This window comes from Priestia sp. FSL W8-0524 (assembly GCF_038005965.1).
GTDB classification, from domain to species: Bacteria; Bacillota; Bacilli; order Bacillales; family Bacillaceae_H; genus Priestia; species Priestia zanthoxyli.
Genome location: NZ_JBBOUG010000001.1, coordinates 1,672,470 through 1,730,140 on the forward strand (window position 1 = coordinate 1,672,470; position 57,671 = coordinate 1,730,140).

Sequence of the window (57,671 nt, forward strand, 5' to 3'; positions counted from 1 at the left end):
TGCTTCAGGTCAAAATAGCCAGCCAGATTGGAATTCCCAAGGTAAATTTAACTTAGGAAACGGTTTTGCTATAAATTCAGCTATATTGGGCAGCACGAATATCATTAATGATCAGGATGTTTGTGATACGCCAATTACTCAGCCTGAAAACATTAATCCTCAGCCAGTTTCTCAGTTCTAGGAAAAAGAAGATGAAAGAAGTTGAGAAAAGTTGATTATAAAATTTACTAATCTTAATGTTACGTATATTTCTAATAACTCTGGTATTTTCACAGGAGAAAATACTCAATCAGATTGGGAAGTGAATTGGAAAAGTAATACGGGGTTTGGTGAAATAATTGGCTATAATAACTTTGCCTCTCAAATGGTAAATGTTATTAACGATAATGACGTCGTTGATTCCAATTTTTCTGAACACATAGATTTCAACAATGCTCCTGTTACACAAAGTTAAAGAAGTAAAAGTAATTAGGCATTCTATCAATCGGTTATTTTGGCAGAGTGGGGAGGATATATGAGTAACAGGCTTAAACCATCTTTTATACAGATGGTTTTTTTGCTAGCTTATTTTAGAGGAATAACACTCAAGAGTAATGAGAGGAATACTTTTATAGTAAATGGAGTAAATATCATAGAAAAGGCGTAAAAGCTTAAATGATTAAAGAGACGAAGCAGATAAGAATTTAAACATAAGATCATGTATTTGAGTTTTATATGGTATTAACTGAAATAAATTGCTGTCTGTGAGGTGTTTTTATGGCCAATATTCATTATCATTCCATCAAAGTAAATAAAATTCAAAACAGTTCAGGCCTATTTTATGGCGTTAATATTCAATATAAATGGAGTCATAAAAGTCAAATTTCTGACGGTTTTGGAAAAATAGTTGGTCATTCTAATAAAATTTTAAATAATACCACCGTGGCGAAAGCCCCTAAAAAAAATGATGAGTAAAATCGTAGAGTTAAGCTTCTTTTGCGGCCTGCTTAAAAGAGTCATTTACATCATCTTCACCAAGAACAAGATGTGTATTGTAGGATAGTTGATTATCATCTCCCGAAATTGTGCCAAAACCTGAATTGCTGCTGCTGATTGTAGTTTCCCAATTTTTTTGCATATTTTTTCCTATAAATACTCCTGCGTTGTTTTTAACCGTATTTACGGTGAGGTCATCAAAAATGATTTGCGGAGAACGGAGATCTATTTTCATAATTCCTCCCGATACATATGAGACATTAATTAAAGTTATCTAATACACTACTATATGTTGTAAATGGGCTAAAAGTGTTAAAACAAATGAGGGGTCAAACTCTATGGATGAAAAGGTGTTGAATATACTCAAAAACATTGAAAAAAGGCTCGCAAGCTTAGAAAAACACGTAAATGAACTTTCAAAAGAAAAGGTCCAATCTTTTCATTTAGATATAAAGAACGTTGAAACACTGAACTTGGACGAACTGTCTTATTATTTAGAACATATTGATGTAAAGGAACTTAGTGGAACTTTGAATATTGGTAATACTTTTCCTGCGCAAACGAATCAATATCAAGCGCCGAGAAAGAAAGGTAAAAAAACAACAAATGACTCTGATGTTAATCGGAAATCGGGTAGTCAGAATAATAAAGCAAAAAATAAAGAAAAGGGTCCTTCTGAAATATCAGTTAAAATTAATGAAAGAAGTGTCCCTTACAAACTAATCCATACAGAAAAAATGAGGGAGTCTAATCAGGCTCTAGAATCAATCTTTAGCATAGGTGACATTCATATTGGTACAATCGAAGATGCTTCAGCTGTAAACTTTGGTAATAACTTTCCGACAAATTTTAGAAGTCATAAAAAAGTGAGTCAGGGATTTGGCAATATTTTGGGCAATCAAAATGATATACATGACATCTTATCCTCTTTAGAGGAAAAAGATGCTTCAGAAGTATACAATGAAAACCAAGGTGAAAAGCCGCCTGAATGGCTGGACACAATGATAGAAGAACAAAAGAAGGAAATGGATGAAACAAAGCTAGACGAGGATGAAGAAGGATGAGGAAGAGAGTAAAAACTTTGGATTCTCAAATCATTGTTATCGAAGCTGGATTTCTGAAAAAAAAGCTTTAATTAGGAAATAAAAAAGAAAGAAAACCTGCGCTCTAAACGAGCGGCAGGTTTTCTATTTTATTTCTAGGCCGCTGCAGTTTCAACATGAAAAAGAGCATGCGTAATTTAATTGAACACTGGGATAGATCGGTTCTTTCATTCCCATAGATATGGAGTCTCTTGGTAAACATAATAGTTTAACCAATTCATAAACAGCAGGTTGGCATGAGAACGCCATGTTTTTAAAGGGTTTTTGTCAGGATCATTGTTTGGGAAATAGTGCTCCGGAAGCTTTGGTTCTAGTCCTTTTTCTGTATCTCGAAGAAATTCTTCTTGCAGTGTTTGAACGTCGTACTCTGGGTGGCCTGTCACGAAAACAAACTTTTCGTCTTTAGACATCGCCATATAAACACCAGCTTCTTCAGAGTAGGAAAGAAGCTCAAGGTCAGGATGATTTTTCACTTCATTCATGTCTACATCAGTGTGACGGGAATGAGGAGAATAAAAGACATCATCAAATCCTCGCAGCAGCTTAATGGGCTCTTCACTCGATACAACATGTGTAAATACACCCGTGCATTTATCAGAAAGAGGTCGCTTGTCAATCCCAAAGTGATGATAAAGTCCGGCTTGAGCTCCCCAACAGATATGAAGGGTAGAAGTCACATTTGTTTTACACCAATCCATAATTTCTTGAAGTTCTTTCCAGTAGTTTACTTCTTCAAATGGTATATGTTCTACAGGTGCTCCTGTAATAATCATTCCGTCATATTTTCGTTCTTTAATTTGTTCAAACGTTTTATAAAACTGATCTAGGTGATTTTTACTCGTTGTTTTTGCTTTATGGCTTGCCGTGTAAAGAAGTGTAATATGCACTTGCAGCGGTGAGTTCCCGAGTAAACGTAATAATTGCGTTTCAGCTTTTTCTTTTTCCGGCATTAAGTTTAGGATAACAATATTAAGCGGGCGAATTTCTTGGTTAACAGCGCGCACGTCGTCCATGATGAAAATTCTCTCTTTTTCTAAAATTTCTTTTGCCGGAAGATCACGTGGAATATTAATAGGCAATAAAATTCCTCCTATTCGATTTCGAAGTAATGACGCGTATAAATGTTCTTTCTCACGTGAAGATGAGGTTCAACATTTATGTACAATATACTATTATAGGAATATACAGAATATTAAGCAATTGAATTTTGAAAAAAAAAGAGCATTAATATGCGTAATGGCTAAAATGAAATGGTACAATAAGGTTAAATTGGAGCGTTGCTATGCTTTTTTAGCATGACTGAAACTCAGTAAAATTTATAGAGCAGTCGTTCCTGTATTTATTAAACTTCATATCTCCCCCAGAAAACGGATTTTATCCTTTTTTGATGAAGTGTTTAAAAAGAATTCTCAGCAGAAAAGGGGTTTTTATATGACAACTAAGAAGCAAATAAAAAGTGATTTGCAAATTGCACAAGAGGCAACGATTAAACCGATTAAAGAGATTGCCGAGCAGCTCGATATTTTAGAGGACGAGCTAGAGCCGTACGGACATTATAAAGCCAAGCTTTCTTTGTCCGTTATGGAACGTTTACACACAAAACAAGATGGAAAAGTGATTTTAGTTACAGCTATTAATCCAACTCCAGCAGGAGAAGGTAAGTCGACAGTGACGGTTGGCTTAGCTCAGGCATTACATAGATTAGGTAAAAAAGCAATTGTAGCCATGCGTGAACCATCTCTTGGTCCGGTAATGGGAATTAAAGGAGGTGCCGCTGGAGGCGGTTATGCTCAAGTGCTTCCAATGGAGGATATTAACTTGCACTTTACTGGAGACCTGCATGCCATTACAACAGCTAACAACGCGCTGGCCGCTATTTTGGATAACCATATACATCAAGGCAATGAACTGCGCATTGATACACGTAAAATTACGTGGAAACGAGTGGTTGATTTAAACGACCGCGCGCTGCGTCAGGTTGTCATTGGGTTAGGTGGCCCTATGCAAGGTGTTCCTCGAGAAGATGGTTTTGATATTACGGTTGCGTCAGAAATTATGGCTATTTTCTGCTTAGCGTCAGATTTACAAGACTTAAAGCGTCGCTTAGCGTCTATTGTTGTAGCTTACAACATGGATAATGAGCCTGTAACGGTTGCGGACTTAGGTGCACAAGGAGCGCTTACTCTTCTTTTAAAAGACGCGATTAAGCCCAACCTTGTACAGACATTGGAACATACTCCAGCCCTCATTCACGGAGGTCCTTTTGCTAATATTGCCCACGGCTGCAATAGCGTCATTGCAACAAAAATGGCTGCAAAACTAGGCGACTATGTAGTAACAGAAGCGGGATTTGGGGCAGATTTAGGCGCAGAAAAATTCCTGAATATTAAAGCTCGTATGGCAGATATTAAACCAGAAACGGTAGTAATCGTTGCCACAATTCGCGCTCTGAAAATGCATGGGGGTGTTCCTAAAGAGCGTTTAAATGAAGAAAACATTGAGGCTTTAGAAGCGGGAATTGAAAATCTTGAAAAACATATTGAAACGATTCAGGCATTCGGCGTTCCTTATGTGGTAGCCGTGAACCGTTTTGTAACAGATTCAAAAGGTGAAGTAGAAGCGCTTATGAATTGGTGCGCTTCAAAGAATGTTCCAGTTGCTTTAACAGAAGTATGGGAAAAAGGTGGAGAAGGCGGCGTCATGCTTGCTGAAAAAATTCTTGAGGTCATGAACGAGACGGAAAGTCAGTTTTCTCCTCTTTATGATGTGTCAGCTTCGATTCCAGAAAAAGTAGAAGCTATTGCTAAAACCGTATACGGAGCACAAGGCGTAGAGTTTGCTCCAAAAGCGTTAAAGCAAATACAGCAATTTGAAGCAAACGGATGGGATCACCTGCCGATCTGTATGGCCAAAACGCAGTATTCGTTAAGTGACGATCAGACGAAGCTTGGACGACCAACGGATTTTAAGATTACGGTAAGGGAATTCCGTCCTTCACTCGGAGCTGGGTTTCTCGTTGCGCTAACAGGTTCAATTATGACAATGCCTGGACTTCCAAAAAAACCTGCTGCGCTCAATATGGATATTGACGAGAATGGACATGCACTAGGTATTTTTTAAGAGAAAAGCGATGCCTTGGCATCGCTTTTCTTATGAGATAAAACAAAATAACAGGTATGTTATGAATTAATTTGGCAAGAAAGAAGAAGAGCTGACTGTTCGTATTTTATAAAAAAAGGAAGTAGTTGAAATGTTTGATCCAATTGTATTTGATAATTTAAAAGTGGTTGTAGAAGGAGAGATCTATGATCTTGACTTATCTGGGCAAGTATCTGTTACAAATCGCGAAGATTTTGTAGACTTAGCTCAGTTTACTCGAACGTACCGCATTTCTTTTCAACAGCATTTTTGCTGTACCGCGTCGCTAACTTTATCAACCGACTTAGATAATATTCATGCGGAATTAACGCCTTCCCGTGTAGAAAAACCAGGTTGTACAGTTTATATTCATTTTCAGCTGAAAAAACAAAAACCGTTTGAAGAAGCTGAGTTTAGAAACATACAGGAAATGTGTGAAAGGATCTGGGGAACAACAAGAGTGGTTAAGCAGCGTATTACTCATGAAGTTGGAGGAAACGAATATGAAAACAATATTGCGGTAACCTTTAACCGATTCATTTACGAAGATCAAGTAGGAGATTTAATCGAAATGATTGATTATATGCTGCAAACGACTGATCAGCTAAAGGTTCTTTACGACAAATCATAAGAGCGTTTCAGTTGTACTTCAGAAATAAAGTGAATTACAATAGGGAAAAGGAGGCGTTTTAATGAGCGTGTATGAATACTCTGCAAAAACAATTAAAGACGAAGACGTATCACTATCTAACTATCAAGGTGACGTACTGTTGATTGTGAATACAGCTAGCAAATGCGGCTTCACCCCTCAATATAAAGATTTACAGGCGCTGTATGAAGAAGAAAAAGAAAACGGTCTAACGGTTCTAGGTTTTCCTTGCAATCAATTTGGTGGTCAAGAGCCAGGAAGTTCAAATGATATTGAACAATTTTGCGAGTTAAACTACGGCGTTTCGTTTCCAATGTTTGCAAAAGTAGATGTAAAAGGTGAGCATGCACATCCGTTATTTGCATACTTAACGGAACAAGCACCTGGCCTGCTAGGTTCTAAAGCGATAAAGTGGAATTTCACAAAGTTTTTAGTGAATCGTCAAGGTGAAGTCGTGAAGCGATACGCACCTCAAACTGCACCAAAAGATATTCAAAAAGATATAAAGGAATTGCTGTAAAAGCAGGTGGATCTCCATCTGTTTTTTATTTTTCAGCCAGGGTTTTCAAAGGGTGCTCAGCTGTCAGTGAGACGAGCGCCTTACTTTGTGCTAAAATAATGGTGGATATAATTGAGGTGAGCAAATGAACAAAATAGAAAAGACGGAAAAGTGGGTTCAAGCAAAGCTTGCGCATGACACGACGGGACATGACTGGCAGCATATCGATCGCGTGCGTCGAAATGCAGTGCTTTTATATAAAAAAGAAGGCGGCAACCGGGAAGTTATTGAACTAGCCGCGCTTTTACACGATGTGGTAGATGATAAGCTAGTGGAAGATGTTGAAAAAGCGTATGAAGAAGTGCGGGAGTGGCTGAAGAGTCAGCGCGTAGAAGAAGAGAACTGCAAGCATATCGTTCATATTTTACAAACGATGTCATTTAAAGGCGGAAACCGTCCGGCTATGGCCACGCTTGAAGGTCAAGTTGTTCAAGATGCAGATCGCTTAGATGCAATTGGTGCGATTGGTATCGCACGTACGTTTATGTATGCAGGTTCTAAAGGCACGGCTCTGTATGACGAAAACATTGCTGTACGAAGTGAGATGACAGAGGAAGAATACAGACACGGAAAATCAACGGCTATTGCTCATTTTTATGAAAAGTTGTTAAAGCTTACTGCGTTAATGAATACTCAAACAGCACGGTCTCTAGCGCAAGAGCGACATACATATATGAAAGAATTTTTAGTTCAATTTAAGAAAGAGTGGAATTATCATTATGAAAATGCTGACTGTTGAAAACTTAACAAAAACATATGGAGAAAAAGAGCTGTTTCATCAGCTAACGTTTACAATTACGGAAAATGAGCGAATCGGCTTAATTGGTGTAAACGGAACAGGAAAATCGACGCTTCTTAAAATTATCGCAGGTCTAGAGCTGGGAGATGAAGGGGATATTGTTCATGCTAAAGACTACAGCGTGACATATTTACCTCAGCATCCGGATTTTGATGAAGACTTAACGGTTTTAGAGCAAGTTTTCAGCGGAGATACGCCCCTTCTTAATTTATTAAAAAACTATGAGCTAGCTCTATATGCGTTAGAGCAAGATTCTGCAAACGAGAAGAACCAGCAGACACTGTATGATTTACAGCAGAAAATGGATGCGATGAACGCGTGGGAAGCCAATTCTAACGCACAGTCGATCTTAACGAAGCTGGGAATTTCAAATATGAGTGCAAAAATCGGCGAACTTTCAGGTGGACAGAAAAAGCGCGTGTCAATTGCCCAAAGCCTAATTCAAACACCTGATTTATTAATTTTAGATGAGCCCACTAACCACTTGGATTATGAGACGGTTAAATGGCTCGAAGAATATTTATCCAAATATCAAGGAGCCGTATTGCTTGTTACTCATGATCGCTATTTCTTGGATGCTGTTACAAACCGAATTTTTGAATTAGACGGTGGAAATTTATATAGCTATAAAGGAAACTATGCTGCTTTTCTAGAAGGAAAAGCGATTCGAGAAGAGCAGGAAAAAGCAACTCAAGCAAAATTAAGCAACTTATATCGCAATGAATTGGCTTGGATTCGCCGAGGAGCAAAAGCGCGTACGACTAAACAAAAAGCGCGTATTCAGCGATTTGATGAATTAGAAGGAAAACTCGATTCTTCTGAAAAAGAATCATTGGATTTAAGTTTAGCAGGCAGCCGCCTTGGGAAAAAAGTGTTTGAATTAAAAGATGTGTCTAAGACGTATGAAAATAAAATCATTCTTTCAGACTTTACGCACATCGTGAAAAAACAAGACCGAATTGGAATTGTCGGAAAAAATGGAAGCGGAAAGTCTACCCTGCTGAATATGATTGCAGGACGCATTGAGCCGGACAGCGGTGAAATTGACAGAGGACAAACGGTTAAAATTGCTTACTATACTCAAGAAAGCGATGATATGGACTTGAATCAACGCATGCTTGATTATATTAAAGAATCGGCAGAAGTTGTTCATACGACGGATGGGAAAATGATCTCTGCATCGCAAATGCTTGAGAGATTTCTATTTCCTTCACATACGCACGGAACACCGATTCAAAAGTTGTCCGGAGGAGAGCGCCGTCGTTTATATTTATTGAAATTGTTGATGACATCGCCAAATGTTTTACTGCTAGATGAGCCGACTAATGATTTGGATACTCAAACGCTAACGGTGCTTGAAGACTACCTCGAAGAATTTCCAGGTGTTGTTATCACGGTATCGCATGATCGTTATTTCTTAGATAAAGTAGCAGATTACTTACTTGTCTTTGAAGGAGAAGGAAACATTTCGACTTATTTTGGCGCTTATACAGATCAATTAGAAGAAGCGGTGAAAAAGAAGCAGGCAATGGCTCAGCAGGCTAAAGTGAAAGAAGAAAAGCCAAAACAGCCGGAGAAAACGAAAAAGCGTCGCTTAACGTATAAAGAACAAAAAGAATGGGAAGAAATCGAAGATCATATTGCAGCAAAAGAAGAAGAAATTGAACGCTTAACAAGTGAAATTGAACAGGTGGGCAGCGATTATACAAAAGCGCATAACCTATCGTTAGAACAAGAAAAAGCAAATGAAGAATTAAATGCACTGCTTGATCGCTGGGCAGAGCTTTCAGAGCTGATTGAAGAAATTGAAAACGCGTAAACAAGTCGTTAGACTGAGTATAAGCCACATGCTACAATTTTAATGAGAGGAGTACGATACGATATGAACATTAAATCAATTGAGCCAACGCCAAGTCCGAATACAATGAAAATTAATTTAGACGAAGTGCTATCAGGCGGAAAAAGCAATAACTATACGGAAAAAAATGCTGAAGCAGCGCCTGAAGTTGTTCAAGACATCTTGAAAGTAGAAGGGGTAAAAGGAGTCTATCACGTAGCGGACTTCTTAGCAGTAGAGCGAAATGCTAAATATGACTGGAAGCAAATTTTGCCGCAAGTTCGTGCAGCGTTTGGTGAAGATTTGCAGAGTAACAGCGAACAGCACAAAATGAATGAGCATTTTGGTGAGGTCAATGTGTCCGTTCAAATGTTCAAAAACGTACCAATGCAAGTTAAGCTAACGGATGGAAATGAAGAAAAGCGATTTGGTCTGCCTGAACGATTCGCAAAAGCGGTAGCAGAGCTTCAAAGCTTTTCAGATAATGTAGTGTTAGAACGGAAATGGAAAGAACAAGGCGTTCGTTACGGAGAGTTAGCGGCTATCGGAGACGAAGTAGTGGAAGAATTAGCAGCAGCATATCCGCAAGAAAGATTAACTCGCCTTGTAGCCAATGCACAAGAAGAAAAAGAAGGCGGAAAAACGGTACAGCCGCGTAAAACCTATAAAGTTACAGAAGAGATGCTAGAAGACAACGATTGGTCAGTGCGCTATGCCCATTTAGAACAAATGGATCCAACAGAAGCTGATTTAGATGTTTTAAATAAAGCGCTTGATGATGAAAAAGCATCTATTCGCCGCTTAGCTACGGTCTACTTAGGAATGATTGAATCAAAAGCGGTACTGCCTTATTTATACAAAGCATTAAAAGATAAATCAGTCACTGTGCGCCGTACTGCTGGAGACTGCATGTCGGATTTAGGTTTTGAAGAAGGTATTCCGGCAATGTGTGAAGCCCTTGGTGATAAAAACAAGCTTGTGCGCTGGCGTGCAGCGATGTATTTATACGAGGTAGGGGATGAGACGGCTCTTCCTGCATTAAAAGCAGCAGAGAATGACAAAGAATTTGAGGTAGATTTACAAATCAAGCTAGCGATTGAACGTATCGAAGGCGGAGAAGAAGCAAAAGGTTCTGTTTGGAAACAAATGACGGAAAGCAGAAAAGCATAAAAAAAGATCATTCACTTGAATGATCTTTTTTTATGACTGTTTTGCAGCGGGAGTTGGAAACTGCATAGGCTGCATCGTGTTATCAATTTTAATAGGCTGATAACCGGACTGTTTTAAGTAAGTCAAAATAGTCGGCAGAGACTGTGCCGTAAAGGATTTGTCATGAAATAAAATGACGGGTGTTCTTCCGTTGGAGTTAACCCCTTGAATATGAGGTTCAAGGCCCTGAATAATTCTAGGTGCAGAACGAAGTGCCCAGTCTTCACTGTCTACATTCCAGTCCCATAATTTAAAGTGGCTTAGCAACTCTGTACGGTGCGGCTCTTTTAAATAAGGAACGCTGCCGTAAGGAACGCGGATTAACTTACTGTCAACACCGGTTACTTTCTTAACTGTCGCTTGACACTCCTGCATTTCTTTTAACGCGGCGCCGTCTTCACTATACATGACATGAATATCATGAGAGACGCCGTGACAGCCGATGGCATGTCCTTCCTGTGCTACTTTTTTAGCAATTTCAGGGTGAGCGTCAATTTGATACTTTAACATAAAGAAAGTTGCTTTTACGTTATATTGACGCAAAGCATCTAAAATGTGAAGGGTATCAGGCGTTGGACCATCGTCAAACGTAAGGTAAACAGGCTGTGTAAGAGCTTGATTTTGATCGTTCACGGTATTTCCTACATACATATTATGGTGAAGTGTATTAAGCAGCTTCTCAGGTTGTGCTGAAGGTGCAGCTCCTTTCAGCGGCAATGCAGTAGATGCTAAGACTTGCTGAGATGCAGCGGATTCACTTCCTTTGGCTTCTGTAATAAAAAATAAAGACGCGACGATCACTAACACTAAAGACAAAAATGCATAAAATCGTTTGTTTGGCTTAAATCGTTTGTTCGGTTTAAATCGCTGGTTCAATTTGAAAATCCTTTCTACTAAACTACTATTTACTACTATAGTACAAAAAATGGAATATTAATAGTAAAAATCGACATTTTTATGGAAAAAAATTAGATGATATGACCCGGTTTTAATCTTTTTTTGTCAAATGAAAAAGGAGAACGAGACAGCGATAAGGATTTGAAGAGTGAGTAGCTAGATTTTTCCTGGTTTTTATAGTATGCTTTTAGCGTGAATGATTGTTAGGAGGAATGTTAATATGTCAATGGCATATGAAGAATATATGCGTCAGTTAGTTAAACCAATGCGTCAAGAATTAACTCAAGCTGGTTATGAAGAATTAACAACAGAGGAAGCCGTAGTTGATTTTATGGAAAACGTAGAAGGAACAACTTTTGTTGTCGTTAATTCAGTTTGTGGATGCGCTGCTGGTTTAGCACGTCCTGCAGCAACGCAAGCGTACTTACAGTCTGAGCAAAAACCAGATCAAGTGGTAACTGTTTTTGCCGGTCAAGATAAGGAAGCAACAGCTAAAATGCGTGAATATTTTGGGGACATTGAGCCTTCATCACCGTCTATGGCACTTTTAAAAGGAAAAGAAGTTGTTCATTTTATTCCTCGACATGAAATTGAAGGTCAGCCGTTAGAAGTTATTTTTGAAAACATTTTAAATGGCTTTAAGCAGCACTGTTCATAAAATGTCCTGCTTTTGTCACATCTAGTATATAGATTTTTAGAGAAAAATCGCATATACTTTATAAGAAAAAGGATGTCTATCGGCATCCTTTTTCTTTATGTAAATAGCCAAACAGTGTAGGGGGAGTTATGAAAGTGATTGTTACGACTGCTGGTCGAACAAATGAACAGATGATTGTAAAAGCCAAACAAGTAGCCGCTGATTTAAGTATACCTTTTGTAACAAGAGAGAAGAAATCTGTTGCAGATCTTCAAAATCTTGAAGCTGCAGACGTGCTGGTTGTCGGTAAAAATAGAGTAGAGTTGCACGTCCAAAATGAAGAGGAACCTATTTTTTTTCATCCAAACTCCGCTATGTTTAGAGTGAAGAGATGGCTGCGGGGAGAACGTGATCCGTTTATTGAAGCTGCTGGTTTAGAAAAAGGAATGAGCGTGCTTGACTGTACACTTGGTCTTGCATCGGATAGTATGATGGCGAGCGTAGCGGTAGGGAAAAGTGGGAAAGTTGTCGGACTAGAAGGCAACCGCTATGTAGCTTATTTAGTCAAACAAGGACTTTTAAATTGGGAAAGTGACGTACAAGAGTTGAATGATGCAATGAAGCGTATAAACGTGGTTCATCAAAATTTTGAATCGTTTTTGGCGTGTTGTGAAGATAATTCTTTTGATGTTGTCTACTTTGATCCTATGTTTCAAGAACAAATTGAGGAATCGAATGGAATTAACGGTATTAAAGCAATAGCACTGTATACCACGCTGACGCCAATGGCTATACAAGAAGCAAAAAGAGTAGCCAAACAAAAGGTCGTGCTAAAAGATCATTGGAAAAGCAGTCGTTTTAAAGAGCACGGATTTACTGTGCAAAAACGAAAAACATCAAAATTTCATTACGGGACAATTGATATACAAAAATAACCAAAAAAGTAAAATTAATTACGCTCATTGAAAAGACTTCCAAAACCTTTTAGGAATTAAAAAGTTTTGGAAGTTTTTTTTATGAATTTCATCTAAAGTTCATAAAAGTATGATATATTTTTGAACATAAAAATACTTTTGTGTTTAAGCATCCAGCAAAAAAGGAATATCTTGTATAGGTTTCCGCTCGGTGTGACAACCTCAAACAGAAGAAGGAAGGTGGTAACTGAAAAGTCGTCAAATGCCCGTAGACAGCATAAATGAATAAGCAAATATAGGTAAAAAATTAATAAGTATGTTACAATACCTAGTGAGTTATGATAATGAATTTTACAATATGAAAAGACCATATGGGAAAAGATGAGAAAGGAAAGATACGAATGCCTAGATGGATAAAAAGAATGCTAATTGTATTTATTACAGTATTTACATTTGGGCTTGTCACTCCACCAGAATATTTATACGTTGATGATGCAAAAGCGGACAAGCAACATAAAGCAGGGTATGTAAGAGAAACAACTCCTGTCACAGCTGTTATAGAAGATATTCATTTGCCATATGAAGAACCAAAATATGAAGACGTTTCATCATTTGTTACGTATGCAATGGAATCAGCTGAAAAACAGTCAGTGGAAAAATTCGGAACAAAAATTGGTCCTGTCATTGAAGATGAATTTCGTCAAGCAGTGTTACCTAAAATTGAAGAAGTGCTGACCGACATTGGCACTGAACGTGAACAGTCAATTCAGAATCTCGAGATAAGCGAGCACCCTGCTGCTGGCTACGGTGAAAAGATTTTCCATGTATATGACCGGGAAACCGGTCAGGACTTAATACGGTTTCATGTACGGCGTGAAAATCCTCCAAAAGATGGATACTGGTTTAATTTTCACTATCATGCGGCCGCAGATAATTTTCAAAAGCATTATGATTTAGGGAAAATTTATTGGAACCGAAACATGCCGCCTAAGTGGTTCAGCTGATAATAGACACAACATTCTACAATTTCGAAATGTTAGCTTTTTTAAGCTAGCATTTTTTTACGTCTAAAACCGTTATGGTCTAAATAAGCTGAAACATTAGCACAACGATAAAAAAATCGTTTATAATGAAGTCAGACTTCTTACTATAGAATTGTAGGAAGGAACGAATAGACGCTGGAGGTAACACAATGAAACAATTTACGGAAGAAAAACAATTTCGCGAACAAATTAAGAATGAAACACTAAGCGTTGGGATTTTTACGACAACGTGGTGTCCTGATTGCAAACGTTTGGATATGTTTATTGATGAAATCGTTGACGAAAATACAGATAAAGCATGGTTTAAAATTGACAAGGATGAGTTTGAAGAACTTTCTGCTGAAAACAATGTAATGGGTATTCCTTCTCTTCTTGTATATAAAAACGGTGAAAAAATTGCGCACCTGCACAGTGCAAATGCTAAAACGCCTGAAGCGGTCCGTGAATTTTTAGCAACTCTTTAATTCCCTAAGCTGCGAGAGCATTCTCGCAGCTTTTTTTGTGAGAATGGCTATTTCCATTTTTCGATGAGTGGGGTATACTAGGACAAGTGAATAATCGTAAAGCAATAAGGTCTCAATTTAAAGATTGAGTGAAAAGGGAAGTCTGGTGAAAAACCAGCGCGGTCCCGCCACTGTAAGCGCTTTGTGCGTAAGTCAGGAGACCTGCCTTATTGTTAGCTGTGAAACCTTCGAGGAAGGGTGAAGCAGGGTAATGAACATACATATCAAGTATAGTGAACGGATTCTTTTCCTGCTTATCTTGACGTTACCTGCTTTGCTTTCAATTGAAAGTAAAGCTTTTTTATTTTGAAGCTGCTGCCGAGCAGTATACATAGTCAAAGCGGAAAAAACGGGATAGCGCTGCTTTTTGCATGATCATTTGCTTTTTCTTTAACGTGGAGGTTTCGTATTCACAATGAACAATATATAGGGGGAGTATTTAGATGAAAAAATGGCTTTCGTATTCCATTATTGCGCTGTTAGTCATCGTACTTGCTGCATGCGGTGCAGGCAGCCAAAGCAACAGTGATAAAAAAACGAAGCAAGATACAGAACAAACGTCACAAGCTGCGTTTCCAGTGAAGGTAAAAGACGCGCGTGATAAAGAAATTACGTTGAAAAAACAGCCTAAGAAAATTGTTTCATTAATGCCAAGTAATACGGAGATTGTATATGCCCTTGGCCTTGAAAAAGAATTAGTCGGTGTCACAAGCAACGATGATTATCCTAAAAGCGTAAAGAAAAAAGCGCAGGTGGGAGATATGAACGTTAATGCAGAAAAAGTTATTGCTTTAAATCCTGATTTAGTGCTGGCACACGCTTCAAGTATGGGCGTTTCAGATGAAGTATTTAAACAAATTGAAAGTGCGGGTATTCCGGTATTTGTTGTAAAAGATTCAACAACGTTTGATACGGTTTATGATTCTATTACGCAAATTGGTAAATTAACGGGTAAAACAAAAGAAGCTAATCAAACAATTAAAGACATGAAAGAAAAAGTAGCTTCAATTGAGAAAAAAGCAAAAACGATTTCAAAAGAAGATCGTAAAAAGGTATGGATAGAGGTATCGGGAGCTCCTGAGATTTATACAACAGGAAAAGGTACGTTCATGAACGAAATGCTTACTATGATCGGTGCTGATAACGTAGCGGCTAGTGAAAAGGGTTGGGTTAAGTTTTCTGAAGAGCAAGTTGTTAAGTTAAACCCTGACGTTATTATCGCAACGTATGATGCAGACAAAAATGAGATTATGAAGCGTCCCGCTTGGAGCAGCATGACTGCTGTAAAAGAGGGGAACATCGAAAAGGTTGATCAAAACAAAATCAACCGCTTAGGACCTCGTATTGTAGATGGCTTAGAGGACTTAGCAAAAGCAGTATACCCTGAGGTGTACAATAAATAAAAAGAGGGACCATATTCCAGTTCGAATTGAAAAGGGGATTGGTCCCTTTTCACATCTTAAAATTGAAGAACGGCCTGAGCTTTTAATCATGAAAACCGAGACTTCTTATAAAACATACAGCTCAGGCGTTTTAGGAACAGGTATCATGGAAACGGACACCTTTTACAATCGATTTGTTCATAAAGACTATTATTCAGATACTCCTTCTTTAGAGTATGAGCAATATTTGATGAAAGAAAATGTGCGCCATGAGCAAATCGTAGGGTTGATGACAGCGGTTTGGTTAAAAGAAAGAGCGGTTTACTGTTATGAAGGCTACGGAGTAAGAGTAGCTTCCGTGATAACGGCTGGAGTAGGAAACGCAGTGGATATTACAGCTGACGAAGCTGTTCCATTTTATTCCTCTCCCGGTACAATTAATATGTTTTTTTTCGTGGAAGGCACGCTTACGGATGCGGCGTTTTTACAGCTTTTTATTGCCGCTACAGAAGCCAAAACAAAAACGCTGTCACAGCTGGGTATCATAGATCCAGCTACAAAGACGATTGCTACGGGAACATCTACGGACAGTATCTCAGTTGCAGCGTCTCAGCAAGGACCATTATATGAATATGCAGGCTCTATGACCGCTTTAGGTCAAGCGGTAGCCAAGCTGGTAAAAATAAGCTTAGAGCAGGCACTTAAGGAAAAGAGGTGAAGAAATGAGTATTGCACAAGCGATGATTGCACACCTGACAGCCATGACGATTGCTCTACTCATTGACCGAATCATAGGTGACCCAGAAAATTGGCCGCATCCCGTTCGCTGGTTTGGCAAGTGGATTTATTGGATGGATTCCAGATTAAATAAAGGCGCAGGAAAACGATTCAAAGGATTGCTTCTTGTGATAAGTATGGTGGTGCTCGCAGGAGTTATTCCTTTTTTATTCCTTCATGCTTTGTACGGAGTTCATTTTATACTAGGCGTTTTAGTAGAGGGCGTAATGATTGCGACTACTATATCCACTCGTTCCTTAAGCGAAGCTGCTTATAAGGTGCAAAAGCCGCTTCAGCTAGGAGATATGGAGAAAGCTAGATATGAAGTAAGCATGATTGTGGGACGAGATACGGATCGTTTATCAGAAGGAGAAATTGCCAGAGCGACGGTAGAGACCGTGGCTGAAAATACAAGTGATGGTATTACAGCTCCGCTTTTTTATGCATTTATAGGAGGAGGAGCCCTAGCCTTTTTTTACCGAGCTATTAACACATGTGATTCAATGGTTGGGTATAAAAATGACCGCTACTTTCTGTTCGGCTATTTTAGTGCAAAAACCGATGACGTATTAAACTATATTCCAAGTCGGTTAACTGCAGTGGTAATGACCGCTGTTAATGTAGCGAAAAGCCAATATTCTCTTTGGCATGTAACGAGTTTGATTAAGCGCGATGCTAAGAAGCATCCAAGTCCAAATAGCGGATACGGGGAAAGTGCAGTGGCTGCTCTTTTAGGTATTCAACTCGGCGGGCTTAATACATATAAAGGCATAGAATCTAATCGTGCAAAAATGGGCGAACCACTCATTCCCCTGCAAGCCGGTCATATTGAACAAGCTGTTTTCATTATGAAAAGGACGGTCTATGCTACGTGGTTATTCTATCTTTTGTTAGGAGGAGTTATTAGTGCTATTACCTACACATGGAGCTAACCCCAATGTCTTTTTAAAAGCAATAGGGGCCGAGAATTTGTCGCATCTAAAAGACTTTAGCGTAAACACAAATCCTTTAGGGGCTCCCCTTGTTCTTCACGAAAAGTGGAACGAATTCAAGGAAGCTGCGTTTAGTTACCCTGATCCTGAAGTAACAGAACTAAAAAATAAACTTGCAGCTCATCATCACGTTTCCGCTGCCCAAGTGCTGCCCACAAATGGAGCCGCTGAAGCGTTTTTCCTTATTGCTTCTTTATTTTCAGGAGAGAAAGCGGGGATTGTACAGCCGACGTTTGTCGAATACGAACAGGCAAGTAAAGCGTATGGATGTGAAGTGACATACGTTCCTTTAGCTGAAGAAAATGGCTGGAGCTGGGATATAGAGTTGATTATGAGTATTCTTCCGGATATAAAAGTACTATGGATTTGTCACCCAAATAATCCAACGGGCGTTATGTATAGTCACGAGGAATGGATGAAAGTAGTAAAAGCTGCTGCTCATCATGGTACATACTTAATAATTGATGAAGCATTTATTGATTTTGTCGAACATCAGCCTTCATTTGATTCTCTTATTCTAAACTATGAACATCTCATTGTTGTGCGTTCGATGACAAAGATGTTTAATATTGCGGGGCTTCGCCTTGGCTATATTTTGGCAAATGAAAAAATCATTAGCAAGATGTCTAAAAAACAACCTCCTTGGAGTGTAAACGGATTGTCGCAGCAAGTAGGGATGATATGTGTAGATGAAAAAGATTTTGTGAAAAAAACCGTATATTATATTAAACAAGAACGAAAACGGATCTTGAGTCAACTAGAAGAATGGGGGCTTTTGGTTTCTCCGTCTCAAACAAACTATTATCTTTGCAGCGTTCCGTCTTCTATTAAAACGCGCGATTGGCTTATCTATTTAGCAAGCCGCGGTGTGGTAGCTCGGCATACTGAAAACTTCCCATTTTTAAATGGACGCTATATCCGTTTGGCTGTGAAAACGAAAGAAGAAAATGACTATTTACTTAACGTAATCAAACAAGGACTCGATGAAATATGATCATCTTTATTAGCGGAGGGGTTCGAAGCGGCAAATCACGTGCAGCGGAGAACATGGTTCAAACTTTTTGTACAAAGCGCGCTGTTTATATTGCCACAAGCCGGCAAACAGATAGTGAAATGCAAAAACGTATCCAGCTTCATCAAGCAGAACGTCAAGCGGCGAACACGCCTTGGGCAACGATCGAGCAGTCTGTAGATTTACAACAAATTCTTCCAAACCTTCGAAGTGATGATACTATACTCTTGGACTGTGTCACAAACTGGCTTGCCAATGAGCTTTTTTTAACCGAAAAAAGGTGGCAAACAAAAGAAGGTAAACAAGAGGTTTTTCGTCAGATGATAGAAGCGCTCGATAAACTGTTTGCGCAGTCTCAGACGGTCGTGCTAGTATCTAATGAACTGTTTGAAGCGGGCGTGTTAGAGGAGCCGACATATAGCTATATGCATATGTTAGGGAAATTACATCAGTATATTGTAGAAAAAGCAGATGTGGCTATTTGTGTAGAAGCGGGACTTTCCCGTTTTAAAAAAGGAAAGGAATGTGTAAGCAAATGAAAGAATGGATAGCCATACTACGAATCTCTCTTCAGTTTTTTACGATCTTACCACTGGCTAAAACCGTTCAATGGACTGAAAAAAGAACGGCACGCTCACTTTTTGTCCTGCCTTGGATTGGCATATTACTAGGTTTAATGTTTTATAGCTTTTTACAGCTGCTTCACTATTCACCTATCACTGCTATTGTTAGCAGTATTTTAGTTTTGCTTTTGCCGCTTGTTTTAACGGGTGGTCTTCATGTAGACGGGTGGATGGATGTAAGTGATGCGTATTTTTCCCATCAGTCAAAGGAAAAGAAACTGCAGATTTTAAGCGATCCGCACGTTGGGTCTTTTGCTATTCTTTCTCTTATTGTTCTGCTTCTGCTGCGCTTTAGTGCAATCTATGAATTAACGTCTCTTTCTTCTTTATCGGTTTGGGCATGTATAACCGTCTTTACACTTCCAAGAATCGGAGCCGCTTTCTTAGTTATGAGAGATAAGCCCGCTAAAGATACGGGGCTTGCTGCTTATTTTCAAAAAGGAGTCACCAAATGGTCTATTTATGCATTTATCGTCATGAGCCTATTCTTAGTTGCTATTTTCATTGTTTTTATAGACAATAAATTCATTATCTTTTTCTTTGCCGGTTTTTTATGGCTCTGGATACGGTTTTATCGTTCGCAGTTTGGTGGCGTAACAGGAGATGTTATAGGTGCAACCATTGAAGGAGGAGAAACGTTTTTATGGATAATTCTTTGGTTATCACATGTATTCGCCATGGCATGACGCTTGAAAATCAACAAAAAAAATATATAGGGTGGAGTGATCCGCCTTTAAGTATAGAAGGGAAAAATGAATTAAAAGAGCTTTCTCTAGAGCCGGAGCTCGTTATTTCCAGTGACTTAAAAAGAGCGCTAGAAACAAGTTCAATTGTTTTTCCTAAATCTCAGGTGATTAAAAGGGAAAGTTGGCGTGAGCTGCATTTTGGAGATTGGGAAGAGAAGACGTATGAAGATTTAAAAAACATACGGGCATATAGAAATTGGATCGATCACTGGGCAGAACATACGCCTCCGAATGGTGAAAGCTTCTCAGGGTTTTCAAACCGAGTTTGGGAAGCTTGGGAAGAAGCGGTCGATTTGGCGGCTAGTCAGCAATTGCGTCACATTGCTATTGTTTCACACGGCGGACCACTGCGTTTACTTGCGTCCCATTTTAAACAGACAGCGTCGCTTTGGGATGTTTCTTTTTCTTATGGAGAAGGTTTTTCAGTAACGTGCACATACAAACAGGCAAAGGAGAGAAGAGCATGCATTTCGTATTCGGCGGTGCATTTACCGGCAAAAGAAAATGGGTGAAGCAGCAGTATGCCAGTGAGTCGATAAAATGGCATTGTTTGTATGAAGACCCCGTTTTACCGGCCATTGAGTTTGAAGAAAGTTACATTGTGCTAGAAGGATTTGAGCACTATGTTAAGGAATTAATACATAGCGAGCTGGAGGCTCCGCATCTTGTTGTTAAAAAGGTCATACAGAAGTGGAGAGACAGCGGTGTATGGGAACAGTTAATAGTGATTGGAACTGAAGTCGGCAAAGGCATTGTTCCTTTAGATCCAATAGAGCGGCAGTGGAGAGATGAATGCGGGTATGCGTATCAGCATTTGGCGGCACATGCCCAGAAAGTAGATCACATTTGGTACGGAATTGCTAATCGATTGAAGGAGGAAATACAATGAACATTTACACAAAAACAGGGGACAAAGGGCAGACAAGCTTAATTGGAGGAAGAGTAAATAAAGATGATATTCGAGTGGAAGCATACGGGACGATTGATGAGCTAAATGGCTTTGTAGGTCAAGCGATTTATCAGCTGGATGAAGCAACATTAAAAGATGTAAAAGAAGAGCTAATTACGATTCAGCATGAGCTTTTTGACTGTGGAAGTGATTTAGCATTTGCAAAAGATGATCATCCGTACAAAGTAACGAATGACATGATAGCAGTACTTGAAAAGCGCATTGATGTCTATATGTCAGAAGCGCCGGCCATTGAGCGTTTTATTTTACCTGGAGGCACACCTGCAGCGACAACGCTTCATATTTGTCGGACGATTACACGCCGCGCAGAACGGCTTGTTGTTGGCGTGCAGCGTGAGCATAAAATTAATGTGGCGGTGCTTCAGTATTTAAATCGTTTATCCGATTATTTCTTTGCTGCGGCTCGAATCGCTAACGCGCGAGAAAATGTACAAGACGTAGAGTATATTCGCAGTGCCAAAGTATTTAAACAACCTAAAAAATAATGTATAAAAAACGGTCGAGCTAAAAGCGATCGTTTTTTTTTTTTTGAGCTATTTCGATAGGCAAAATAAAGCTATAAAAAAGAGGTAAATGCATCTATAATGATAAGAGACAGAGAGATAAAGAAAAGAGGTTGAGAAATGAATCAAGATTCTAAACGAGCAGGTATTGTTTATACAGCCAGCGCTTACGTTATGTGGGGGCTTTTTCCGCTTTACTGGAAGCTTCTTGGCGAGGTGAATGCGAATGAAATACTCGCTCACCGCGTTATATGGTCATTTGTTTTTATGCTTTTACTTTTGCTTGTGACAAAGCAAATGAGTTCTTTAAAGAAGACGCTTGGTTTATTATTTCGTAATACGAAACAAGCGGTCATTTTATTTGTGGCTTCAGTGCTAATCAGCATCAACTGGTTCGTTTACATTTGGGCGGTTAACCATAATCATATTATTGAAACAAGTTTAGGTTACTACATCAATCCGCTCGTTAGTATTTTGCTTGGCATAGTCGTTTTAAAAGAGAAGCTTAATTTTTGGCAAGGTGCTTCTGTTGGATTGGCTGCTATAGGTGTTATCGTTATGACAGTTACATACGGACATATCCCATGGGTATCATTAAGCTTAGCGTTTAGCTTTGGTTTGTACGGTCTTGTAAAAAAGACTATTCAGTTAGAAGCAAAAGTAGGATTAACGATTGAAACGATGATGGTTGCACCTATTGCAGTTATTTATTTTATTTTTCTTTTAGTGAAAGGATCTTCAAGTTTTTCCCTTCAGTCGCTTGATGTGAGCGCTCTTTTAATTGGAGGCGGTGTTGCTACAGCTATGCCACTATTGTATTTCGCTAAAGGAGCCCCGCTTATTCCGCTATCGATGGTCGGTTTTTTGCAGTACATTGCTCCTACCATGACGCTTTTATTAGGGGTATTCGTGTATCACGAACCGTTTTCTAGTGTGGAAATGATTGCCTTTTTGTTCATTTGGGGCGGATCGGTGATGTTCATTTTATCTAAAACTAAGTTCATGAGTTCTCATCAGCCGAAATTCTTTAAAGGGCGTTCAGCTTAACGGACAAAAAAGCGGATATCTTTAGATATGCGCTTTTTTGTCTGCTGTAAAGAAATAAAAACGGAGACGGAAAAGTCACCGTATGTATACTTTATAGCTTCCGCTTGAAATGAGCGTTCAACTGACCTTGAAGCATTTGGTTTTTTACTTCTTTCATTTTTCTCGCTTCATCTTTTTTAGCCAGTTCTGTGCGTATTTCACTCGTTTGAACTCCTTCTTCTATACGATCGGCAATATCCATTAATCGTTCGACGTCTGAAAACGAATATTTCCGGATACCCGTATTGGTTCGGTCCGGAAAGAGCAGGCTTCTTTTCTCATAGTAGCGAATTTGTCTTTCTGATAAACCGGTTAATTCTTTTACAATCCCAATAGACATGACTTTTTTATCTCGATATGACGCTTCATTCGTAGACAATCTCCCTCACCCCTGAGTACGTAGTAGTATGTTATTATAAAGGAAAAAAATACAAAAAATTATAACATGTAATACATTCTAACATATATATGTTATATTTTTGAATTACTATGTGAGAAAAAGTGACATAAATAATGAAATAGGGAAAAGAGTCCTATAAACTAATGATTAACTCGATCCCAAGTGGTTAACCATACAGGATAAAGCCTTGTGGTTAATCACTTGCTTTCAAAATGATGAATAGAAAATAAATGTGAGAATATACATAAATTCTAAAAGGGAAGGGCGTTTTACATGGCTGTGCAACAATTGAAAAAAGAAGAGATTATTGAGCTGGCAAAAGAAATTATTGAACTCGATTTGAAAAGAGATGAAAAATTTGAAGAATTGACAGAGTTAGCCGGAAATCGTGCATATGAAATTTTGCGCAGAGTACAAAATGCCTGTTTATAAGTAATAAAAAAATCCCGCCTAGAGCGGGATTTTTAATGAGATTGCTGTTCAAGATTAAATAATTCTTGTTTCATCTTAGCGTGATCGAGGTTTTCACCTATAAAGACAAGAGTGGTGGGCAGCTTCATCATTTCTTTCATATATAGAGGCATGCCGTATGAATATTGAAACGAATACGTATCATTCGAATGAGTGAAGCGCATGTAGCCTTTAATGCGATAAATGGTATCTGGCATTTGGCGAAGCCAATTTTCAAATAATTCAAGATCCACTTTTTTTGTAAACTCATATACAAATGTTTTCAAATGAAGATGATCTTCAACATGAGCCTTATGGTGCGGCTGTTTTTGAGACAGCTGAGCTTTTTGAATCACATCAAGCTTCACGCGGGAAAATGTCGTTAATAATGTCCTTGCACTAGCGTTAATGGATTGAATCTCAAAAAGCAGGGAAGACTTTTCTGACTCAGACAGCATGTCCGTTTTATTTAATAAAATTACATCCCCATGTTTTACTTGTTCTTGAAGAAGTTTTTGAAGTTGAATGCTTAAGGAACCACGTTCTTTCCATCTTGTCGCATCCAGTGTGGTGATAATACTTTTAATCGTAACTTGATGCGCAAAAAGAGGAGACATACAAGCATCTAATACTTCAATGGGATGGGCAACTCCCGTTGTTTCTATATAGATAGCATCCAATGTGTTCTCCTGTAAAAGTGAATGAAGCTGCGTTTCAAATTGACCTTGAATCGTACAGCACACGCAGCCATTTAGCAATTCTTTTAACGGCGTGTCTTCTTCTACTTCATTTGAGTCAATCGAAACTTGGCCAAGCTCATTCATCACAACAGCAATATTGCGATTACGATCTTTTTCTTGCTGAAGCAGCTGTTTAAGCAACGTTGTTTTTCCGCTGCCTAAAAATCCAGATAAAATGTAGATTTCTGTTTTCATTTCAGTCTCTCCTATGTAAATAACATTATTTAAATCGGAATTTTTCCGATTACGGGTTGGTAAATCGTATATCCAAGAGGGGATAAATGTCTAAACGTAAATTTTTATGCTTTTTTGTATTCATTATAACAACTTTAAAAGCGCTATGGCTATCTTTTGTAGAAAACTCAAAATACAATGAAATAAGAATATTATAAAATTTCAAACTAGCTGTGCTACAATAAAAGAAAAAGAAAAGGGGAGCAAAAGTTATGCGAATATTAGTTTTAGGCGCAGGCGGCGTTGGCGGTTATTTTGGAGGCAGGCTTGTGGAAAAAGGAGAAGATGTTACTTTCCTTGTCAGAGAACGCAGAAAAAAAGAGCTGGAACAAAACGGACTTGTGATTAAAAGTGCACACGGTGACTTCACTTCACCTGTACAAGCTATTACAAAATCTGAGGTAAAAGGACCTTATGATGTTATTTTGTTCACAACGAAGGCTTATCATCTTACACAAGCAATTGAAGATGTCCGTCCTTTTGTAGGGAATCAGACCGTTGTAATACCTTTGTTAAACGGTATGGCTCATGTCGCTCCATTGCAGGAAGCTTTTGGGGAAGAGAAAGTCATTGGAGGGCTGTGCTTTATTGAAACTACTTTAAACCAAGATGGAGAGGTCGTCCAGACGAGTCCTGCTCACAGACTTGTATTTGGTGAATTTAAGCAGAAGGACACAGAACGATTACAACTGATTGAGCAAGCGTTCAGTGGTACAAAAGCTTCGTTTGTGAAAAGTTCATATATTGAACAGGATATGTGGCATAAGTATTTGTTTATTACGGTTATGTCAGGCATGACTACTCTTATGCGCGCACCTGTTGGACCAGTTTTAGCAGCAAAAGGCGGGCGTCAATTTGTGCAAGAACTTTTTAAAGAAGTGGAAAATATTATGATGGCCTACGATGCACCATTAGCCGAAGGAATCATTGAACAGCATATGAATACGATGGACAAAATGACGTATGACATGAAGTCATCGATGCAGCGCGACATGGAAAAAAGCTCTCAAATTGAAGGAGACCACCTTCAAGGATATTTGCTGAAGTTAGCTGAAAAATCGTCTATACACGTACCGCTTCTTCAAACTGTACATACGCATCTAAAAGTATATGAAGAAATGTTAAAAGGTTATCAAAAATAATGACAGCAAAAATTGATTTAGCAGTCATGCAAGTATTGCAAAAGCTGCTAAGTACAGCAGAAATGGGACAATTGCCTTCCGCTCCCGGCATTTATTTTTTCTTTGATGAACCCGGCCGGCTTTTGTATATCGGAACCACGACGGGCTCTCTATCAGAAAGAGTAAGAGCTCACGTTGCAGGAAAAGGTGTTAGCAATACAAAAAAATTCCACAAAGAAATTCATGCGGTTGGATATATTGAAGTTCATGGATTAAAAAAAGAATTAGATATGTTGAGAACGATGCTTGTGAATGGTTATTTTCCAAAATACAATAAACAAGATGTAAAAAGAGAAAATGAATACGACATTTACACTGTTCACGGCAGAGTCCTCAGGGATACAGGAGTTAACAAGAAAAAAGTCTCTAAGCGAAAAACGGTGCTAAAGCCAACGTTAAAAGAGATAGAGATTCGTCAAGAAAACAGCGATATTACATATGCACGAGTCGCAAATATGAATGCTGAAGATCGAGTGAAAAAATTGTGGTCTTGTCAAGAAGCAGGAGCGCAGCTACATCTTCCGGAGTCGAAAGTGTTAGCAATAAGTGACCGGCTCTTAAAAGAACAGTATACATTTCAGCGAGATATGAAAAAGAATATGATGTTTACGATGCGGGATTTAGTTGTTATTCAAGTGTTGTTAAATTTAAATCCGACTCATGATTTGAAAAAGAGAGAAATAAAGGAAGCCATCAGTTTAGTGCGTAAATTTGGCATAGAAGAAGCTCTTCGCATCTCTGAAAAATTACTCAAAACGTAATAAAATCCATGATCATTGTGATCATGGATTTTATCATTTATCATTCGCGCTTAAGCTAATTCGTCAATAACTTTTGGTAGAGCCATAATGGAAATAACGCAAAGTGAACTGACAACTTGATGCATTTCAAAAATGGCAATGATGAATAACATCAGTGATATATATAATTGAAGGCCTTTTAATCCCCACGGCTTGCGATCGAAAAAAAAGTCGCTAAGTACAAATACAAAGAAAATGAGCGAACTGAACAAAATAATCATGGATGTAGACATGGAACGATCATAAGCAATGATAAATAACAAAGCGAGAAGCGACACAACAGATATAACTTTTAATGTTTTAATCATCGTGTTTTTATTCACTTTTTTCACCTTCATTTGTAGGATTGATCTTTCATCCTCATTTTATAGGATAGTCAAAAGTTCTAAAAGTCAAACGAATAAATCATAACAACAATTTAACATCTTTATACTACATTTACATTGAGAGAAAAAAATGGGCGGGTTTTGAGCTTTGTGCACTTCATTGACGCGTGCAAAGAACAAGTGCTATAGTATGTTTGCTCTAAAAGCTAAAGGAGCAAAGTTTTCAAAGGACGTGACTATGTGAACGAAACACTATTAGTAATTGATGGATTTAATTTATTAAGCCGCTGTTATTTTGCTACTTCTTATGGAAGAGATGAAGCAGCGTTGACAAGAAACAGTAAGGGCCAATTTACGAATGCCCTGAGAGTAACGATTCAAAAAATGCATGCATTGATTCACCAATATGAGCCAAGCCATATTTTCGTCGCTTGGGATGTTAAACGCGAGGATACAAAACGTAAAGATACATACGCTTTATATAAGCAAACAAGAGCAGAGCTGCCTGATCCGCTGATTCAGCAGTACGAAACGTTAAAGCAATTTTTTGATACAGTAGGCATTTATCAAATGTCATTGTCTTCTTATGAAGCAGATGATTTAATTGGAGCACTTGCAAGCAAGTGGAGTAAGGAAAAGCAAAGTCCAGGGTACATCTATAGCAACGACCGAGACTTGCTTCAGCTCCTAGATCAACATATTTCGCAAATTATTGCTAAAAAGCAGGTTGGCGATCTTGTTTATGGCTTTAAGCACTTTCAAGAAGAATATAATATTCATCCTCGTCAATGGGTGGACGTAAAAGCATTGCTTGGTGACAAATCTGATAATATTCCGGGCGTTCCAGGTGTAGGAGAAAAAGCCGCACTGCCTCTTATTCAACAATATGGCTCTATCCATGAAATTTATGCACAAATTGAACAATTAGATCCAGCTTTTAATCGTTACAAAAAAAAGCTGGCAGAAGGAAAAGAACTAGGTATGCTTAGCCGTGAACTCGCTGAGATTATTATAGACATTCAAGAAATCAGTATGTTGAATTGGGAAGAATTAACATTTATGTATGATTATGAACGATGGAATAAAGAAATTCAAAGTCTAGAACTAAACATTAGGATTCGCTCCTGATTTTTAGTACAATACAATTTATGAACATGAGAAAGGAGTAACAAGCGTGCAACCAATTCATAAAGAAACAGTTCAAAAAAAAATACAAACATTTTTAAATAAAGACGTATATGTACACCTTGAAACGACAAACGGTGCATATGCTTCACACGTAAATGAAAAAGTAATGACAGTTGGGGCTTTTATTCGTAATGGTAAAGTCACTATTTCAAACGGAAAGATAACTGGAGAAGGTCCTTATCGTGTAGGTCTTCAAATTGATTTAGGATGGATTTATGCAGAGGGATTAACAGATTGGGAAATTGATGAAGAAGGCAGACTTCTTTTAGCAGGGCATGACTTTGAAGGTCGTTTAGCAGTTGCCCTTCAATTAAGTGAACATCCGTTTTCATAACAGAAAAGAGAGGAGAATAGAACATGGAAGAAAGATTATTAATTGTATTTCCGCATCCTGACGATGAAGCATATGGAGCAGCAGGAATGATCACGCAAGCTAGACAAAAAGGAACCCCCGTTACATATGCTTGTGTTACGCTAGGTGAAATGGGACGAAACATGGGTAGACCGCTGTTTGCTAACCGTGAAACTCTACCTCAAATCCGAAAAAAAGAACTTTTAGATTTAGCAAACGTTTTAGACATTCAAGACTTGCGTATGCTAGGGCTTCGTGATAAAACGCTAGAATTTCTTGATATTGATGTTTTTGCAGATAAAATTGAAGAAATTATTAACGATGTAAAGCCGACTCACATTTTAACGCATTACCCTGGCTTTGCAGTACACCCTGATCACAATGCCACGGGAGCAGCTACGATCCAAGCGGTAAAACGTATGCCAAAAGAAAAGCGTCCGGTTGTTTGGTGTCATGCGTTTTCAAAAGATCGTATTGAACATATTGGAGAACCAGATGTTATTTTTGATGTAACAGCGATGAAAGATAAAAAAATTGAAGCGTTAAAAGCCCATCGTTCTCAAACAGAAGGAATGATGAACGCAATTGACTTCGATCGCTTATCTGACTATCCGCAAATGGAACGTCTATTAACAAGAGAAGAATTCTGGACATATAACTGGGAGTAACAGATGAAAAAACAGCGAATTTTATTTATTGGAGCAGGACGAATGGCTGAAGCCGTAGCGGCTGGCTTGGTTACGAGCAGCGCTGATAGTATTGAGGCAGTGGTGATGTCAAACAACGGAGATATCGGTCGGTTACAGCGAGTTGAAAAAACGTACGGCGTACAAACGACGCAAAATTGGCGCCAGGAAGTTGACAATTCGGACGTTATTATTTTAGCGATGCCTCCCGAGGCGCATCCTTCCGTTCTCAAGGAACTTTCGACTCATTTAAATCAGCAATTTGTTGTAACGTTAGCTGCAGGAATTGGTCCGAGTTATTTAGAAAACCACCTTCCTCAGGAAACGCCTGTCGCTTGGATTATGCCAAATACAGCTGCTATGATTGGGCAATCGATGTCCCTGTATACACTTGGAACTTCTGCAACAAAAGAGCATAAAGAAGTGCTTCAAATGATTTTAAAAGGAATTGGTGAAGCACATGAGTGTTCAGAAAAAGAAGTACATGAGCTAACGGCTGTAACTGGCAGTGCACCTGCGTTTTTATATTATTTTGCAGAATCGTTAATTGATGCAACGACTGCTTACGGTGTGGACGAAAAAACAGCCAAAGATTTAGTTATTCAAATGATGTATGGCTCTGTACAAATGCTGCATGAAACCAAAAATCCTGCGTCTTTAAGAGAGCAAGTAACAACTCCAGGCGGCGCTACTGCCGAAGGATTAAAAGTGATGAAAGAACAAGACTTTTTCTTAACAATGAAGCAGGCAATTGAAGCAACGAATAAAAAAGCAATGGGTGGAAGCTAAAAAAGCTCATACAACCATATGTTAGCTAAAAAATCCGAACTATAGTTCAGCATTCTTTCATTAGAATGTTGAATCAGTTCGGATTTTTTTATGAATAGACTTTCTTAACATAAAAATATGCCTCTTTGGAATCGTTTTTTCTCTATGTGCCGAGCTTTTTTAGTCATCGACAAATCGCTTTTTTGTATCAGAAGTTGGGAGCATGCAGTGCTGCTGTTTGCCAAACCACTTATATCGGTTGCGAGCGATCCAGTTGTATACGATATCTCGAATAGGCACAGGAATGATAATAAGTGCATATAAAAATTTAACGGGTCCATCTAAGCGCTTGGCGATTTTTAAAGCAGCCGTTGATTTTATATATCTTTGTTTTCCATGGATATATACAATGCTGTCTAATTGCTCAGGAAGTAAGCCGTGAGAGGCGAGCTGCTGCTTTCCGAAATCTGATTGAAGAGAGGCGAAAGAAAACAAAGCTTGTTCATCATGTTTAATAATAAATTGAACACTGCTGTTACATAAATTACATATGCCATCAAAAAGAATCAAATGTTTCATTGGACAATTTCGCTCCTATTCCATAAAAAAAGTATAATTACTTGTCATTTTTGAAAAATAAAGGTACGTTTAAAAGATGTGAAAGTGATCCAAATGCAAAGGTAATTCGATTATATAATAAGGACTCATAAGAGTTAAAGGAGAAGGGTATGAAAGAGCAAAACGACGTTGTCTTATACAATAGAATAAAAGAACAAGACAAAAAAGCCCTTGAACTGCTGTATGACAAGTACGAGCGAATTCTTTATTCGTTTGTATACCGGTTAACAAATAGCTCTGATATTGCTGAAGAAGCTGTTCAAGAAGTATTTATTAAGCTGTGGAGAGGAAAGGGAGTTTACAGCGATGAAAAAGGGAAGTTTTCATCATGGCTGTTTACGATTACAAGAAACACCGCGATTGATATGGTGAGAAAAAGAAAAAACGATCCTATTTTCTCAGAAGAAATTTTTGATTTTATTGAAGATGATCATCCTCAGGTTGACGAGCACCTTCAGTGGAAAGAAGAACAGCAGAGAGTACGGCACGCTGTATCAAAATTGTCTGAAGACCAAAAAAAGATTATTCAATCCGTTTATTTTAAGGGATTAACGCAGCAAAAAGTAGCAGAAGAGCAGCAAATCCCATTAGGAACAGTAAAGGGTAGGGTGCGATTAGCGTTGCGGAAATTAAAAACATATTTAGGTACCGATGCAGAAGGGAGAGCTGATTCATGAGTATGTGCGATAAACTAATTGATTACTATAATGATCAGTTGACTTCCCATGAGAAAAAAGAGTTTGAAATGCACTTAAAAAACTGTCAAAGCTGTCAGGATGAACTAAAAGAACTGGAGGAAGTTCTTGGAGATCTAACGTATTTGACACCAGAGCAATCTCCTCCTCCAGAAATGAAACAGCGAATACTTGCAAATGTATTCGAAGAAGATCAAGGTGAGACAAAGAGAGAATCAATAGCTTTAAAAAATGAAAAACAATATGCTGCGTCTAAGAAATCAAATAAAAAATCCGTCATTATTGGATTAGCTGCGGCACTTATTTTATCCCTTGTAGGAAACAGCTACTTTCTGTTGAAAGATGGAGACAAAGGCAAACAAGAACCAAATGTTTCGGTTGCTCCTCAAAATGAACCTCTTACATCTGAGAAAACGATGAAGCTGCAGGCAGAACCGAATGTTTCTGGTGAAGCAACAGCATCTCTGACGAAAAAAGGTGGAAATTTAAATGTGGTCATTCAAGCGAATAACTTGAAAAATGTAAAAGGGAATGAAGTCTATCAGGTATGGCTCATAAAAGGTGACAAGCCTCACCCGGCAGGTGCTTTTGTAACAGATAAAAATGGAAATGGGACAGTGGTCTATACGATGAGCCAAAAAGAACAGAGTGAAAAGTGGGATGTTATGGCCATTACTTTAGAACCGAACGCGAATAATAAGACGCCAAAAGGAAACGTTGTGTTAAGTTCAGCGCTCTAACAAAAACCCTTCTGCTAGCAGAAGGGTTTTTGTTACGTGCAGTTAATCATCTTCAAACTGTATAGCAATGGTTTGATCATTTTCTATCTTATTCAGTCGAATTTCCAATAAACCATTTTTGTACTTAGCGCGAACTGGTTCGTCCGTGTAGTGAAAAGGAAGTTTGACCGTGCGAGAAAATACGCCTGTATGGCGTTCGTTCAGCTTTAGCTTTTGTTTAGATGCTTCATAAGCATAAGGAACGTTCCCTTCAACTGTTAATATATTTGCTTCCAACTTAATTTGAATGTCGTTAGTGGAATGTAGTCCAGGAACTTCAACGACGATAATGCCTTCTTTATCGGTTTCATATAAATCGACGTTTGGAAATCGCTTTGGCAAGATGTGATTTAAATCGCTCCAAAAGTGATTTCCAAGCATATCTTCTACCTTATGCTGAATTGAACCCCAATCAATCTCTTCATATTTTTTACTCAAAGGAACCCCTCCTTATATTCACGTAAATTCCTTCTATATATATGAAAAAAAGAAAATTCAATGCCTGCTTACAAAGAATGAGAAAAATGCGTAAATAAGTGAAAAAATGTGAGGAAAAAAAGAGATTTTGAGTGAAAAAGAAGGATTATGTAGAATAAAAAAAGTATAATTACGTATAGAGCTTTCTATTATTCTAAATGAAAGCAAGTATGTGAAGGGGGAAGTTGAGATGAGAGAAAAGCGTACATCCAGTGGTTTTCTATTAAAACAACGTGCTTTCTTAAAATTATATATGATTACAATGACGGAGCAAGAGCGTCTGTATGGCCTTCGGTTATTAGATGTGTTGAGAGATGAATTTCGACCTTTTGGATTCAAACCTAATCATTCTGAGGTATACAAAGCTCTTCATGACTTGATTGAAGACGGTGTCCTCAAACAGGTGAAGCGTAAAAAAGAAGGAATGAAGCTTCAAGAAGTGGTTTATTATACATTTACAAATGAGGGAGAAGAGAAAGCTAAATTATATAAAAAACAATTAAAAGTAGAGCTGGAGCGGTGTGAAGCTATGATTCAAAAAGCTATTCGTGACAACTTCGGGTCCAAATGAACGTGTCTTTAGTTAGAAAAGACACGTTTTTTCTATAGCTGATTTTGTCGTCTTATGTCGGAATAAAAGTTATAAAATGGGTACAAAGTAGTGTAAAAGATGGATATATAGTTATATTATGGATAAAATACACACTTTTAACATATATGGATGAATTCGATTTTAAAGATTATGCACTATTCATAAATAGTGTACGAATTGATATGATACAAAGTGTATATAAATCTATTTAATACGTTATTTGCCATATTTTAAGAACTTATAAACCGTTATCAGACCATCATTCAAGCATTTTGGTTTTAGCAACTCTGACGAATTTGACTAGATTTGTATCGAGAAGATATTATTTGTTTACTATGAAAGGAATGGATTTTATGAAGTCTACAGGAATTGTAAGAAAAGTAGATGAATTGGGTCGCGTAGTAATTCCTATTGAATTGCGCCGTATTTTAAATATCAACACAGGTGATCCAGTAGAAATATATGTTGATGAAGATATTATTATTTTACAAAAGTATAGCCCGTATGGTGCTTGCTTAGTAACTGGGGAAATTACGCGTGAAAACTTAACCTTTGGTAATGGAAACGTTGTGTTAAGTAAAAAAGGTGCGGAACAGCTTTTACAAGAGTTAGAGCGTACCTTAAATAAATAAGAAGTTTTAGGTCTTAGTATAAGGAAGAATATCCATCCATCTTTAAACCAAAAAAGAACGTTCTTTTGAGAACGTTCTTTTTTGGTTTAAGCCGTTCGAGAAGATTTATCCTCCTCTAGCAGCTGCTTTTTTTGTATTTTTATCAAACGATACGCAAGTCCTGTTGCTCCTGCAGCGAGCCCAGCAATTAGTCCAACCCAATAGCCAAACGCCTGCAAATCGGTGTATTTTGCTAACACAATGCCTAAAGGTAGACCAATTACCCAATAAGATACCAAGGACATTAAAAAGGTTACATTTACATCCTTATATCCTCGCAGCGCACCTTGAATAGGAGCTTGAAGAGCATCAGAAAGCTGAAAGAAAATTGCATAAATCAAAAAGTGAGAAGTTAATGCGAGCACCTCTGCATCTTTTGTATATAAAGATGCTACGGATTCTCGAAGAGTAAATAAAAGACCTGCGCAAACAAAAGCCATGCCAACAGCAATTGTTATACCAATTCTGCTATAGCTTCGTGCATCTTGATTCCGTTTAGCACCCGCTTCAAATCCTACAACGATTGTTAAAGCCATCGAAATACTCAGTGGAATCATATAGAGAAATGAGGCAAAATTAATAGCTGCTTGGTGAGAAGCGATTGTAATGGTATTATATGAGCTCATAAACAGCGTGACAGCTGAAAAAATACTTGTTTCGAAAAATACGGAAAAACCGATAGGTAAACCAATTTTTAATATTTCTTTCCAGGCAGAAAATGAGATACGGTGAAATTTTTTAAATAAACCGAAGCTAGAAAAAGGCTCTTTTTTATGAATAATTAAAATCGATATGACAAGTATGCACCAATATGTGATGGCCGTTGCATAACCAGAGCCTACGCCACCCAAGTGAGGGAAGCCCAGCTTACCGAAGATTAATACATAGTTTAAAGCCACATTAATCGGAAGCCCTAAAATGGTGACCAGCATAGACGTACGAGTTTGCCCTAAAGCATCAATAAAGTTTCGTAAAACCGTATAAATAAAAAGCGGAATAATACCAAAAGATAAAGCGATTAAATACTGTTTGGCAATGCGCATCACGTTTGCTTCTAAATTCATTCCTTTTAAGATAGGACTAACAACAAAAAAGCCCATTAAAATGATAACAGCGGCCATTAAAATGGAGACATAAAGCCCTTGAATGACAGAGAACGGAACTTTTTTCTTTTGATTAGCTCCCACCAGCTGTGCAACAATTGGTGTAATAGACATTAAAATTCCGCTTAGCCCTGTAAAAACAGGCACCCATAAGCTCGAACCAATTGCTACCCCTGCCAAGTCATCTGCACTAACTCTTCCTGACATCATCGTATCAAAGAAAGTCATTGAAAACATTCCAAACTGGGTGACCAATATCGGAAATAAAATAAAAACGAACTGCTTAACTTTTTGAGACGTTGAAAACGTTTGTTGCATTAAAAAACCCCCAATTTGAAAACATTTACACCAAAAAGCATTATATCACGCAAAGGCTTGTTTTTGCTAAGAGTTCTGACAATAAATTCAAAGAATGTATCCATAAAGAACACACTTTGAAAGGAAGTAAAAGGTAAAGTAGTATATGATTTTAATTTTGAGACGCGGTGGGATATGATAGAAAGTATAGTAGTTATCATTTAACGTGGAGGGATACGTGTGGATTTACAGTTGCAAAATAAAAATGTACTCATTACCGGTGGATCAAAAGGGATTGGGAAAGCTATAGCTGCTTTGTTTATTCAAGAAGGAGCAAACGTTGGAATTGCTGCAAGAGGAGAGGAAGCATTACAGCATGCACAGTCAGAATTAGAAAACGTACGTACATATACAGCAGATCTAACAAACGAAGCGGATAGAGTTGCGTTAATTAAGAAATTCATTAACGACTTTGGGAGTATTGATATTTTAATTAATAACGCTGGAGGAAGTAATGGAAGCACGGCAATGGAAACAGATTTATCTCTTTTTCAGGAAGCAATGGAGCTAAACTACTTTTCAGCTGTCCACTTGAGCAAGCTAGCAGCAGCTCGTATGACAAAAGATGCGGCAATCGTTAATGTTACGTCTATTTTTGGGAGAGAAAGTGGAGGGAAAGTCACGTACAATAACGCAAAAGCAGCGCTTATCAGCTTTACAAAGTCGTTTGCAGATGAAATGATTTCTAAAGGAATTCGTGTAAATGGAGTAGCGCCTGGAAGCATCTTGCATGAAACGGGTAATTGGAAAAAAAGAATGGATGAAAATCCGGAAAAGATTAAGCAGTTTGTTGAAAATGAAATACCCGCAGGGCGCTTTGGAGAGCCAGAAGAAGTGGCAAACGCCGTTGTTTTTTTAGCATCTTCTCAAGCTTCATGGATAGTAGGTGCGACATTAAACGTAGACGGTGGACAGTCAAAAATGAACTTTTAAAAAAAGTGCAGGAATTTCCTGCACTTTTTCATTATCCAATATCTTTTTGCATACGAGGAATTTGAAAATCTTCATTAATCGCGTCCGCTGTAAGCTGACCTGATAATGTCACCATCGGCACGCCGCCTCCAGGGTGTGTAGAGCCTCCTACAAAATAAAGGTTAGAAAGAAGCTGACTTCTTGCCGGAATTTTAAACCCTCCATTTTTCTTACGGTCAGTTGCTACGCCATAAATGGACCCACCGTTAGCGCCGTAAAGCTCTTGGATATCGTTAGGAGTAAACGTATATTCAAACTCAATGCTGGAACGTAAGTCTTCTAATCCCATTGCCTCAAGCTTTTTTAGTACGACATCACGGTAGCGGTCTTTTAATGCAGCCCAGTCGTCGCCTTCTTTTAAAGGAGGTACATGAGTAAGAACGAACAGGTTTTCTTTTCCTTCAGGAGCTTGCGTAGGGTCTGATTTAGACGATACGCCAATGTAAATTGTCGGATCCATGGCTACTTGACCTTTGTTAAAGATTGTATCAAACTCTTCTTTCTGATCCTTTGAGAAGAAGAAATTATGATGTTGAAGCTGTTTGTACTGTTTGTTAACCCCTAATAAAAGAACAAGGCCAGAAACAGTAGGTTCAAATTTTGCAAGCTGCTGAGTTTGCTTAGCTGCTTGCGCATGATTTTTTAATAAATAGCGGTAAGTTGGAATGGCTTCTAGATTAGATACCACAACATCTGCTGATAGGCTTTCACCGTTTTCTAGTGTAATTCCAGTTGCCTTTGCTCCGCTTGTTGTGATTTCTTTTACCGGCGTATTTAGATGCACAGTGACGCCAAGTTCTTGAAGGAGCTTATCCATCGCTTCAGCAATTTTGTACATTCCGCCTTTTACGTAATAAATACCTAATCCTAGCTGAACGTGAGCAAGCTGTGTTAATACAGCCGGTGCATGATAAGGAGAAGAGCCGATGTACATAATTAAAAAATTAAACAATTGACGCAAATGTTTGTTTGAAAAATATTTGCGTGTAGTAGCATCCATAGATCTCATTGGATCCATTTGAAGCAGTTCTTTTACCGTGTGCATCGTTCGTAAATCGTGCAGTCCAGATAAACTTTTTTTATAAAAACTTTTTAAGTTCGATTCGTACATTTTATTTGCATAAGATAAATAGTCAAAAAAACCTTCAATGTCTTCTGGAGCAAGTTCTTGAAGCTGCTGAAGCATGCGAGGAAGGTCACTGGTCAAATCAATTTGTGTTCCATCTTGGAAAAAAGTTCTCCACTGAGGCTCAATTCGTTCTATTGTCAAGTAGTCGTGGATATTGCGGCCTGCACTGTCAAACAGCTGCTCTAGCACCCACGGCATTGTTAAAATAGAAGGTCCCGTATCGAAAGAAAACCCTTTGCCGCTGCGAATATTTAACTTACCGCCAATTCGCTCGCTTTTTTCAACGACTGTTACATCATATCCATCAGCTGACAGACGAATAGCAGCTGACAGACCACCTAAACCTGCGCCTACAACAATTACTTTCTTTTTCATCTTTTTCCTCCTCGTATATTATATTTAAGCCCTATTTAGGAGCTAAGATCTGTTTCCATATTAATTAATAAACTAAATAACATATTACTTGGACGTCTCAAGATATTTCTAGATAATGATCATAGGATCATTTGGGACAATTCTTCTTTCTCCTGTGGATTAACCACAATGTAAGACTGTTTCTCAGTGAACGCGCGGGACTCCCTACTCGCAGGCTGAGCAGCCTGTCATTCGAACCTAGAGGGTAGTAGCTCTATGGCGGCTTTCGAATGCAGGGGAAGCTCTGATACACGAGGTTGTTGGTCGGCGTACACACTAGAGATATCTCGAGACGTCCAAGGAAATGCCAAGTGATTCTAAATCGAAAGGAGGTCTCTCCCGTGAGATTATTTGTTGGTTTAGATGTAAGTTCGTTTGATATGAAAGTATGCATTTTAAATGGTGAAGGAGAAAAGCTGAATGCCTTTACCGTCACCAATGACTTACCAGGCGCGACGTTGCTTAAAGAGCGTTTATTGGACTGCATAGGCGATCAAGAAGTTGACGTCTTAAAGATTGGCTTAGAATCTACATCGGTCTATAGTTTTCACCCGTCGATGTTTCTCCATCATGATGAAGACTTAAAAGTCTTCGGTGCCAAGGTGTTTGTCATGAACCCTAAACAAATAGCTAATTTTAAGAAAAGCTATTCGGACATGAACAAAACAGATGAAATCGATGCCTTTATCATTGCGGATTACTTACGTTTTGGACGTAACCAGATGTCAGTGGTCAAAGAAAGCCAATACGTGGCCTTACAACAACTGACTCGGTCCCGTTACCAACTCATTCGTATGATGACAAAAGAAAAGCAGCATTTTCTTCAACACCTAAGCTATAAGTGTAATACTTTCTCTCAAGAAGTAGACTCCTCGGTCTTCGGTAACGCAATGATGGAGCTTTTCTTAGAGAAATACAGCTTGGAAGAACTAGCCCACCTACCACTGGAGGAACTAGCAGCATTCCTTCAAGAGAAAGGGAAAAACCGATTTGGTGACCCGAAATGTGTGGCAACCTCCATTCAGAAAGCCGTGCGATCTTCGTATCGCTTGGACAAGGTAGTGGAAGATTCCATGGATGTGATACTTGGGACCTCGATCGAGGTCATTCGCACCTTCCAAAAGCAGATAAAAGAAATTGACAAAGCGATCAAAAAACTGATGGCTGGATTGACACACACGCTTGAATCCATCCCTGGAATTGGTCCCGTATTCGCTGCGGGTATCATAGCTGAAATTGGCCAAATAGACCGGTTTGATGATGAAGCTAAAGTAGCAAAATACGCAGGTCTATACTGGCGAAAGCATCAGTCTGGGCGCTTTACTGCCGAAGACACGTCCCTATCACGTAACGGTAACCACTACTTGCGATATTACTTAGTTGAAGCCGCCAACTCCGTACGAAAGCAAGTTCCAGATTACCGGGATTACTACGTGAAAAAGTACAGTGAAGTACCAAAACATCAACACAAACGTGCACTCGTTCTAACCGCAAGAAAACTCGTGCGATTGGTGGATGCGCTACTACGCAGTCACCAACTCTTTACGCCAGAAAGGGGCGTGAAAATATGACATAAAACTTGTCATCGCTACCTTTCAAATATTTTCCAGTAAATAACATTCGTTACTGGTCTAGTTTCGTGATGCTTTTTTTAAGTAAATTGCCCTTTGATAACTTTACGTTCTTTCATTTTTCAGTTGACATACTACCGCAGGTCTTATAAAACAAAAGCGAGTTGTCAACAATGTGTATAAAATGACTTCACGCAAAATAAAAATAGGTCTACAACTTTTTATTTTGTCCAGTTCGCTAATTTTCATACGTGAAGGAAAGGAGAAAGAGATGTCTTTTTTACTGGTTGCTCTTGTCTTGACAGGTACGCTTGTCATCACTATCCCTACATTTAAACGTGTAAAAATAGTAAGAAACGATATGTCATGTTTGTCCATTATTATTCCAGCTAGAAATGAAGAAAAAAACCTTACCTTTTTATTGCAGTCACTCCAGTTACAGAACGCTGACTTTGAAGTGATTGTTGTAGATGACAACTCAACAGATCATACTGAGCGGGTAGCCAAAGCATTTGGCGTGAAAGTAGTGCACCCGGGGACACTTCCAGCTGGATGGTTAGGAAAGTCATGGGCATGCTGGAATGGAGCAAGAGAAGCAAAAGGCTCGGTGCTTTTGTTTTTAGATGCTGATCTTACAGTAGAGAAAGACGGAATTGAAAAAGTATTTTTCTACTATCAACAGCAAGGGGGGGTGCTGTCGGTTCATCCTTATCATCTTGTTAAGAGGCCTTATGAAATGTTTTCTGCTTTATTTCACTATGTTACGTTTGCATCGATTGGCGCTTTTCACCCCTTTAAAAATTGGAAAAGTCCTTCCGTCGGTTTCGGGCAGTGCTTGCTTTGCAGCGCAGCCTCCTACTTTCAAAGCGGAGGCCACGAAGGGATAAAAAAAGAAGTGGTTGAAAATATGGCACTGGTTGAGAAAATGAGCAAACAAGGTGAATTTATTACGTGTATGAGTGGACAAGGAGCTCTTTCCATGCGCATGTATCCAGATGGTATGAAAAGCCTGATAAGAGGGTGGAGTAAAAGCTTTGCTTCAGGTGCGGGGAAAACGGAAGCCATTTATTTATTTCTAGTAAGTTTATGGCTTACTAGCATGATTAATTATGTTCTTTTTTTACCTACTCTATGGAATCAACATGCAGGCTTGGCAATTAGCAGTTATGTTTGCTATGTCAGTCTCTTATTTAATAGCTTAAGAAAAATAGGTTCGTTTACTTTTTTTTCTTTGTGCTTATTTCCTATTCACATGCTGTTTTTTCTGGGCCTATTCGTATGGTCTTTCATCCAAACAGCGGTGAGAAAGCAAGTTAAATGGAAAGAACGCAACATATCTATAGAAGAAGAAAAAAAGAAGAAAGTGATAAAATGACAGGCGCTCAGCTCTTAATTAATATCATGGCATGGTTTGTGATTCACATGTTCATCGCCTACAGGTGCACAAAAATTTCTGCCTTTTATTTAAAAAAAGACCTTGCGCTGTTTAAGGTTCACAGCTGGGAAACAGTTGGAATATATAAAAAATTCGGGGTACACCGATGGAAAACGTGGCTTCCTGATGCAGGAAAGCTATTTAAACGAGGGTTTTATAAAAAGAAATGGGAGAGTAGAACGAAGGAATATGCACAGCTTTTTTTAATGGAAACAAATCGAGCAGAGTTAACTCACTGGATCAGCATACTTCCTTCTATTCTTTTTTTTATATGGAACTCTCCTTCTATAGGTGTTTGGATGGTTATTTATGCGATTATTGCAAACGTACCGTTTATTTTGGTTCAACGATATAATCGAATACGGATTCATCAAGTCGTTTTAAAACTCAAACGAAATTAATTAACATGCCTTTGGCTCCGAGTAGGGGCCTCGGTTTTTATCTTTTTCTCCTTATTTGAAGACAATAATTTCTTGGATAAAAGAAAAAAAGAAGCAAAGGCGATATAAATACTAAAAAACACTAAAAATCCCCATAAGCCTGCTATGGCATCATCAAATTCCATGTTGCCTCGAGTGGTAATTCCTTGCTGAATTTCAATAGCAAAAACTAAGACAAGCATAACCGTAAGAGTGTAGATAAAAGAAATAGCTGTAATACTAAATTTCCATTTTGACAATAATTTAAAGATCATATAAACGCTTAAAAACGTGAGCAGTCCAATAATGCCAATAATCCAGAAGTGAAGTTCTTTATCTGAAAGAGAAAATCCTAGTAAATAAAAAATATAAATTAATCCATCGTGCAATACATTAATAATATTTGTAATGAAAACAATACATTCTTTCATTTTTTCTCCTTTATAAAAATGTAAGACGTTTAAACTTCTAGGTATACAAGTATACGTAGCCCGTACTCATTCCAATTTTATATAAAAAATGCACTTTCTAGATCAAATATTAAAGAGATCTGAAATTTCAAATAATATTTATAATTTATATTATAAACAAAAAGGTAAAAAAATAAAAATTTTCGATGCAAACTGACACATTTTTTTCATATTTAAAGAAAGAAATAACTCAGAATATGTGGTTTACTGTAGAAAGAAAAGAAAATAAGAGGCATTGATATAACAAATATTCACAAGTGCTTTTATGCATTCTCTTGTAAAGCAGAAGGAAAACTAAGGCAAGTGTTAAATTTATATGTATAGTGGACAAAATAAAAAATAAATATAAAATAGTGAAACCTAAAGAGAAGCTGTCCGTATTAAATAGTGAGAAGAAAAAAGCGCAGGATATATTTGTGTTTGAAAGCCGATAGAGCTGGGAATAAGAAAGTAGTTATTTTCTCACGTTTGGTGAAAATTATACGTAGCGGTGTTGACAATTTTTTTTAAAGAGTTAAAATGTGAAAGAACAGATTAGCTCTCTTACATTTTTTGTAAGGGAGATTTCTTTTTACATTTACTATAAAAATAAAAGTGAGCTTAAATTTCAATAGAGACAGAGGTGGGAATATGAAACAGCTCATGACAAACGGTAAAAATATTTTTTCGAAACAACTGCCGTTATTTCTAATTGCAGTTTTGTTGTTTTGGATTAAAACGTATACCGTTTATCGTATCGAATTTAACTTAGGGCTAGATAATTTTATGCAAAAGTTCTTACTTTTCATAAACCCAATTGGTTCGGCAATTTTCTTTTTTGCCATTGCATTACTATTTAAAGGGCGCGGAAAAGTACGAGCACTGCTTGGAATGAATTTTTTACTTTCATTCATCCTGTACGCAAATGTAGTATACTATCGCTTCTTTAATGATTTTATTACTGTTCCTGTATTGACTCAGTCAAACAACTTTGGTCAATTAGGCGGCAGTGCTATGGCTTTAATTAGCCCAACTGATATTTTATACTTCACAGATTTCTTTATTCTTTTAGTTTTAGTATTATGGAAAAAAGTTGACTTACCAGCAACAATTAGTCGACGTACTGTGACAGGTGTATTTTTATCAGGGATTTTATTCTTAAGTGCCAACATCGCACTAGCGGAAATGGATCGTCCTCAACTATTAACAAGAACATTTGACCGCAACTATTTAGTAAAATATTTAGGAACGTATAACTATACGATCTATGACATTATCCAGAGCTCGAAGTCTTCAGCACAGCGCGCGCTAGCAGATAGCAGTGATGTGGCTGAGGTAGAGAACTATGCAAAAGCAACATATGCTGAGCCGAACAAAGAATATTTCGGTCAAGCAAAAGGCAAAAACGTTATCTATATATCATTAGAGTCACTTCAGTCATTTATGATTGGTTATAAGTTAAATGGTGAAGAAGTAACGCCATTCTTAAATTCACTATTAAAAGATCAGAACACAATGTATTTCGATAACTTCTTCCATCAAACAGGGCAAGGTAAAACGTCAGATGCTGAATTCATGATGGAGAACTCATTATTCGGCTTACCTCAAGGTTCTGTATTTACAACAAAAGCAAATAACACCTATCAGTCGCTATCTGGTATTCTAGATCAGCAAGGCTATACAACATCTGTGTTCCACGGAAATGGAAAATCGTTCTGGAACCGTGATGAGATGTATAAATCAATGGGTGTAGAAAAATTCTTTGATTCAGCTTATTACAATATGTCAGACGAAGATACGCTGAACTATGGTTTAAAAGATAAACCTTTCTTTAAAGAATCAATGCCGTACCTAAAAGGCTTAAAGCAGCCATTTAGCGCGAAGTTCATTACGTTATCAAACCACTTCCCTTATCCATTAGATAAGGAAGACCAAACGATTGGACCTCATAATACGGGAGATAAGTCAGTTGACCAATACTTCCAAACGGCTCGTTATTTAGATGAATCAATTAAGCAATTCTTTGAGGACTTACAGGCCTCTGGCTTAGCAGACAATACGATGGTTGTGATGTACGGTGACCACTATGGTATTTCTGAAAACCATAAGCGTGCAATGGGCAAAGTAATGGGTAAAAACATCAATGATTTTGAACAAGCTCAACTGCAGCGCGTACCATTATTTATTACTTCACCAGGCCTTAAAGGCGGCGTAAATCATACGTATGGTGGAGATGTAGATGTTCGTCCAACAGTGATGCATTTATTAGGTCTTGATACAAAAGACTATATTGACTTTGGTACAGACTTATTATCAAAAGAACATCAGCAAGTTGTACCTTTCCGTAACGGTGACTTTGTTACACCGAAGGTAACAAAAGTTGATCAGAAAGTGTATGACAACGCAACGGGCAAGCAGCTTTCAGATAAGGAAGCGAAACAGTATGATAAGTATGATGAACTAGTTAAGAAAAAGCTAGAACTATCAGATAAACTTGTTTACGGAGACTTACTCCGCTTTCATACACCAGAAGGGTTCAAACCAATTGAACGTTCGAAGTATGATTACAACAAACGCGAAGATCAATAAAAAACAGGCAGCTATAAAAGCTGCCTGTTTTTTTGTTTTGTGAAACTTTTAAGGGATTTATCCGTATATAAATTATAACAGTAATCGTTTTAAGAGATGGGAAGACAATGGTATAATATGTATACGTTTAAAAGTTCGGTCACATTTAAGATAGGAGTGAAAGCGATGAAAGTCGTTCGAATCATAAAAAAGATTCTTGCCATTTGGGTAACAGGAGCAGTAGCCGTTCCGGTCAGCTATTTTGGATTCAGTACCACGATGATTCAATCCGTTGGCATTAGTATAGGAGTAATGGTCGTGATGAGCCTGTTTTTTATTATGAGCAGTGCTCGACGTCATTATCAAAATCCATATAGAGAAGAAATTGCATACGTGCGTCATCAAGTAAAAGAGGCAAGAAAGCAATTAAGAACCATTGGAAGCTATCGTTTTAAAATTCGGTCTGTTCATATGTGGACAGAACTTTCTAAACTATACAAAATAGGCAAAAGCATCATTGAAATGGTAGAAAAAGAGCCCGCACGATATAAAGATGTTCAGCCCTTTTTTACGAACTACTTACAATCAACGGTTACCGTCATTGAAAGGTATATGTTTTTATTATCAAAACCAACGAAAAGCATAGAAGTAAAAGAAAGTCTTCATGAAGCGGAAGACATGCTGCGCGGGTTATCAGGGAAGTATGAGCATTTATTAACAAATGCTCTTTCACAAGATAAGCTGACATTAGATGTAGAGCTTAAAGTGCTAAAGCAAGCATTTGAAGAAGAGCAGCCGTATATACCGACAGCTACTAATCGCACAAAGTAATGTAAATGCAAAGGATGGGATTTTATGATGAAAGAATATGATCAAAATAAATCGTTAGATGCGCTGCTTGATGATCCTTTTGCTTCGCCTACCCCGCAGTTACAATCGGATACTCGCGCTGCAAAAAGAAGCACATACGATGATTTGACACCGGAATATCAGGAAAAAGCACAGAAAATCGCAAATCAAATTGATTATAAAAATCAGCAGGCTATCTTACAGTACGGGGTAGCAGCTCAGTCAGAACTATCTCAGTTTTCTCAATCTGTACTACAGCATGTTCAAACGAAAGATACAGGACCAGTAGGAGACGTTATAGGAGATTTGATGAGTAAGATTCGCCAAGTAAATCCCGATGACTTTTCTTCAAAGAAAAAAGGAGTCATCGGTCGATTGTTTTCAGGAGTCTCTAGACCTATTCAAAATTTATTAACAAAATATCAAAGCATTAATGTTGAAATTGATAAAATTGCAGATAAGTTAGAGCGCTCAAAACAAATGCTGTATCGAGACATTACAATGTTAGATAGCTTATATGATAAAAACAAACAGTTTTACGAGGCGCTTAACGTCTACATTGCAGCGGCAGAATACAAGTTAGTGGCGCTGCAGAATGAAACGCTGCCCCAGCTGCAGCAAACAGCCTCTCAAAAAAATGACTACTTAATGGCTCAGGAGGTCAATGATTTAAATCAATTTATCAATAGGCTAGAAAAACGAGTGCATGATTTAAAGCTGAGCCGTCAAATTGCCATTCAAAGTGCACCGCAGATTCGATTAATTCAAGAAGTCAATCAGACCCTTGTGGAAAAAATTCAAAGCTCTATTTTAACAGCTATTCCACTTTGGAAAAATCAAGTAGTCATCGCAACCACTTTATTGCGCCAAAAGAAAGCAATGGAAGCCCAAAAACAAGTATCTAAGACAACAAACGACTTGCTTACTAAAAATTCAGAGCTGCTCAAGCAGAATACAATTGAAGTAGCTCGTGAAAACGAGGCGGGGATTGTCGATATCGAAACATTGAAAAAAACGCAGTCCGACTTGATTACTACGTTAGAAGAAGTATTAAAGATACAAGAAGAAGGGCGTACGAAGCGTACCGAGGCAGAATCAGAGCTGTATCAAATGGAAAAAGATTTAAAAACTAAACTGTTAGATATGAAATAAAGAAAAAGTCGGTTTACACACTTTGTAAACCGACTTTTTTTCTGTTTTATGCATTTTGAAGTGTTTTCGCCATTTCCAAAAACGGAGTTAAATCCCTTTCGGATTTAGGAGCAAAGATCGTTAATCGGAAAGTAGGGTGTTGATTTTGTTTTCGAACAAGAAAGCCGTATGCATTACTTTTATCATCGGACGCTTTGTACGCAGCTTCTATCTCTAAGCTAGATTGAATGAGGTGCGTGTCAAGGGAAGCCACTTCCGAAAAGCCAGCTCTTAAAATTTCTTTTGTTTCTTTCTTCAGCTCCTCTACACTTTTATTTGAGGGAAACACTTCAATCCGCATCCACAAAGCATCATTTTTTTTATTGTAAATGACATCTTTTCGGGGCTCTTCTTCTGTAAACTCGTATCCTTCTAGTACGTAAAGCGTATAGTTTTGATTACTGCTTCTTTTAAGATAACCTACATCTGTTCTGCTGCTTCCTTTGTAAGGATAGGTGAAGTTTTGCTGTGGCAAGCGTTCTCTTGGAATTTCTTTTTGTGTGTTGATAAGCTCTTCGCGAAAAGCAGTTGAACAGCCACTCATCAAACATATAAAACAAACAAGAAATATCTTTTTTTTCATAGCTGGCTTCCTTATCTATTTTCATTCATGCGTTTTTACTGAGTTAACAATTGAAATTAACTTTTTTTCATCATCGGAATTTTTAGCCGTAACCATCGTGATTTTTAAAGCAGGGTGCCCCTTTGTTTCTCTTAATACATATAGTTTTGCCGTTTCTTTTTTACTCCCAGACATAGATGCAAACACAACGGGTTGAATAAATGGGGATGTAGAAGAAATTTTTAACGATTTTCCAAACTGGTCATCAAACAATTCTTTTGAACGATCTAGATATGATGTGCTTGTACTTTCTTTCCCGGAAAGGACTTCAATTCGCATCCACGTATAGGGAGTCTTGGTTGAAAAAAGAATATCTTTTCCATCTTCTTCTTTTTGAAGCGTATATTCACCGGGCAATGAAAGAGAATATCCTTGTTCGCTTACGGTGAGCTGCTGATGTTTCTCGTTGCTTTCACTGATTGCTTTAACAGAAGGCAGTATAACCATGGTTCCGCTTATCATTAACAGAAGCGCTAAATAAAATTTTCGCATGTATATATCTCCTATTCAAAACGCTAGACAGCGTGTAATTACTATATAAAAATGTTTTCGCCATGTTAGAACCCGTAGGTTTATTTTTGACTTTTTGGTAAAGCTAAAAACACAATCAATTAGTAATGGAGAGAAGACTATGAAAAACCGTAAATCAACTTCTGCAGCTAATCGCCGTCAACAGCGCGTGTGTTTGGGTGATGAACGATTATTTGCAGTTGGTATTAAAGCGTTTATTGACAATACGCATGAATCACACCTAGACAAAAAAGGAGGTCATTGAGTGAAATGGTGCTTGTCAATTATTATTATTGTTTCCATTAATTTCTACGGTATTCAGGTGGATGCTGCAAAGAAGAGCAGATTTTATTATGAAAGAAAAGGAGATATCGTGTGGGAAGTTCCCATGAAAGATGAGAAGTTAATTGCGCTTACATTTGATGATGGACCAGATCCTAAATATACGCCGACTATTTTAAATTTATTGCAAAAATACGGTGCCAAAGCAACTTTTTTTGTAGTCGGCGATCGAATAACGTCATTTCCCAAGCTTGCTCAAAGAGAAGTTCGTGAAGGTCATGAACTTGCTAATCATACATATAGCCATTTGAAAGTAAGGGGCCAGGAAGTAGAGAGAATTGAACAAGAAATTGAAAAAGCGGATGAACGTATACAAGCTATTACAGGAATAAAACCTTACCTGTTTCGTCCACCTACTGGTTATTATGACGATCGGGTAGTAAAAGCTGCTAAAAATCAGCAGTATACGATTATTCTTTGGTCTTGGCATCAAGATACATTTGATTGGAGAAATCCAGGCGTCGGTAAAATTGTAAGTCAAGTGCTTAACCATGCCAGGTCAGGAGATATTGTATTGTTTCATGATACGGGAGGAGATCGAACTCAAACCATTGAAGCATTAAAACAAATTTTACCGAAGTTAAAGGAAGAGGGGTATAAATTTGTAACGGTCTCAGAACTTTTAAAACATCATCCCAATTATAAATCTCTTTATTTGATGCAACAGCAAAAACAGCACTCCGTTCAATAAGCGGGTGCTGTTTTTCTAGTAAAAGCTTTAGCTAATCTTTTAACTGGTTTTTCCTTCTCTTTCGTCCCCATTAGACGTATTTTTTTGGAAAAATGCTTTTACTTTATCTCGTTTTTTCTTCGAAATAAGAATATATAATGTATCACCTGCAAAAATTTGTGTATTTCCTCTAGGTGTAAGTAATTTATCATCTCGAATAACAGCAGTCACTAAAATGTCTTCAGGGAGGTGAAGTTCTTCAAGCGATTTACCTGATATATCTGCATGTTCCACGAGCTTCAACTCAATCATTTCATTTTTGGTTTTGCCCATCGAAACAAGCTCGAGACTGTGAGGAACCGTCTCTTTTTCACCTTGAGAAAGGTTTAGAAATTTGGCTAAAGGAGCGATTGTTGCTCCTTGAAGAAGAGCGGAAGTTAAGACCACAAAGAAAACGACGTTAAAAATGAGCGTGCTGTTCTCCAAACCTGCCATCATAGGATAAGTAGCCAATACAATTGGAACAGCTCCTTTTAAACCGGCCCAAGAAATAAACAGTTTTTCTTTGGATGAGTATTTAGCAAACATCATCGAAAGAAATACGCCGAGTGGACGAGCGACAAACATAAGTAAAAGAGATAACAGTATACCCTGCCAAATGATATCTAGCAGTTGATTAGGAAAGACAAGAAGGCCGAGTAAAATAAACATTAAAATTTGCATCATCCATGCAAAACCTTCGTTAAAGCGGACAATTGTGTGACGATAAGTTAGATCTGCATTTCCTACTACCACTGCCATTACGTATACAGCAAGTAGACCGCTTGCCTCTACAAATGTGGAAATTCCATAGGTTAAGGCGGCCAATGACAATGTAAGCACAGGGTAAAGCCCAGAAGAATCCAAATTAATTCGATTAATAATCCAAACGGATGCTTTTCCAAGTACTAAACCAAGTACCAGCCCGATTCCCATTTGCCAAAAGAAATTAAAGATTAATGAGAGGATAGGAGAGTCTGGATGTTGAATTAATTCAATAATAGAAACGGTTAAGAAAATGGCCATCGGATCGTTGGAACCAGATTCTGCTTCTAGCGTGGAGTTTAGTTTTTGGCGGATGTTCTGTGTCCCTAGTACAGAGAACACGGCTGCGGCATCTGTAGAGCCAACGATTGCCCCAAATAAAAAGCCTTCAAGCCAAGTAACACCTAAAATATATTTGGCAAGTACACCCGTTAAAACTGTCGTAATGAGGACTCCGAAAGTAGCTAATGAAACGGAAGGGCGAACAACGCGTTTAACATCTTTCCATTTGGTCTGCACGCCTCCATCAAAAAGAATAATGATAAGCGCTAATATTCCGAATCCTTGTGTTAAAAGAGCATTGTCAAAGTAGATGTAGTGGCTAACAACCATTCCTACAATAATAAAGAGTACAAGCGAAGGGACCCCAAGGCGAGTAGAGAACTTTGCAGTAAGTACCCCTATGACAAGGAGAATGGATAATAAGAGAATTGAATGGTCTACCGTAAAATCCAAAAAATACACCTCTTTTGTTCAAAATTTTTATGTAAGCAATAAGTGAGGTTCCTCTATAATAATTGTAGCATAATGGATTTAAAACCTTGAGAAATCTGCTTATCAAAAAAAGAGATGCATAAACATCTCTTTTTTGGTCATGTATGAATAACAGGGATAGATTCTTATTTAACATCTTGCTCGTGATAAAGATGAGGAGCTTTAAATGTTGCTTTCTTTTTAACGGAAGAACCTTGTTGGTCTGGACGGGAACGATCGTAAATAGCTGTTCCAACAATCTCAGCCACATCTTGAAGTTTTTCTTTGCTTATTTTATCAAGGGTATCTTCAGGCGTATGATACCAAGGTTCAGACGGACTGTGAATAAATAGAGCAGCCGGTATTCCTGCCTCTGCAAAAGGAACGTGATCACTGCGGCCGCCAGCTTGGAATGGCGTAGGTGATCCATTTAATCTTGTACTTGAAGCTTGAGCTAATTCTGTGACAAGATTTGGTGTTCCATCAGCTGTATTCATCACCAAATCTCCCGCATCTCGACTTCCTACCATGTCTAAATTAAACATTCCAACAATACGATTTTTCTCATTTTCAGATAGCTCACTAACATAATGCTCGGATCCTAGTAAGCCTACTTCTTCAGCCCCGAATGTAACAAATCGCAGTTCTGTATCGGTAGGAAGAGTTTTAAATACGCGAGCTAATTCAAGCACCATTGCTGTTCCAGAAGCATCGTCATTTGCCCCAGGTGCTCCGGCCACAGAATCATGATGAGCACCTACTACAATAATATCATTTGTTCCTTTTTTCTTAAAAGTAGAAGGTTTAGCAGCGGTTACATTATAAGATGTTCGCTCACTTACGACAGCTCCTTCAATTTTTACTGTACCTGAAGGCTTTTCGCCTTTTTGAATAGAAGTAAGAATCTTTTCACCTTCTTCTTTGGTAACAGCAAGAGACGGAATGTAGTTATCATTAGCGCCGCCAAGCGTTCCGTTTAGCTCACCGTCTGTATTATTAAAAATAATGACGGCTGCAGCCCCTTTTTCAGCAGCATTTAATACTTTTTCACCAAAAGTAATAGTGCCTCGCTGAACTAATACAATTTTACCTGTCACATCTTTGTTTGCTAAATTATCTTTTGTACCCAGCCCTCCATCGACAATTTCAGCTGTGACATTTCCATTGGTGCTATAAGTAAAAGTTGTTGGAGAGTAGCCGGTACCGTTTACGCTTAGTGAAAAACTAGCTGCTGGTGTGTAACCGGTAAAGGTAAAAGGTTCCACTTCGCTCTCATAGCCTAGTTTAGACAAACGCTTTTGAACAAATGTAGCAGCTTCGCGTTCAGCTTCAGTTCCTGCCACACGAGATTTTTTTGAGAGATACGCAATGTCTTGATAAATTTTCTCAGCATTGATTTTTTTTAATACTTTTTGTTCAGAACTTTGATGGTGAGAAGCATTTGCAGAAGTAGAAGCTTGTACACTTGTAAAAGATAAAGTCAAACTTGTGGCTACAGCCAAAGAAATCACGGTTTTTTTCATTAAAATCCCCCTAAATTTATCGATGTAGTTGGTACTATTCGAATTTACAATATTAAGAAAATACAAAAAAGAGTATTATTACCTAAATGTTCCAGGATATTCCGTATCTAAATTCCTATTTTAATAGAGAAAATAATTCAAATAAAATGAAAATGCGGAAACAAATAAAGAGGATAAAAGAAACTGTGTCAAAAGTAATAAGAAAAGGTATTAGATAAGAATAAAAAAATAAGGTAAACTAGTTTAAAAGTAAGAAGAATATTCAGAACTTAATTGATGAAACATAGAGAGTATTCACATAAAAAACAAAGGCTGGTGGGAAATATTGATAAAAAATAGGGAGGGTGTACGAAAAGCAGCGGCGGTAACGGGTCTTCTGCTTTTAGGGGTGTACACCGTCTTTCAAACAATGGCATTTTTTAAAGGAGCATATGCTCTTAGCAGTTTGATAAAAGATAGTTTACTAGTGGGCATAACGGCTGGCACGTTTTATTTACTTCATAAGCGTTCGGTTTATACCCAGGTGTCTGATGAACAGTATCAGCTTGCTACATTAATAAACTCAATGCCAGATTTTATTTGTTTTAAAGATGGAGCTGGCAAATGGGTGGCGGTGAACGATTTTGGAAGAGAACTTTATCATTTAAAGGGTATTGATTACAGGGGTAAAACCGATGCAGAGCTTGGGGAGCTTGTGCCTTTCTTTCAAGCGGCTTTCTTACACTGTATTTCATCGGATGAAGAAGCTTGGAGAAAAAAGGAAAAGGTACGCATGGAAGAAGCATTTGAAATACCAAACGGCGAGGTCAAAACATTTGACGTCATTAAAGTACCTGTGTTTTTTGATGATGGCTCAAGAAAAGCTCTTATTACGATTGGACGAGATATCACTCAGCAAAAGCTTGCAGAAGCGCTTCTGATAAAAAAGGAAAAGCTTTCTGTAGTAGGCGAATTAGCTGCTGGAATTGCCCATGAAATTAGAAATCCGCTTACGAGTATTAAAGGGTTTGTTCAGCTCATGAAAGAAACAGACCGATCCGCGGTAGGGTATGCTAATATCATGCTTGATGAGCTGGAACGAATTAATGGTATTGTTAGTGAAATGCTCCTGTTGTCAAAACCTGAAAGTGAACATTTTCGCGTGTTTTCTCTTACAGAAGCGGTTAAGTATGTAATGAGTCTAACTTCCCATGAAGCTTTATTGAAAAATATTGACTTCTTATACGATGAACAAACAAATAACGCTAGTGTATATGGAAATAAAAATCACCTTATCCAAGTATTACTTAATGTTTTTAAAAACGCAATTGAAGCCATGGATAAGCCTGGAAATATTTATATCACAATCAAAACAGCGCAGGATGACCATATTTTTATAGAAGTTAGAGATGAAGGAGTAGGAATTTCTAAAGACCGTCTAGAACATATAGGAGAACCGTTTTTTACTTTAAAAGAAAAAGGAATGGGGCTTGGATTAACAATCAGCTCTAAAATTATTCATGATCATCACGGTACCCTGCAGATTGAGAGTGAACAGAAAAAAGGGACGATTGTTAAAATCCGACTGCCTCTGTATGTCGAAGATACGGCGGTTTTTGCAAGCAAATGAAATGTTGTAAACGAAAAGTAATGAAAACGTCATCCATTTCTTATTGCTAAACGCAGCTGTACATGATGTAATAAAAGAAACGAACATGTCAGGAAGGTAGCAAAATGAGACGTGCAGATCAAAAAATTATATTACCGTATACACCGGAAAATTTAAGAATGCTATTGCTTCAAGTATGTGACGGAGAAAATCCGTTTTCCCATCAAGACCTTGCGTATTGGTGTGATAAATATACTCTCCATTATTATGAGTATGAAGCGGATGAAACGCAGTGGATGAATGATATGCAGCAGACAGATAATAGGCAAGATCTAGCTAAATCCTATGCCATTGCTAAAGATATTGGCTGGCAGTGGTACTTTTATATGGCTAGAGGAACGACGCTATCTGATATTCAATATGTCGAGCTTCACGAACTAGAATTACCCAGACATTTGTTTGTAAAATGGCTAAATGAATTATATGAAATGTAATCCTATATATGAATTGTAGTACATCCGGTCTGATGAAAGAAAGGCCATCTCTGGTAACGGAGCAAAAGACCACTGAAGTACATACAAGCGTAAAATAGAAAGCTAAGGAAAATCCTTAGCTTTTTTGTTTTGTCAAAATTATTCAAAAAAACTGTCTTTAGGAAAAAACATAAAACCTAGTTGACTTATTGGTATTGTTGTATTATAAGTAATAGAGACATAAATTATGGAAAAATTACAGGGGGAACATCTATGAATAACTTATTAGTCATTCTAAACATCCTTATTATGCTGGCACTGCTTGCGGGGCTGTTTATGATGCAGAAAAAACATGTATCATTTTCAAAGCGTGTGTTCACGGCGCTTGGCCTAGGGATTATTTTTGGTTTTGCTCTTCAGTGGGTGTATGGTCCGACTCATGAAGTAACGATAGCGACCGCCGATTGGTTTAGCATTGTAGGAAGCGGATATGTGAAGTTTCTTCAAATGATTGTCATGCCGCTTGTATTTGTATCGATTGTAGCGGCATTCACTCGTTTGAAATTGACGAGCAATATTGGAAAGATTAGTAGTTTAATTATTGGGATTTTGCTTGTCACAACAGCGATAGCAGCTGCAATTGGTATTTTTACAACAACGAGCTTTAATTTAGAATCTGTCCAAATCACAAAAGGGGAAGCGGAACTTCAGCGCGGAGAGGACTTGGAAAACAATTTATCTAGTTTAGAAGCAAAAACAATTCCGCAGCAAGTAGTAGAATTATTACCTGCTAACCCGTTTCTTGATTTAACAGGCGCACGATCAACTTCCACGATTGGCGTTGTCATCTTTGCCGCATTTGTTGGAATTGCGTATTTAGGCGTGAAGCGTAAAAAAGCTGAGGAAGCGGCGTTATTTTCAAAAATTATTGATACGCTTTATGCAATTGTCATGCGTGTAGTGACGCTAATTCTTCGTTTAACTCCTTATGGGGTACTTGCAATTATGACCAAAACAGTAGCAACGAGTGATATTGATGCAATTGTTAAACTTGGAAAATTTGTTGTAGCATCATATGTCGCATTGGCAGCTATGTTTATCGTTCACTTAGTTATTCTAACAATCATCGGTGTAAATCCGATCACATATGTTAAGAAAGTATTTCCTGTATTGGCGTTTGCCTTTACTTCTCGTACGAGTGCTGGAGCATTGCCTTTGAATGTTAACACACAAACAAGACAGTTAGGGGTTCCAGAAGGAATTGCGAATTTTGCAGGTTCATTTGGTCTTACAATCGGTCAAAACGGATGCGCTGGAATATATCCAGCTATGTTAGCCGTTATGATTGCACCAACGGTAGGTATTGATCCTTTAACGCCTTCATTTATTTTCACGTTGATTGCCATTGTAGCAATTAGTTCGTTTGGCGTAGCAGGGGTTGGCGGAGGAGCGACATTTGCGGCTTTACTTGTATTATCTTCTATGAATTTGCCCGTAGCGCTAGCAGGCTTATTAATTTCAGTAGAACCACTGATTGATATGGGACGTACGGCACTTAATGTAAGTGGAAGCATGACAGCCGGAGTCGTAACTAGTAAACTAACAAAAGAGTTAGATACAAACGTATACAACGATCAAACCATCTCACCTGAAACAGCAGAAGTGTAAAAGAGATACGGTATCCATAGTTAACATTGTTAACTATGGATTTTTTTTCTTTATCCGCATAAAATAGGAAAAAATACTTATGATAACGCTTTCAAAAAAGGTTATAGTGAAAAATGTGTACGTACTTTATTTTACGGGAGGGTTTTAATTGAAACGTAGTTGGACTAAATATGCAATGGTACTGACGGCTTTACTCTTACTAGTAAGCTCTTTTTTTAGCCCGTTTATGCAATCGTTTGCATCTGCAGCGGATACCACAAAACTCACGATTCACTATCAGCCTGCTTCAAACGATACAAAAGAATGGGGATTATGGGTTTTTCCTGAAGGAGGAGAAGGGAAGCCTTACGCATTTACAGGGGAAGATCAATTTGGAAAAGTAGCGGAAGTTGAACTACCCGGTACTTATGACAAAGTAGGTTTTATTGTACGAACAGAGTCGTGGGAAAAAGATGGAGGAGACCGCTTCGTGTCAGTGGAGAACGGTGAAGGAGAAGTATGGGTAAAAAGTGGAGATGAACATACATATACGTCTCCTCCTGACGGTGAATATCGAGATTTACCGGAATTTGATAAAGTAAACGTTACCTTAAACTATCATCGGTACGATGGAGATTATAGCGGGTGGAACATTTGGACATGGCCAGGTGATGAAAAAGAAGGCAAGCAAATCGAATTTACGGAAGACACGAATTTTGGGAAGAAAGCAACTTACACAATTAACAGTGGAAGTGGTAATTTATTTGACAAAATTGGTTTTATTGTACGCCATTCTACTAGTGATAGCGATTGGGAAAATAAAGACGGAGGAAACCGCTTTATTACCAAGGTTGGTAAAGATGGGAATGTAGAAGTATGGATTGTTCAAGGGCAAAATCGAATTTATTACGATAGAGCTGGAGTAGATCTCACTCGGAAAATCATGAAGGCGACGATGGATACATTTAATCAAATCACCTTAGAAACAAACGTGCCGTTTGACTCTTCTAAGAGTTTAGGAGACATTGAAATTGACGGAGCTCAAATTGAGAAAGTGACACCTTATAAAGAGGGAGGAGACGCTGTTACTACTAAAATTAAAATCATAACAAAACGGCCTTTGGACGTTACACAAACGTATAGAGTTAAGCAAAAAGGATACGGATCAGCTGATGTAGTCAATGGAAGTGTCGTGCGTACGAAAGAATTTGACGAAAAGTATGCATATAGCGGAAACGATTTAGGAAACACATATTCTAAGAAACAAACAAATTTTCGCGTATGGGCTCCAACTGCAAGCGAAGCCAAGCTAGTGACTTATTCGTCATGGAACTCGAAAGCTTTAAAAGAAATTTCTATGACTAAAAGTGAAAAAGGAACGTGGAAAGCGGAGTTAAAAGGAAATCAAGATGAACTAATTTATACGTACAAAGTAAAAATTGGGAACGTCTGGAATGAAGCGGTTGATCCATATGTACGAGCAACAACGGTCAATGGAGATCGCGGAGTCGTCGTAGATTTGGCTAAAACAAATCCGAGAAAGTGGAGTACAAATAAGCCGAAATTTAAAAATCCAGAAGATGCCATTATCTATGAACTGCACGTACGAGATTTATCGTCTCAAAAAGAGAGCGGTATCAAAAACAAAGGAAAATATTTAGGCGTAGCGGAGTGGAATACGAAAGGACCAAATGGAGTAAAAACAGGACTCAGTCATATTAAAGATTTAGGTGTAACGCACGTCCAGTTCCTGCCTATTTACGATTATCGTACGGTGGATGAAACGAAATTAAACGAGCCGCAGTTTAACTGGGGATATGATCCGAAAAATTATAACGTCCCAGAAGGCTCCTATTCAACAAACCCATATAATCCTAAGACTAGAATTATTGAGCTCAAACAAATGATTCAAACGCTTCATGACAAGCAGCTTCGCATGGTAATGGACGTTGTTTATAATCACGTGTATGCAGTGAGTGAGCATAGTTTTGATAAACTAGTTCCAGGCTACTACTTCCGTTATAAAGAAGATGGAACTCTATCCAACGGAACAGGTGTTGGAAACGACACGGCGTCTGAACGGAAAATGGTTCGGAAGTTTATCGTAGATTCTGTTGCGTATTGGGCAAAAGAGTACCACATTGACGGGTTTCGGTTTGATTTAATGGGGATTCACGATACAAAGACAATGAATGAAGTGAGAAAGAAATTAGATGAACTTGATCCTTCCATTATCGTCTTAGGAGAGGGCTGGGATCTAGGAACCGAGCTTGACGCTAAGCTCAAAGCTAACCAGAAAAACGCTCAGGATATGAAGCGCATCGCTCACTTTAATGACGGTATGCGGGATGGTCTTAAAGGCAGCGTATTTTTTGATCATGACAACGGATTTGTGAATGGAAAGCAAGGACAAGAAAAACTCATACAGCAAAGTATAGCAGCTGGAATTGATTATGATCGTTCAACTGCCACGTATGAAGATCCAGATCAAGTTGTTACGTATGTAGAAGCGCACGATAACCATACGTTATGGGATAAGCTTCAGCTGACGAACCCTGCTGACACCGAGCAAACGAAAAAGCAAATGCACAAGCTTGCTTCTTCTATTATTTTAACATCTCAAGGAATGAACTTTATACATGCAGGTCAAGAGTTTATGAGAACAAAAGGCGGAGACCATAACAGCTATCAGTCACCCGATTCTGTCAATCAGCTAGATTGGAAGCGCCGAGCAGCTTTCAGCCAAGAAGTAAATTACATGAAGGGACTTATTGCGCTTCGAAAGCAATATTCGTCATTTAGAATGACGAGTGCACAGGCTATTCATCAAAATTTACGCTTTGTTGATGCACCAGCAAACGTAGTAGGTTATACGTTAAATGCTAAAGCTAATAAAGATAAAGCAAACGAAATAATGGTGATTCATAATGCAAATAAACAAGCTCAAACGGTTCATTTGCCTTCTAACAGA

At 38.1% G+C, this 57,671-nt stretch carries 63 protein-coding genes and 1 riboswitch (2 of these 64 cut by a window edge); of the genes, 48 read left to right on the forward strand and 15 right to left on the reverse strand.

Annotation, left to right across the window (positions count from 1 at the left end; translation table 11 throughout):
- The 3 genes from NST66_RS08335 to NST66_RS08345 all read left to right on the forward strand — a co-directional run.
- Positions 1-181, forward strand: partial view of a hypothetical protein gene (locus NST66_RS08335; RefSeq protein WP_223260161.1) — the 3' portion only. Its footprint begins 20 nt before the window's first position; only the last 181 of its 201 coding nucleotides appear in the window; the start codon falls outside the window, past its left edge; the stop codon is at positions 179-181.
- A gap of 30 nt (positions 182-211) precedes the next feature.
- The gene (locus NST66_RS08340) at positions 212-454 is read left to right on the forward strand and encodes a hypothetical protein (protein ID WP_025752022.1); all 243 of its coding nucleotides are present in this window, start codon (positions 212-214) and stop codon (positions 452-454) included.
- A 302-nt stretch (positions 455-756) separates the two neighbouring features.
- Entirely contained in the window at positions 757-954 is a 198-nt protein-coding gene (locus NST66_RS08345) for a hypothetical protein (RefSeq protein WP_033578759.1), read from the forward strand.
- 10 nt (positions 955-964) lie between these two features.
- On the opposite strand, the gene NST66_RS08350 is transcribed toward NST66_RS08345, so the two are convergent.
- Positions 965-1,210, reverse strand: coding sequence for a hypothetical protein (locus NST66_RS08350; RefSeq protein WP_033578760.1), 246 nt, complete (start codon positions 1,208-1,210; stop codon positions 965-967).
- Positions 1,211-1,313: 103 nt separating this feature from the next.
- Between NST66_RS08350 and NST66_RS08355 the strand changes: the two genes are divergently transcribed.
- Positions 1,314-2,039, forward strand: coding sequence for a hypothetical protein (locus NST66_RS08355; protein ID WP_028413655.1), 726 nt, complete (start codon positions 1,314-1,316; stop codon positions 2,037-2,039).
- Between the two features lie 206 nt (positions 2,040-2,245).
- Here NST66_RS08355 and metA read toward each other — a convergent pair whose 3' ends face one another.
- The gene (gene metA, locus NST66_RS08360) at positions 2,246-3,157 is read right to left on the reverse strand and encodes a homoserine O-acetyltransferase MetA (protein WP_013056685.1); all 912 of its coding nucleotides are present in this window, start codon (positions 3,155-3,157) and stop codon (positions 2,246-2,248) included.
- 352 nt (positions 3,158-3,509) lie between these two features.
- Between metA and NST66_RS08365 the strand changes: the two genes are divergently transcribed.
- From NST66_RS08365 to NST66_RS08390, 6 genes are all read left to right on the forward strand, one after another.
- Positions 3,510-5,198: a formate--tetrahydrofolate ligase gene (locus tag NST66_RS08365; protein WP_033578761.1), complete on the forward strand. Its 1,689-nt coding sequence runs from the start codon at positions 3,510-3,512 to the stop codon at positions 5,196-5,198.
- A 130-nt stretch (positions 5,199-5,328) separates the two neighbouring features.
- The gene (locus tag NST66_RS08370; protein ID WP_033578762.1) at positions 5,329-5,847 is read left to right on the forward strand and encodes a hypothetical protein; all 519 of its coding nucleotides are present in this window, start codon (positions 5,329-5,331) and stop codon (positions 5,845-5,847) included.
- 61 nt (positions 5,848-5,908) lie between these two features.
- Positions 5,909-6,385: a glutathione peroxidase gene (locus NST66_RS08375; RefSeq protein ID WP_028413651.1), complete on the forward strand. Its 477-nt coding sequence runs from the start codon at positions 5,909-5,911 to the stop codon at positions 6,383-6,385.
- 124 nt (positions 6,386-6,509) lie between these two features.
- Positions 6,510-7,163 (forward strand): HD domain-containing protein, encoded by a 654-nt coding sequence (locus NST66_RS08380; RefSeq protein WP_033578763.1) that lies wholly within the window; start codon positions 6,510-6,512, stop codon positions 7,161-7,163.
- Positions 7,144-9,042, forward strand: a complete 1,899-nt coding sequence (locus tag NST66_RS08385; RefSeq protein ID WP_033578764.1) for an ABC-F family ATP-binding cassette domain-containing protein — start codon at positions 7,144-7,146, stop codon at positions 9,040-9,042. Before NST66_RS08380 ends, NST66_RS08385 begins: the two co-directional genes overlap by 20 nt.
- 63 nt (positions 9,043-9,105) lie before the next feature.
- Positions 9,106-10,230: a conserved virulence factor C family protein gene (locus NST66_RS08390; protein WP_028413648.1), complete on the forward strand. Its 1,125-nt coding sequence runs from the start codon at positions 9,106-9,108 to the stop codon at positions 10,228-10,230.
- A gap of 30 nt (positions 10,231-10,260) precedes the next feature.
- Here NST66_RS08390 and NST66_RS08395 read toward each other — a convergent pair whose 3' ends face one another.
- Positions 10,261-11,145 (reverse strand): polysaccharide deacetylase family protein, encoded by an 885-nt coding sequence (locus NST66_RS08395; RefSeq protein WP_340843264.1) that lies wholly within the window; start codon positions 11,143-11,145, stop codon positions 10,261-10,263.
- A 241-nt stretch (positions 11,146-11,386) separates the two neighbouring features.
- Here NST66_RS08395 and NST66_RS08400 point away from each other — a divergent pair, with 241 nt between their 5' ends.
- From NST66_RS08400 to rarD, 14 genes are all read left to right on the forward strand, one after another.
- Positions 11,387-11,824, forward strand: a complete 438-nt coding sequence (locus NST66_RS08400; RefSeq protein ID WP_013056693.1) for a BrxA/BrxB family bacilliredoxin — start codon at positions 11,387-11,389, stop codon at positions 11,822-11,824.
- A 134-nt stretch (positions 11,825-11,958) separates the two neighbouring features.
- Complete coding sequence (locus NST66_RS08405; protein ID WP_033579524.1) at positions 11,959-12,738, forward strand: class I SAM-dependent methyltransferase; 780 nt, start codon at positions 11,959-11,961, stop codon at positions 12,736-12,738.
- A gap of 380 nt (positions 12,739-13,118) precedes the next feature.
- Positions 13,119-13,721 (forward strand): YpjP family protein, encoded by a 603-nt coding sequence (locus NST66_RS08410; RefSeq protein WP_028413645.1) that lies wholly within the window; start codon positions 13,119-13,121, stop codon positions 13,719-13,721.
- 188 nt (positions 13,722-13,909) lie between these two features.
- Positions 13,910-14,224: a thioredoxin family protein gene (locus NST66_RS08415; RefSeq protein WP_013056696.1), complete on the forward strand. Its 315-nt coding sequence runs from the start codon at positions 13,910-13,912 to the stop codon at positions 14,222-14,224.
- 90 nt (positions 14,225-14,314) lie between these two features.
- A riboswitch (cobalamin riboswitch) is annotated at positions 14,315-14,447 on the forward strand.
- A 259-nt stretch (positions 14,448-14,706) separates the two neighbouring features.
- Positions 14,707-15,666 carry an ABC transporter substrate-binding protein gene (locus NST66_RS08420; RefSeq protein WP_028413644.1) on the forward strand — a complete coding sequence of 320 codons (960 nt, stop codon included), beginning with the start codon at positions 14,707-14,709 and terminating at the stop codon, positions 15,664-15,666.
- 88 nt (positions 15,667-15,754) lie between these two features.
- A complete protein-coding gene (locus tag NST66_RS08425) occupies positions 15,755-16,363 on the forward strand; it encodes an adenosylcobinamide amidohydrolase (protein WP_033578766.1) in 609 nt (202 codons plus the stop codon).
- 4 nt (positions 16,364-16,367) lie between these two features.
- Positions 16,368-17,354, forward strand: a complete 987-nt coding sequence (gene cbiB, locus NST66_RS08430; protein ID WP_033578767.1) for an adenosylcobinamide-phosphate synthase CbiB — start codon at positions 16,368-16,370, stop codon at positions 17,352-17,354.
- Entirely contained in the window at positions 17,329-18,408 is a 1,080-nt protein-coding gene (gene cobD / locus NST66_RS08435) for a threonine-phosphate decarboxylase CobD (RefSeq protein WP_034269340.1), read from the forward strand. The genes cbiB and cobD overlap by 26 nt, the downstream gene beginning before the upstream one ends.
- Positions 18,405-18,965 carry a bifunctional adenosylcobinamide kinase/adenosylcobinamide-phosphate guanylyltransferase gene (locus NST66_RS08440; protein WP_033578769.1) on the forward strand — a complete coding sequence of 187 codons (561 nt, stop codon included), beginning with the start codon at positions 18,405-18,407 and terminating at the stop codon, positions 18,963-18,965. Before cobD ends, NST66_RS08440 begins: the two co-directional genes overlap by 4 nt.
- Entirely contained in the window at positions 18,962-19,735 is a 774-nt protein-coding gene (gene cobS / locus NST66_RS08445; RefSeq protein ID WP_028413639.1) for an adenosylcobinamide-GDP ribazoletransferase, read from the forward strand. The genes NST66_RS08440 and cobS overlap by 4 nt, the downstream gene beginning before the upstream one ends.
- Positions 19,693-20,307: a histidine phosphatase family protein gene (locus NST66_RS08450; protein WP_028413638.1), complete on the forward strand. Its 615-nt coding sequence runs from the start codon at positions 19,693-19,695 to the stop codon at positions 20,305-20,307. The genes cobS and NST66_RS08450 overlap by 43 nt, the downstream gene beginning before the upstream one ends.
- Complete coding sequence (locus NST66_RS08455) at positions 20,259-20,684, forward strand: bifunctional adenosylcobinamide kinase/adenosylcobinamide-phosphate guanylyltransferase (RefSeq protein WP_033578770.1); 426 nt, start codon at positions 20,259-20,261, stop codon at positions 20,682-20,684. Before NST66_RS08450 ends, NST66_RS08455 begins: the two co-directional genes overlap by 49 nt.
- The gene (locus NST66_RS08460; protein ID WP_028413636.1) at positions 20,681-21,250 is read left to right on the forward strand and encodes a cob(I)yrinic acid a,c-diamide adenosyltransferase; all 570 of its coding nucleotides are present in this window, start codon (positions 20,681-20,683) and stop codon (positions 21,248-21,250) included. Before NST66_RS08455 ends, NST66_RS08460 begins: the two co-directional genes overlap by 4 nt.
- 138 nt (positions 21,251-21,388) lie before the next feature.
- Positions 21,389-22,315 carry an EamA family transporter RarD gene (rarD, locus tag NST66_RS08465; RefSeq protein ID WP_033578771.1) on the forward strand — a complete coding sequence of 309 codons (927 nt, stop codon included), beginning with the start codon at positions 21,389-21,391 and terminating at the stop codon, positions 22,313-22,315.
- Between the two features lie 91 nt (positions 22,316-22,406).
- Here the strand turns inward: rarD and NST66_RS08470 are convergent, their stop codons facing one another.
- Positions 22,407-22,733 carry a MerR family transcriptional regulator gene (locus NST66_RS08470; protein WP_013082852.1) on the reverse strand — a complete coding sequence of 109 codons (327 nt, stop codon included), beginning with the start codon at positions 22,731-22,733 and terminating at the stop codon, positions 22,407-22,409.
- Positions 22,734-23,027: 294 nt separating this feature from the next.
- Here NST66_RS08470 and NST66_RS08475 point away from each other — a divergent pair, with 294 nt between their 5' ends.
- Positions 23,028-23,186 (forward strand): hypothetical protein, encoded by a 159-nt coding sequence (locus tag NST66_RS08475; protein WP_013056708.1) that lies wholly within the window; start codon positions 23,028-23,030, stop codon positions 23,184-23,186.
- Between the two features lie 32 nt (positions 23,187-23,218).
- Here NST66_RS08475 and NST66_RS08480 read toward each other — a convergent pair whose 3' ends face one another.
- Positions 23,219-24,139: a CobW family GTP-binding protein gene (locus NST66_RS08480; RefSeq protein ID WP_014460454.1), complete on the reverse strand. Its 921-nt coding sequence runs from the start codon at positions 24,137-24,139 to the stop codon at positions 23,219-23,221.
- Positions 24,140-24,390: 251 nt separating this feature from the next.
- Between NST66_RS08480 and panE the strand changes: the two genes are divergently transcribed.
- Positions 24,391-25,320 carry a 2-dehydropantoate 2-reductase gene (gene panE, locus NST66_RS08485; RefSeq protein ID WP_028413634.1) on the forward strand — a complete coding sequence of 310 codons (930 nt, stop codon included), beginning with the start codon at positions 24,391-24,393 and terminating at the stop codon, positions 25,318-25,320.
- A complete protein-coding gene (locus NST66_RS08490; protein WP_028413633.1) occupies positions 25,320-26,120 on the forward strand; it encodes a GIY-YIG nuclease family protein in 801 nt (266 codons plus the stop codon). The genes panE and NST66_RS08490 overlap by 1 nt, the downstream gene beginning before the upstream one ends.
- A 50-nt stretch (positions 26,121-26,170) precedes the next feature.
- Here the strand turns inward: NST66_RS08490 and NST66_RS08495 are convergent, their stop codons facing one another.
- Complete coding sequence (locus NST66_RS08495; RefSeq protein WP_016763842.1) at positions 26,171-26,482, reverse strand: hypothetical protein; 312 nt, start codon at positions 26,480-26,482, stop codon at positions 26,171-26,173.
- A gap of 243 nt (positions 26,483-26,725) precedes the next feature.
- Here NST66_RS08495 and NST66_RS08500 point away from each other — a divergent pair, with 243 nt between their 5' ends.
- The 4 genes from NST66_RS08500 to proC are packed head-to-tail and all read left to right on the forward strand — an operon-like array spanning position 26,726 to position 29,500.
- Positions 26,726-27,613 (forward strand): 5'-3' exonuclease, encoded by an 888-nt coding sequence (locus NST66_RS08500; protein WP_028413632.1) that lies wholly within the window; start codon positions 26,726-26,728, stop codon positions 27,611-27,613.
- 46 nt (positions 27,614-27,659) lie between these two features.
- Complete coding sequence (locus tag NST66_RS08505; protein ID WP_013056714.1) at positions 27,660-28,007, forward strand: YojF family protein; 348 nt, start codon at positions 27,660-27,662, stop codon at positions 28,005-28,007.
- Between the two features lie 23 nt (positions 28,008-28,030).
- Entirely contained in the window at positions 28,031-28,693 is a 663-nt protein-coding gene (bshB2, locus tag NST66_RS08510; RefSeq protein WP_013056715.1) for a bacillithiol biosynthesis deacetylase BshB2, read from the forward strand.
- A 3-nt stretch (positions 28,694-28,696) separates the two neighbouring features.
- Positions 28,697-29,500, forward strand: a complete 804-nt coding sequence (gene proC / locus NST66_RS08515; RefSeq protein ID WP_155008177.1) for a pyrroline-5-carboxylate reductase — start codon at positions 28,697-28,699, stop codon at positions 29,498-29,500.
- A gap of 159 nt (positions 29,501-29,659) precedes the next feature.
- Here proC and NST66_RS08520 read toward each other — a convergent pair whose 3' ends face one another.
- Positions 29,660-30,058, reverse strand: coding sequence for a thiol-disulfide oxidoreductase DCC family protein (locus tag NST66_RS08520; protein ID WP_155008176.1), 399 nt, complete (start codon positions 30,056-30,058; stop codon positions 29,660-29,662).
- 149 nt (positions 30,059-30,207) lie between these two features.
- Between NST66_RS08520 and NST66_RS08525 the strand changes: the two genes are divergently transcribed.
- On the forward strand, positions 30,208-30,774 hold the full coding sequence (locus tag NST66_RS08525) for a sigma-70 family RNA polymerase sigma factor (RefSeq protein ID WP_176344161.1): 567 nt from the start codon (positions 30,208-30,210) through the stop codon (positions 30,772-30,774).
- The gene (locus tag NST66_RS08530; protein WP_028413628.1) at positions 30,771-31,532 is read left to right on the forward strand and encodes an anti-sigma factor; all 762 of its coding nucleotides are present in this window, start codon (positions 30,771-30,773) and stop codon (positions 31,530-31,532) included. The genes NST66_RS08525 and NST66_RS08530 overlap by 4 nt, the downstream gene beginning before the upstream one ends.
- Positions 31,533-31,574: 42 nt before the next feature.
- Here the strand turns inward: NST66_RS08530 and NST66_RS08535 are convergent, their stop codons facing one another.
- A complete protein-coding gene (locus NST66_RS08535) occupies positions 31,575-32,009 on the reverse strand; it encodes an Hsp20/alpha crystallin family protein (protein WP_340843265.1) in 435 nt (144 codons plus the stop codon).
- Between the two features lie 229 nt (positions 32,010-32,238).
- On the opposite strand from NST66_RS08535, the gene NST66_RS08540 reads away from it, so the two are divergent.
- Both NST66_RS08540 and NST66_RS08545 read left to right on the forward strand, forming a co-directional pair.
- Positions 32,239-32,619: a helix-turn-helix transcriptional regulator gene (locus NST66_RS08540; RefSeq protein ID WP_013056721.1), complete on the forward strand. Its 381-nt coding sequence runs from the start codon at positions 32,239-32,241 to the stop codon at positions 32,617-32,619.
- 374 nt (positions 32,620-32,993) lie between these two features.
- Positions 32,994-33,272, forward strand: a complete 279-nt coding sequence (locus NST66_RS08545) for an AbrB/MazE/SpoVT family DNA-binding domain-containing protein (RefSeq protein ID WP_025752053.1) — start codon at positions 32,994-32,996, stop codon at positions 33,270-33,272.
- 86 nt (positions 33,273-33,358) lie between these two features.
- Here NST66_RS08545 and NST66_RS08550 read toward each other — a convergent pair whose 3' ends face one another.
- Positions 33,359-34,732, reverse strand: a complete 1,374-nt coding sequence (locus tag NST66_RS08550; protein ID WP_340843266.1) for an MATE family efflux transporter — start codon at positions 34,730-34,732, stop codon at positions 33,359-33,361.
- A 219-nt stretch (positions 34,733-34,951) separates the two neighbouring features.
- Here NST66_RS08550 and NST66_RS08555 point away from each other — a divergent pair, with 219 nt between their 5' ends.
- Positions 34,952-35,704 (forward strand): SDR family NAD(P)-dependent oxidoreductase, encoded by a 753-nt coding sequence (locus NST66_RS08555; RefSeq protein WP_176344160.1) that lies wholly within the window; start codon positions 34,952-34,954, stop codon positions 35,702-35,704.
- 31 nt (positions 35,705-35,735) lie between these two features.
- Here NST66_RS08555 and NST66_RS08560 read toward each other — a convergent pair whose 3' ends face one another.
- Positions 35,736-37,247, reverse strand: a complete 1,512-nt coding sequence (locus tag NST66_RS08560; RefSeq protein WP_028413625.1) for a phytoene desaturase family protein — start codon at positions 37,245-37,247, stop codon at positions 35,736-35,738.
- Between the two features lie 380 nt (positions 37,248-37,627).
- Between NST66_RS08560 and NST66_RS08565 the strand changes: the two genes are divergently transcribed.
- From NST66_RS08565 to NST66_RS08575, 3 genes are all read left to right on the forward strand, one after another.
- Entirely contained in the window at positions 37,628-38,857 is a 1,230-nt protein-coding gene (locus NST66_RS08565) for an IS110 family transposase (protein ID WP_050691787.1), read from the forward strand.
- Positions 38,858-39,128: 271 nt separating this feature from the next.
- Positions 39,129-40,232 carry a glycosyltransferase gene (locus tag NST66_RS08570; RefSeq protein WP_176344159.1) on the forward strand — a complete coding sequence of 368 codons (1,104 nt, stop codon included), beginning with the start codon at positions 39,129-39,131 and terminating at the stop codon, positions 40,230-40,232.
- On the forward strand, positions 40,175-40,693 hold the full coding sequence (locus NST66_RS08575; RefSeq protein WP_228307693.1) for a glycosyl-4,4'-diaponeurosporenoate acyltransferase CrtO family protein: 519 nt from the start codon (positions 40,175-40,177) through the stop codon (positions 40,691-40,693). Before NST66_RS08570 ends, NST66_RS08575 begins: the two co-directional genes overlap by 58 nt.
- On the opposite strand, the gene NST66_RS08580 is transcribed toward NST66_RS08575, so the two are convergent.
- Positions 40,690-41,142 carry a hypothetical protein gene (locus tag NST66_RS08580; RefSeq protein WP_013056728.1) on the reverse strand — a complete coding sequence of 151 codons (453 nt, stop codon included), beginning with the start codon at positions 41,140-41,142 and terminating at the stop codon, positions 40,690-40,692. The two genes, NST66_RS08575 and NST66_RS08580, sit on opposite strands and share 4 nt — an antisense overlap.
- A gap of 669 nt (positions 41,143-41,811) precedes the next feature.
- Here NST66_RS08580 and NST66_RS08585 point away from each other — a divergent pair.
- The 3 genes from NST66_RS08585 to NST66_RS08595 all read left to right on the forward strand — a co-directional run bounded on the left by NST66_RS08585 (position 41,812) and on the right by NST66_RS08595 (position 45,729).
- A complete protein-coding gene (locus NST66_RS08585; protein WP_013056729.1) occupies positions 41,812-43,749 on the forward strand; it encodes an LTA synthase family protein in 1,938 nt (645 codons plus the stop codon).
- Between the two features lie 165 nt (positions 43,750-43,914).
- Complete coding sequence (locus NST66_RS08590; RefSeq protein WP_221814920.1) at positions 43,915-44,559, forward strand: 5-bromo-4-chloroindolyl phosphate hydrolysis family protein; 645 nt, start codon at positions 43,915-43,917, stop codon at positions 44,557-44,559.
- A gap of 24 nt (positions 44,560-44,583) precedes the next feature.
- A complete protein-coding gene (locus tag NST66_RS08595) occupies positions 44,584-45,729 on the forward strand; it encodes a toxic anion resistance protein (protein ID WP_047751114.1) in 1,146 nt (381 codons plus the stop codon).
- A gap of 46 nt (positions 45,730-45,775) precedes the next feature.
- Here the strand turns inward: NST66_RS08595 and NST66_RS08600 are convergent, their stop codons facing one another.
- Complete coding sequence (locus NST66_RS08600; RefSeq protein ID WP_033578781.1) at positions 45,776-46,351, reverse strand: hypothetical protein; 576 nt, start codon at positions 46,349-46,351, stop codon at positions 45,776-45,778.
- A 21-nt stretch (positions 46,352-46,372) separates the two neighbouring features.
- Entirely contained in the window at positions 46,373-46,882 is a 510-nt protein-coding gene (locus tag NST66_RS08605; RefSeq protein ID WP_165635938.1) for a hypothetical protein, read from the reverse strand.
- Between the two features lie 139 nt (positions 46,883-47,021).
- Here NST66_RS08605 and NST66_RS08610 point away from each other — a divergent pair, with 139 nt between their 5' ends.
- Together NST66_RS08610 and NST66_RS08615 are read left to right on the forward strand one after the other, a co-directional pair.
- Entirely contained in the window at positions 47,022-47,165 is a 144-nt protein-coding gene (locus tag NST66_RS08610; protein WP_013056734.1) for a hypothetical protein, read from the forward strand.
- Positions 47,166-47,933 carry a polysaccharide deacetylase family protein gene (locus tag NST66_RS08615; RefSeq protein ID WP_033578783.1) on the forward strand — a complete coding sequence of 256 codons (768 nt, stop codon included), beginning with the start codon at positions 47,166-47,168 and terminating at the stop codon, positions 47,931-47,933.
- Positions 47,934-47,972: 39 nt separating this feature from the next.
- Here NST66_RS08615 and NST66_RS08620 read toward each other — a convergent pair whose 3' ends face one another.
- Both NST66_RS08620 and NST66_RS08625 read right to left on the reverse strand, forming a co-directional pair.
- Positions 47,973-49,451 carry a potassium/proton antiporter gene (locus tag NST66_RS08620; RefSeq protein WP_182028710.1) on the reverse strand — a complete coding sequence of 493 codons (1,479 nt, stop codon included), beginning with the start codon at positions 49,449-49,451 and terminating at the stop codon, positions 47,973-47,975.
- A gap of 164 nt (positions 49,452-49,615) precedes the next feature.
- The gene (locus tag NST66_RS08625) at positions 49,616-50,992 is read right to left on the reverse strand and encodes a M28 family peptidase (protein WP_033578785.1); all 1,377 of its coding nucleotides are present in this window, start codon (positions 50,990-50,992) and stop codon (positions 49,616-49,618) included.
- Positions 50,993-51,317: 325 nt separating this feature from the next.
- Between NST66_RS08625 and NST66_RS08630 the strand changes: the two genes are divergently transcribed.
- From NST66_RS08630 to pulA, 4 genes are all read left to right on the forward strand, one after another.
- Entirely contained in the window at positions 51,318-52,601 is a 1,284-nt protein-coding gene (locus tag NST66_RS08630) for an ATP-binding protein (protein WP_033578786.1), read from the forward strand.
- A gap of 104 nt (positions 52,602-52,705) precedes the next feature.
- On the forward strand, positions 52,706-53,074 hold the full coding sequence (locus NST66_RS08635) for a hypothetical protein (protein WP_013056739.1): 369 nt from the start codon (positions 52,706-52,708) through the stop codon (positions 53,072-53,074).
- Between the two features lie 252 nt (positions 53,075-53,326).
- Positions 53,327-54,721 carry an L-cystine transporter gene (locus tag NST66_RS08640; RefSeq protein WP_034269283.1) on the forward strand — a complete coding sequence of 465 codons (1,395 nt, stop codon included), beginning with the start codon at positions 53,327-53,329 and terminating at the stop codon, positions 54,719-54,721.
- Positions 54,722-54,896: 175 nt separating this feature from the next.
- On the forward strand, positions 54,897-57,671 hold the 5' portion of the coding sequence (gene pulA / locus NST66_RS08645; RefSeq protein WP_340843764.1) for a type I pullulanase. The gene runs 111 nt beyond the window's last position; only the first 2,775 of its 2,886 coding nucleotides appear in the window; the start codon lies at positions 54,897-54,899; its stop codon lies off the right edge, out of view.

Coding starts and splice junctions, on each gene's coding strand:
- NST66_RS08605 (WP_165635938.1), bottom strand. CDS start 46,882: ATGCGAAAATTTTATTTAGCGCTTCTGTTAATGATAAGCGGAACCATG.
- NST66_RS08590 (WP_221814920.1), top strand. CDS start 43,915: ATGAAAGTCGTTCGAATCATAAAAAAGATTCTTGCCATTTGGGTAACA.
- NST66_RS08420 (WP_028413644.1), top strand. CDS start 14,707: ATGAAAAAATGGCTTTCGTATTCCATTATTGCGCTGTTAGTCATCGTA.
- NST66_RS08640 (WP_034269283.1), top strand. CDS start 53,327: ATGAATAACTTATTAGTCATTCTAAACATCCTTATTATGCTGGCACTG.
- cbiB (WP_033578767.1), top strand. CDS start 16,368: ATGAGTATTGCACAAGCGATGATTGCACACCTGACAGCCATGACGATT.
- NST66_RS08580 (WP_013056728.1), bottom strand. CDS start 41,142: ATGAAAGAATGTATTGTTTTCATTACAAATATTATTAATGTATTGCAC.
- NST66_RS08415 (WP_013056696.1), top strand. CDS start 13,910: ATGAAACAATTTACGGAAGAAAAACAATTTCGCGAACAAATTAAGAAT.
- NST66_RS08390 (WP_028413648.1), top strand. CDS start 9,106: ATGAACATTAAATCAATTGAGCCAACGCCAAGTCCGAATACAATGAAA.
- NST66_RS08375 (WP_028413651.1), top strand. CDS start 5,909: ATGAGCGTGTATGAATACTCTGCAAAAACAATTAAAGACGAAGACGTA.
- NST66_RS08355 (WP_028413655.1), top strand. CDS start 1,314: ATGGATGAAAAGGTGTTGAATATACTCAAAAACATTGAAAAAAGGCTC.
- NST66_RS08370 (WP_033578762.1), top strand. CDS start 5,329: ATGTTTGATCCAATTGTATTTGATAATTTAAAAGTGGTTGTAGAAGGA.
- NST66_RS08530 (WP_028413628.1), top strand. CDS start 30,771: ATGAGTATGTGCGATAAACTAATTGATTACTATAATGATCAGTTGACT.
- NST66_RS08455 (WP_033578770.1), top strand. CDS start 20,259: ATGCATTTCGTATTCGGCGGTGCATTTACCGGCAAAAGAAAATGGGTG.
- NST66_RS08585 (WP_013056729.1), top strand. CDS start 41,812: ATGAAACAGCTCATGACAAACGGTAAAAATATTTTTTCGAAACAACTG.
- NST66_RS08550 (WP_340843266.1), bottom strand. CDS start 34,732: ATGCAACAAACGTTTTCAACGTCTCAAAAAGTTAAGCAGTTCGTTTTT.
- proC (WP_155008177.1), top strand. CDS start 28,697: ATGAAAAAACAGCGAATTTTATTTATTGGAGCAGGACGAATGGCTGAA.
- NST66_RS08380 (WP_033578763.1), top strand. CDS start 6,510: ATGAACAAAATAGAAAAGACGGAAAAGTGGGTTCAAGCAAAGCTTGCG.
- NST66_RS08570 (WP_176344159.1), top strand. CDS start 39,129: ATGTCTTTTTTACTGGTTGCTCTTGTCTTGACAGGTACGCTTGTCATC.
- NST66_RS08350 (WP_033578760.1), bottom strand. CDS start 1,210: ATGAAAATAGATCTCCGTTCTCCGCAAATCATTTTTGATGACCTCACC.
- NST66_RS08460 (WP_028413636.1), top strand. CDS start 20,681: ATGAACATTTACACAAAAACAGGGGACAAAGGGCAGACAAGCTTAATT.
- NST66_RS08490 (WP_028413633.1), top strand. CDS start 25,320: ATGACAGCAAAAATTGATTTAGCAGTCATGCAAGTATTGCAAAAGCTG.
- NST66_RS08600 (WP_033578781.1), bottom strand. CDS start 46,351: ATGAAAAAAAAGATATTTCTTGTTTGTTTTATATGTTTGATGAGTGGC.
- NST66_RS08475 (WP_013056708.1), top strand. CDS start 23,028: ATGGCTGTGCAACAATTGAAAAAAGAAGAGATTATTGAGCTGGCAAAA.
- bshB2 (WP_013056715.1), top strand. CDS start 28,031: ATGGAAGAAAGATTATTAATTGTATTTCCGCATCCTGACGATGAAGCA.
- NST66_RS08345 (WP_033578759.1), top strand. CDS start 757: ATGGCCAATATTCATTATCATTCCATCAAAGTAAATAAAATTCAAAAC.
- panE (WP_028413634.1), top strand. CDS start 24,391: ATGCGAATATTAGTTTTAGGCGCAGGCGGCGTTGGCGGTTATTTTGGA.
- NST66_RS08635 (WP_013056739.1), top strand. CDS start 52,706: ATGAGACGTGCAGATCAAAAAATTATATTACCGTATACACCGGAAAAT.
- NST66_RS08520 (WP_155008176.1), bottom strand. CDS start 30,058: ATGAAACATTTGATTCTTTTTGATGGCATATGTAATTTATGTAACAGC.
- NST66_RS08450 (WP_028413638.1), top strand. CDS start 19,693: ATGGATAATTCTTTGGTTATCACATGTATTCGCCATGGCATGACGCTT.
- NST66_RS08560 (WP_028413625.1), bottom strand. CDS start 37,247: ATGAAAAAGAAAGTAATTGTTGTAGGCGCAGGTTTAGGTGGTCTGTCA.
- NST66_RS08400 (WP_013056693.1), top strand. CDS start 11,387: ATGTCAATGGCATATGAAGAATATATGCGTCAGTTAGTTAAACCAATG.
- NST66_RS08440 (WP_033578769.1), top strand. CDS start 18,405: ATGATCATCTTTATTAGCGGAGGGGTTCGAAGCGGCAAATCACGTGCA.
- NST66_RS08480 (WP_014460454.1), bottom strand. CDS start 24,139: ATGAAAACAGAAATCTACATTTTATCTGGATTTTTAGGCAGCGGAAAA.
- NST66_RS08575 (WP_228307693.1), top strand. CDS start 40,175: ATGGAAAGAACGCAACATATCTATAGAAGAAGAAAAAAAGAAGAAAGT.
- NST66_RS08525 (WP_176344161.1), top strand. CDS start 30,208: ATGAAAGAGCAAAACGACGTTGTCTTATACAATAGAATAAAAGAACAA.
- NST66_RS08425 (WP_033578766.1), top strand. CDS start 15,755: ATGAAAACCGAGACTTCTTATAAAACATACAGCTCAGGCGTTTTAGGA.
- cobS (WP_028413639.1), top strand. CDS start 18,962: ATGAAAGAATGGATAGCCATACTACGAATCTCTCTTCAGTTTTTTACG.
- NST66_RS08365 (WP_033578761.1), top strand. CDS start 3,510: ATGACAACTAAGAAGCAAATAAAAAGTGATTTGCAAATTGCACAAGAG.
- NST66_RS08410 (WP_028413645.1), top strand. CDS start 13,119: ATGCCTAGATGGATAAAAAGAATGCTAATTGTATTTATTACAGTATTT.
- NST66_RS08540 (WP_013056721.1), top strand. CDS start 32,239: ATGAGAGAAAAGCGTACATCCAGTGGTTTTCTATTAAAACAACGTGCT.
- rarD (WP_033578771.1), top strand. CDS start 21,389: ATGAATCAAGATTCTAAACGAGCAGGTATTGTTTATACAGCCAGCGCT.
- NST66_RS08385 (WP_033578764.1), top strand. CDS start 7,144: ATGAAAATGCTGACTGTTGAAAACTTAACAAAAACATATGGAGAAAAA.
- NST66_RS08545 (WP_025752053.1), top strand. CDS start 32,994: ATGAAGTCTACAGGAATTGTAAGAAAAGTAGATGAATTGGGTCGCGTA.
- NST66_RS08595 (WP_047751114.1), top strand. CDS start 44,584: ATGATGAAAGAATATGATCAAAATAAATCGTTAGATGCGCTGCTTGAT.
- NST66_RS08625 (WP_033578785.1), bottom strand. CDS start 50,992: ATGAAAAAAACCGTGATTTCTTTGGCTGTAGCCACAAGTTTGACTTTA.
- NST66_RS08610 (WP_013056734.1), top strand. CDS start 47,022: ATGAAAAACCGTAAATCAACTTCTGCAGCTAATCGCCGTCAACAGCGC.